The 57671-nt window shown below is 45.8% G+C and carries 54 protein-coding genes (2 of these 54 cut by a window edge); 13 read left to right on the forward strand and 41 right to left on the reverse strand.

Annotated elements, in window-relative coordinates; all coding sequences use genetic code 11:
- The 5 genes from V1L65_RS01220 to V1L65_RS01240 form a co-directional block, all read right to left on the reverse strand.
- Positions 1 to 639, reverse strand: partial view of a B12-binding domain-containing radical SAM protein gene (locus tag V1L65_RS01220; RefSeq protein ID WP_331697222.1) — the 5' portion only. Its footprint begins 1215 nt before the window's first position; the window shows 639 of its 1854 coding nt (coding positions 1–639); its start codon is at positions 637 to 639; its stop codon lies off the left edge, out of view.
- Positions 640 to 765: 126 nt separating this feature from the next.
- Positions 766 to 2331 (reverse strand): trypsin-like peptidase domain-containing protein, encoded by a 1566-nt coding sequence (locus V1L65_RS01225; RefSeq protein ID WP_331697223.1) that lies wholly within the window; start codon positions 2329 to 2331, stop codon positions 766 to 768.
- 257 nt (positions 2332 to 2588) lie between these two features.
- Positions 2589 to 3152, reverse strand: coding sequence for a GNAT family N-acetyltransferase (locus V1L65_RS01230; RefSeq protein WP_331697224.1), 564 nt, complete (start codon positions 3150 to 3152; stop codon positions 2589 to 2591).
- 5 nt (positions 3153 to 3157) lie between these two features.
- Entirely contained in the window at positions 3158 to 3661 is a 504-nt protein-coding gene (locus V1L65_RS01235) for a ferritin (protein WP_331697225.1), read from the reverse strand.
- Positions 3662 to 4149: 488 nt separating this feature from the next.
- The gene (locus V1L65_RS01240; RefSeq protein ID WP_331697226.1) at positions 4150 to 5580 is read right to left on the reverse strand and encodes a S41 family peptidase; all 1431 of its coding nucleotides are present in this window, start codon (positions 5578 to 5580) and stop codon (positions 4150 to 4152) included.
- Positions 5581 to 5667: 87 nt separating this feature from the next.
- Between V1L65_RS01240 and V1L65_RS01245 the strand changes: the two genes are divergently transcribed.
- Positions 5668 to 6465: a Cof-type HAD-IIB family hydrolase gene (locus tag V1L65_RS01245; RefSeq protein ID WP_331697227.1), complete on the forward strand. Its 798-nt coding sequence runs from the start codon at positions 5668 to 5670 to the stop codon at positions 6463 to 6465.
- Positions 6466 to 6589: 124 nt separating this feature from the next.
- Here the strand turns inward: V1L65_RS01245 and fur are convergent, their stop codons facing one another.
- The 7 genes from fur to V1L65_RS01280 all read right to left on the reverse strand — a co-directional run bounded on the left by fur (position 6590) and on the right by V1L65_RS01280 (position 15180).
- Positions 6590 to 7063: a ferric iron uptake transcriptional regulator gene (gene fur / locus V1L65_RS01250; protein WP_331697228.1), complete on the reverse strand. Its 474-nt coding sequence runs from the start codon at positions 7061 to 7063 to the stop codon at positions 6590 to 6592.
- Positions 7064 to 7358: 295 nt separating this feature from the next.
- On the reverse strand, positions 7359 to 7991 hold the full coding sequence (locus tag V1L65_RS01255) for a YigZ family protein (RefSeq protein ID WP_331697229.1): 633 nt from the start codon (positions 7989 to 7991) through the stop codon (positions 7359 to 7361).
- A gap of 46 nt (positions 7992 to 8037) precedes the next feature.
- Positions 8038 to 9387, reverse strand: coding sequence for a glucose-6-phosphate isomerase (locus V1L65_RS01260; RefSeq protein ID WP_331697230.1), 1350 nt, complete (start codon positions 9385 to 9387; stop codon positions 8038 to 8040).
- 179 nt (positions 9388 to 9566) lie between these two features.
- Entirely contained in the window at positions 9567 to 10088 is a 522-nt protein-coding gene (locus V1L65_RS01265; protein WP_331697231.1) for a DUF420 domain-containing protein, read from the reverse strand.
- Positions 10089 to 10990: 902 nt separating this feature from the next.
- Positions 10991 to 13000 carry a transketolase gene (gene tkt / locus V1L65_RS01270; protein ID WP_331697331.1) on the reverse strand — a complete coding sequence of 670 codons (2010 nt, stop codon included), beginning with the start codon at positions 12998 to 13000 and terminating at the stop codon, positions 10991 to 10993.
- A gap of 71 nt (positions 13001 to 13071) precedes the next feature.
- Positions 13072 to 13965, reverse strand: coding sequence for a formyltetrahydrofolate deformylase (gene purU, locus V1L65_RS01275; RefSeq protein ID WP_331697232.1), 894 nt, complete (start codon positions 13963 to 13965; stop codon positions 13072 to 13074).
- Positions 13966 to 14055: 90 nt separating this feature from the next.
- Positions 14056 to 15180, reverse strand: coding sequence for a deoxyribonuclease IV (locus V1L65_RS01280; protein ID WP_331697233.1), 1125 nt, complete (start codon positions 15178 to 15180; stop codon positions 14056 to 14058).
- A gap of 98 nt (positions 15181 to 15278) precedes the next feature.
- On the opposite strand from V1L65_RS01280, the gene V1L65_RS01285 reads away from it, so the two are divergent.
- The 3 genes from V1L65_RS01285 (at position 15279) to V1L65_RS01295 (ending at position 17734) form a co-directional block, all read left to right on the forward strand.
- A complete protein-coding gene (locus V1L65_RS01285) occupies positions 15279 to 15716 on the forward strand; it encodes a DUF2621 domain-containing protein (RefSeq protein ID WP_331697234.1) in 438 nt (145 codons plus the stop codon).
- Between the two features lie 537 nt (positions 15717 to 16253).
- Positions 16254 to 16778 (forward strand): hypothetical protein, encoded by a 525-nt coding sequence (locus V1L65_RS01290; protein WP_331697235.1) that lies wholly within the window; start codon positions 16254 to 16256, stop codon positions 16776 to 16778.
- 47 nt (positions 16779 to 16825) lie between these two features.
- Positions 16826 to 17734, forward strand: coding sequence for a TIGR01777 family oxidoreductase (locus V1L65_RS01295; RefSeq protein ID WP_331697236.1), 909 nt, complete (start codon positions 16826 to 16828; stop codon positions 17732 to 17734).
- On the opposite strand, the gene V1L65_RS01300 is transcribed toward V1L65_RS01295, so the two are convergent.
- The 15 genes from V1L65_RS01300 to V1L65_RS01370 all read right to left on the reverse strand — a co-directional run bounded on the left by V1L65_RS01300 (position 17735) and on the right by V1L65_RS01370 (position 33445).
- Positions 17735 to 19420 carry a DUF6382 domain-containing protein gene (locus V1L65_RS01300; RefSeq protein ID WP_331697237.1) on the reverse strand — a complete coding sequence of 562 codons (1686 nt, stop codon included), beginning with the start codon at positions 19418 to 19420 and terminating at the stop codon, positions 17735 to 17737.
- 36 nt (positions 19421 to 19456) lie between these two features.
- Positions 19457 to 19945: an A24 family peptidase gene (locus V1L65_RS01305; protein ID WP_331697332.1), complete on the reverse strand. Its 489-nt coding sequence runs from the start codon at positions 19943 to 19945 to the stop codon at positions 19457 to 19459.
- Between the two features lie 18 nt (positions 19946 to 19963).
- Positions 19964 to 20956: a TadE/TadG family type IV pilus assembly protein gene (locus V1L65_RS01310; protein WP_331697238.1), complete on the reverse strand. Its 993-nt coding sequence runs from the start codon at positions 20954 to 20956 to the stop codon at positions 19964 to 19966.
- On the reverse strand, positions 20922 to 23189 hold the full coding sequence (locus V1L65_RS01315) for a TadE/TadG family type IV pilus assembly protein (protein ID WP_331697239.1): 2268 nt from the start codon (positions 23187 to 23189) through the stop codon (positions 20922 to 20924). Before V1L65_RS01315 ends, V1L65_RS01310 begins: the two co-directional genes overlap by 35 nt.
- A 3-nt stretch (positions 23190 to 23192) precedes the next feature.
- Positions 23193 to 23891, reverse strand: a complete 699-nt coding sequence (locus V1L65_RS01320) for a hypothetical protein (protein ID WP_331697240.1) — start codon at positions 23889 to 23891, stop codon at positions 23193 to 23195.
- Complete coding sequence (locus V1L65_RS01325; protein ID WP_331697241.1) at positions 23863 to 24015, reverse strand: Flp1 family type IVb pilin; 153 nt, start codon at positions 24013 to 24015, stop codon at positions 23863 to 23865. The genes V1L65_RS01320 and V1L65_RS01325 overlap by 29 nt, the downstream gene beginning before the upstream one ends.
- Before the next feature lie 80 nt (positions 24016 to 24095).
- Positions 24096 to 24995 carry a type II secretion system F family protein gene (locus tag V1L65_RS01330; protein ID WP_331697242.1) on the reverse strand — a complete coding sequence of 300 codons (900 nt, stop codon included), beginning with the start codon at positions 24993 to 24995 and terminating at the stop codon, positions 24096 to 24098.
- Positions 24996 to 25011: 16 nt separating this feature from the next.
- Positions 25012 to 25866, reverse strand: coding sequence for a type II secretion system F family protein (locus tag V1L65_RS01335; RefSeq protein WP_331697243.1), 855 nt, complete (start codon positions 25864 to 25866; stop codon positions 25012 to 25014).
- Positions 25850 to 27091, reverse strand: a complete 1242-nt coding sequence (locus V1L65_RS01340) for a CpaF family protein (RefSeq protein ID WP_331697333.1) — start codon at positions 27089 to 27091, stop codon at positions 25850 to 25852. The genes V1L65_RS01335 and V1L65_RS01340 overlap by 17 nt, the downstream gene beginning before the upstream one ends.
- Before the next feature lie 40 nt (positions 27092 to 27131).
- Positions 27132 to 28298: a hypothetical protein gene (locus V1L65_RS01345; RefSeq protein ID WP_331697244.1), complete on the reverse strand. Its 1167-nt coding sequence runs from the start codon at positions 28296 to 28298 to the stop codon at positions 27132 to 27134.
- 232 nt (positions 28299 to 28530) lie between these two features.
- Positions 28531 to 28929, reverse strand: coding sequence for a nucleoside-diphosphate kinase (gene ndk, locus V1L65_RS01350; RefSeq protein ID WP_331697245.1), 399 nt, complete (start codon positions 28927 to 28929; stop codon positions 28531 to 28533).
- Between the two features lie 32 nt (positions 28930 to 28961).
- Entirely contained in the window at positions 28962 to 29762 is an 801-nt protein-coding gene (locus V1L65_RS01355; protein ID WP_331697246.1) for a pyruvate, water dikinase regulatory protein, read from the reverse strand.
- Positions 29759 to 30418 carry a helix-turn-helix transcriptional regulator gene (locus V1L65_RS01360; RefSeq protein WP_331697247.1) on the reverse strand — a complete coding sequence of 220 codons (660 nt, stop codon included), beginning with the start codon at positions 30416 to 30418 and terminating at the stop codon, positions 29759 to 29761. The genes V1L65_RS01355 and V1L65_RS01360 overlap by 4 nt, the downstream gene beginning before the upstream one ends.
- A gap of 131 nt (positions 30419 to 30549) precedes the next feature.
- The gene (locus V1L65_RS01365) at positions 30550 to 32340 is read right to left on the reverse strand and encodes a M3 family oligoendopeptidase (protein ID WP_331697248.1); all 1791 of its coding nucleotides are present in this window, start codon (positions 32338 to 32340) and stop codon (positions 30550 to 30552) included.
- Positions 32341 to 32764: 424 nt separating this feature from the next.
- Positions 32765 to 33445: an N-acetylmuramoyl-L-alanine amidase family protein gene (locus tag V1L65_RS01370; protein WP_331697249.1), complete on the reverse strand. Its 681-nt coding sequence runs from the start codon at positions 33443 to 33445 to the stop codon at positions 32765 to 32767.
- A 346-nt stretch (positions 33446 to 33791) separates the two neighbouring features.
- Here V1L65_RS01370 and V1L65_RS01375 point away from each other — a divergent pair, with 346 nt between their 5' ends.
- Complete coding sequence (locus V1L65_RS01375; protein WP_331697250.1) at positions 33792 to 33959, forward strand: YycC family protein; 168 nt, start codon at positions 33792 to 33794, stop codon at positions 33957 to 33959.
- On the forward strand, positions 33956 to 34186 hold the full coding sequence (locus tag V1L65_RS01380; RefSeq protein WP_331697251.1) for a hypothetical protein: 231 nt from the start codon (positions 33956 to 33958) through the stop codon (positions 34184 to 34186). Before V1L65_RS01375 ends, V1L65_RS01380 begins: the two co-directional genes overlap by 4 nt.
- Before the next feature lie 75 nt (positions 34187 to 34261).
- Here the strand turns inward: V1L65_RS01380 and V1L65_RS01385 are convergent, their stop codons facing one another.
- Together V1L65_RS01385 and V1L65_RS01390 are read right to left on the reverse strand one after the other, a co-directional pair.
- Complete coding sequence (locus tag V1L65_RS01385; RefSeq protein ID WP_331697252.1) at positions 34262 to 34969, reverse strand: DUF2225 domain-containing protein; 708 nt, start codon at positions 34967 to 34969, stop codon at positions 34262 to 34264.
- Positions 34970 to 34972: 3 nt separating this feature from the next.
- Complete coding sequence (locus V1L65_RS01390; RefSeq protein WP_331697253.1) at positions 34973 to 35365, reverse strand: globin domain-containing protein; 393 nt, start codon at positions 35363 to 35365, stop codon at positions 34973 to 34975.
- A gap of 150 nt (positions 35366 to 35515) precedes the next feature.
- Between V1L65_RS01390 and ylbJ the strand changes: the two genes are divergently transcribed.
- Positions 35516 to 36598: a sporulation integral membrane protein YlbJ gene (gene ylbJ / locus V1L65_RS01395; RefSeq protein ID WP_331697254.1), complete on the forward strand. Its 1083-nt coding sequence runs from the start codon at positions 35516 to 35518 to the stop codon at positions 36596 to 36598.
- Positions 36599 to 36723: 125 nt separating this feature from the next.
- Positions 36724 to 37521, forward strand: a complete 798-nt coding sequence (locus tag V1L65_RS01400) for an NAD kinase (RefSeq protein WP_331697255.1) — start codon at positions 36724 to 36726, stop codon at positions 37519 to 37521.
- A gap of 107 nt (positions 37522 to 37628) precedes the next feature.
- On the opposite strand, the gene V1L65_RS01405 is transcribed toward V1L65_RS01400, so the two are convergent.
- Positions 37629 to 38258, reverse strand: a complete 630-nt coding sequence (locus V1L65_RS01405; protein WP_331697256.1) for a YutD family protein — start codon at positions 38256 to 38258, stop codon at positions 37629 to 37631.
- 44 nt (positions 38259 to 38302) lie between these two features.
- Entirely contained in the window at positions 38303 to 39220 is a 918-nt protein-coding gene (gene lipA / locus V1L65_RS01410) for a lipoyl synthase (RefSeq protein ID WP_331697257.1), read from the reverse strand.
- Between the two features lie 250 nt (positions 39221 to 39470).
- On the opposite strand from lipA, the gene V1L65_RS01415 reads away from it, so the two are divergent.
- Positions 39471 to 40451, forward strand: coding sequence for a M23 family metallopeptidase (locus V1L65_RS01415; RefSeq protein WP_442955659.1), 981 nt, complete (start codon positions 39471 to 39473; stop codon positions 40449 to 40451).
- A gap of 21 nt (positions 40452 to 40472) precedes the next feature.
- Here the strand turns inward: V1L65_RS01415 and yunB are convergent, their stop codons facing one another.
- Positions 40473 to 41519 carry a sporulation protein YunB gene (gene yunB, locus V1L65_RS01420; RefSeq protein ID WP_331697259.1) on the reverse strand — a complete coding sequence of 349 codons (1047 nt, stop codon included), beginning with the start codon at positions 41517 to 41519 and terminating at the stop codon, positions 40473 to 40475.
- Between the two features lie 152 nt (positions 41520 to 41671).
- Between yunB and V1L65_RS01425 the strand changes: the two genes are divergently transcribed.
- Positions 41672 to 41884, forward strand: a complete 213-nt coding sequence (locus V1L65_RS01425) for a hypothetical protein (RefSeq protein WP_331697260.1) — start codon at positions 41672 to 41674, stop codon at positions 41882 to 41884.
- A gap of 96 nt (positions 41885 to 41980) precedes the next feature.
- Here V1L65_RS01425 and V1L65_RS01430 read toward each other — a convergent pair whose 3' ends face one another.
- The 3 genes from V1L65_RS01430 to V1L65_RS01440 form a co-directional block, all read right to left on the reverse strand.
- Positions 41981 to 43624, reverse strand: coding sequence for a hypothetical protein (locus V1L65_RS01430; protein WP_331697261.1), 1644 nt, complete (start codon positions 43622 to 43624; stop codon positions 41981 to 41983).
- 19 nt (positions 43625 to 43643) lie between these two features.
- Entirely contained in the window at positions 43644 to 45011 is a 1368-nt protein-coding gene (locus V1L65_RS01435; protein WP_331697262.1) for an FAD-dependent oxidoreductase, read from the reverse strand.
- 84 nt (positions 45012 to 45095) lie between these two features.
- Positions 45096 to 46109 (reverse strand): LacI family DNA-binding transcriptional regulator, encoded by a 1014-nt coding sequence (locus V1L65_RS01440; RefSeq protein WP_331697263.1) that lies wholly within the window; start codon positions 46107 to 46109, stop codon positions 45096 to 45098.
- A 115-nt stretch (positions 46110 to 46224) separates the two neighbouring features.
- On the opposite strand from V1L65_RS01440, the gene V1L65_RS01445 reads away from it, so the two are divergent.
- Positions 46225 to 47484 carry a GNAT family N-acetyltransferase gene (locus V1L65_RS01445; RefSeq protein ID WP_331697264.1) on the forward strand — a complete coding sequence of 420 codons (1260 nt, stop codon included), beginning with the start codon at positions 46225 to 46227 and terminating at the stop codon, positions 47482 to 47484.
- A 424-nt stretch (positions 47485 to 47908) separates the two neighbouring features.
- On the opposite strand, the gene V1L65_RS01450 is transcribed toward V1L65_RS01445, so the two are convergent.
- Positions 47909 to 48862 carry a 3'-5' exoribonuclease YhaM family protein gene (locus V1L65_RS01450; protein WP_331697265.1) on the reverse strand — a complete coding sequence of 318 codons (954 nt, stop codon included), beginning with the start codon at positions 48860 to 48862 and terminating at the stop codon, positions 47909 to 47911.
- 154 nt (positions 48863 to 49016) lie between these two features.
- Positions 49017 to 49832 carry an AraC family transcriptional regulator gene (locus tag V1L65_RS01455; RefSeq protein ID WP_331697266.1) on the reverse strand — a complete coding sequence of 272 codons (816 nt, stop codon included), beginning with the start codon at positions 49830 to 49832 and terminating at the stop codon, positions 49017 to 49019.
- A gap of 114 nt (positions 49833 to 49946) precedes the next feature.
- Between V1L65_RS01455 and V1L65_RS01460 the strand changes: the two genes are divergently transcribed.
- Positions 49947 to 53054, forward strand: a complete 3108-nt coding sequence (locus tag V1L65_RS01460; protein ID WP_331697334.1) for a glycoside hydrolase family 2 TIM barrel-domain containing protein — start codon at positions 49947 to 49949, stop codon at positions 53052 to 53054.
- Between the two features lie 18 nt (positions 53055 to 53072).
- Positions 53073 to 53261, forward strand: a complete 189-nt coding sequence (locus V1L65_RS01465) for a hypothetical protein (protein WP_331697267.1) — start codon at positions 53073 to 53075, stop codon at positions 53259 to 53261.
- 364 nt (positions 53262 to 53625) lie between these two features.
- On the opposite strand, the gene V1L65_RS01470 is transcribed toward V1L65_RS01465, so the two are convergent.
- The 4 genes from V1L65_RS01470 to V1L65_RS01485 form a co-directional block, all read right to left on the reverse strand.
- On the reverse strand, positions 53626 to 54000 hold the full coding sequence (locus V1L65_RS01470) for a hypothetical protein (RefSeq protein WP_331697268.1): 375 nt from the start codon (positions 53998 to 54000) through the stop codon (positions 53626 to 53628).
- Between the two features lie 265 nt (positions 54001 to 54265).
- Positions 54266 to 54793 (reverse strand): hypothetical protein, encoded by a 528-nt coding sequence (locus V1L65_RS01475; RefSeq protein ID WP_331697269.1) that lies wholly within the window; start codon positions 54791 to 54793, stop codon positions 54266 to 54268.
- Positions 54794 to 54879: 86 nt separating this feature from the next.
- A complete protein-coding gene (locus tag V1L65_RS01480) occupies positions 54880 to 56913 on the reverse strand; it encodes an endonuclease MutS2 (protein ID WP_331697270.1) in 2034 nt (677 codons plus the stop codon).
- Between the two features lie 474 nt (positions 56914 to 57387).
- Positions 57388 to 57671: the 3' end of a cohesin domain-containing protein gene (locus V1L65_RS01485; RefSeq protein ID WP_331697271.1), read on the reverse strand. It continues 2437 nt past the right edge of the window; the window shows 284 of its 2721 coding nt (coding positions 2438–2721); the start codon falls outside the window, past its right edge — the gene reads right to left on this strand; it ends in the stop codon at positions 57388 to 57390.

Here is a 57671-nt window from a genome sequence, read left to right on the forward strand (position 1 = left end):
CGTTCTTTCTATATCAAAATAACGTACGCCAACCTCGATGCTGGAAAGGCAAAATTGACAGCTGAACGGACAGCCGCGGCTCGTTTCAAAATAAACAACTCTGCTTCCCAAATTTTCCAAATCCTCTTTAAAGCGATACGGCGATGGCAAATCATTCAAATTCAGCTTCGGTCTTGGAGGTGTAATATAAATCTCAGCCTGATTCTCCAGCTGCTTGCGATAAGCGATGCCGAATACCATATGATACTTATTGTCGCCTTCAATTTCGGTAAGCAAATGATTTAATGTTTCTTCTCCCTCGCCAATGATAATAAAATCAACCTCTGGCAATCGTTCCATCCAATATTCCGTATCATAGCTTACTTCAGGGCCGCCCAAAATAATTTTTATCTCCGGCTTGATTTTACGCAGCATATTAATGACGGTTATCGTCTCTTCAATATTCCATATATAGCAAGAGAAGCCGATCACATCAGGATTGCGGGAAAATAAATCGGAAACGATATTCATCGCAGGATCCTTTATCGTATACTCGGCTATTTCTATATCGAATTGATGGTCGCTGTAAGCCTTCAAACAGCGAAGCGCCAACGAGGTATGAATAAACTTAGCATTCAATGTTGATAAAACAACCTTCATAGTTATTGCCCTCACTAATCCTTGTATATAATTACTTTCATATCATTACATTGTACCGAATTATAGGACAAAAAAGAAGAGGCGCCTCATTCGCCCTTTCATCGAATTAAGCACCCCTTATGTTTGCTACCTCATCTGAATATACATTTGATCCTTAAGCTGCATGTCTATAACCGAATAACGAACTTTCCACGTTTCATTGCTCTGTGAAGCAACTTCCTGATCAGCAAGGCCGCGCGGTTTGAAACCGTAGCTGCGCTCGAAGTAGATCTTCATCTGAATGGTATCCTTTGGCAGCATGCGATGAAGCTCATGTCCCAGTTGGATCGACCATAGCTTAAGCTCTTCCTTAGCTGCACTTCCATAGTATAAATAAAACAATGGATCAATATCAGCTGTCAATACGATCCAGCCTTCATGATCACGCTGTGCCTGCCAATTGGAAAACTTGGCTGTGCCATGAGAAGTATTGACGGAAGCGTAGTGTTCCTTCAAAATCGCTTCCAGCTCAGATAAAGGCTTGCCTTCCAGCGAAGCTGGCAAGGTATGCTTCAAATACGCCGCTTTTTTCAAATCATTTTCTGTTATGCCCAGATAAAGTACAATAGCATGATAGCCTGACACTGCAAAATTCAAATCAGCTTGTGTATTTGGGTAGCCGGATGATGTTATGCCCACGACCTCGCCATACTCATCAAACAATGCGCCGCCTGAGCTTCCATGATCAATTGGTGCACTCATTTGAATCAAGCGTGCTCCATCCTCGTAAAAAACATTGCTTACAAGCCCTTCAGATATCGTATTCTGTACACCTAGCGGACTGCCAAGCGCAAACACCTTGTCGCCCTTATTCATATTAAAGCCATATGCAAGCTCTGCCGGCATTAAATCCATATCACTATCCTCAGTCAGCAAAATAGCAAGGTCTGCCTTTTTATCAGATGCTACAACGCCTTTAATTTTATACTCATCTCCATAAATGCTGTATGCTGTAGCTGTAGAAACATCCTTCATTACATGATAGTTGGTAACGATCAAATTGCTATCAATAACGACGCCGCTTCCCTGGCTGTTATTCGTCATAATCATCACGACGCTCTCGTCGTAAATATCGGCAATTTCCTTGGCACTCAGCTTGGGACGGCTCTGCTGCACCTCTTCCCAGTCCTGCTGTTCCTGCTCTATAGCATATTCTGCAGTTATAATTGTAATAGCATTTTTAGCGCTGTTCCAGGATACCTCGGCATAATAGATTTCTGCTAATGCTCGAATCGGAGTATACAGTACATTATTTTTCTTAAAAGCAGCTCCATCCAGTTTCACTTTTTTGCCGTTAACGAGCGCTTCCTTCTGGCCAAGCTTGAAGCTCGTAGTTATGTTTCCTTTTTTCGTAATGACTGTTTGGGTCGAATCTACTATGCTATATGTAAGTTTTAATGCGTCGGAAAGCTCTTTGATAGGTGCATAGGTAACACCATTTTCCTTAATGATGGGAGCACTAAGCTTCTGCTGATTGCCATCGACCACTAAATTTAAAGCAAAATGATTAACTGCCGGAGCTGTAGATACGGACGAAGATCGGCTTGTGCTGGCAGCTGCAGCGTCCGCAGCAGCAAGAGAGGAAGTTGGCAATAAGAGCATTCCTAAAATAACCGTTGAGCTTAAAACCCTTACAACAATGTTTCTTTTCATATTTTTCCTGTTCTCCCATCTATTATCTCTCATTCTTTAATACTATCACTAACCAAATCTATCTGTCTATCAAATGTTAATATTGTGCAGACAGAAATAAACCAGCAAGGATAAACGGCTTCGACAACCTTTGAAATGGCGCATTTACCGGAGAATTATTGAACTAGCTTATCATAAATCTTATTTTTATACATTCAAAAATATACATTCAAAAAGGCATAGCCTGTGCATGCAGACTATGCCTTTGCCTTCCGGCTTTATGTTAAAGGCTTTATCATTCGAATATAAGATTTCCCGCTCACTTGCATTGTACCATCTTCTTGATAGCCTTGTTTTTTATAAAGCTCATATGCTCGATCATTTGCCGGCTCAACTATTAACGACAGCCTGTCGAATTGCTGCTGGTAGCCGATCTGTTCGAATGCAGCCATCAGCTCCTTGGCAATGCCGCGACCTTGCATATTACGGTCAACTGCTATTGAGTCCAGATAGAAATCACCTGGCAGCGCCTCCGTCACGAGAGCTTCCTTCTGCTCACTGGCTCCGATCTTATCTAAATAATGAGCGATCGGTTGATCCAGCAAAGCTGCCTGATCCCCCGCATAACAAAGCAGCATGCCTGCAACCCGGCCATCCTCCTTGCTTACAAGCACATGCTTGTAGCTTAACCGGTTATCCTCCAGCAAATAAAATTGCTTAAGCGTGCGATATACTTCCTCGGAATCCTCGGTGCCTGACAGCGTATATGCAATATTGCCTATTGCAGCCAGCAGCAGCGGCATAACCGCATCTGCATCCTGCTTGCTTGCAAATTGTATCATATCGCTTACTCCGCTTCTGGCGAGAAGGAACGGCCAGCAAATTCACTGTCCAGCATATAAAAGGCGTTGCTGTCTTTATCAATCCGCTTCAGCTTGTTAATAATGCTGTCAAACAAAGCTTCTTCTTCAACCTGCTCGTCAATAAACCATTTTAAGAAGTTAATCGTCGCGTGCTCGCGATCATTCATGGCAAGGTCGGACAATTGGTAAAAGCGGGCCGTATTCGTTTGCTCATGAGCATAGCCTTGCTCAAAAGCATCCAGCACGGAGCTGTATTCATTATTCGGCTCTCCCAATGCCTGCAGCGTTGCCCTGCGGCCGCGATCATTCAAAAACTTATATATCTTCATTGCATGAAATCTTTCTTCCTCTGCCTGTACAATAAAGAAGTTGGCAAAGCCGTCAAGGCTATCCGCTGAGCAATACGCAGCCATGGCAAGATACACATGCGCGGAATAAAATTCAAAATTCATCTGATCGTTTAATGCTTTAGCCAATGTATCATTCATGTCTGTGCACCTCTATTTTTTATTTTTGTTATCTAATAATTATTTTAACATAAAAACAAAGGACGGCAAATGCCGTCATAAAATGTTGAATCTGCTCGACACATGCTCGATACATGCTCGACGTATGCTAGATCATATGCTCGACATATAGCCCCATGATTTTAATTAAACCAACCAACCTGAATGGAAACAACACCGAAAAAATTGGTGTACTATCGCATCATTATTAATACATTTAGTATTATTTATTCGGCAAAATAAGTGAATCTAGATGCATAAAATGTACTTAGCTCCCACGAGCACTTACCCATACTTCAACAGCATTATTGGATTAGCATCAAATCAGGGCGGGCTTATTGGCTGCGGGACGCTGCATAACTGAGCATTGATCAAAAAGAGCGCCTGCCCTCTATCAAGGCTGTGAGGCGCTCTCCTTCCATTTTCGGCACGTTAATTAGTGTTAGTTAGTGTTAGTCAGTGCTCGGCTGCTAACCGGCAATCAGCTGCTGCAGCTTCTCTTGTCCGGCTTGCAGCTGGCTGTCTTCATGCTTCAGCTTCTCGCGCAGCAGCTCCAGTATGCGATAACCCGTCTTATCATTGAACGCTCCAGTAATCTCCAACTGCTGATCGCGTTGAAATTTTTTCAAAGCTGCTGCAGTGCTGGAATCAAATACACCGAGCTGCCCGATCGGACCATAACCAAGCTCAAGCAGCATTTGCTGCAAAGTTTTCACGTCATCGCCGTAGCTACCATCCTTCATCTCGGTACCTATTGCAAGCGGCCTTAAATTCGCATATTCAGGAAGCCCCACTTCAATATCGGGATGAACGCCTTCCTTGTTGATCCATGTGCCTGCTGGCGTCTTCCACTGCGCTTCCGTCAAGCTTAACACGGACCCATCAGGGAAAGGCCTGAATTGCTGCACTACACCCTTGCCATACGTTTTTTTACCGATAATTATAGCATCCGCCGATTCCTTTAATGCCGATGAAAGCACCTCGCTGGCACTGGCCGATTGTTCATTCACCAGCACTACAATCGGTATTGTCCATTCCGATTGCTGTCTGGACTTGAAGGTTACTGTGCTTCTTTCGTTTTTGTAGACGACATTCAAAATCGTTTTACCGTTTGGAATAAGCATATCCGCAATCTCAATCGTCGTATGAAGCAAGCCTCCAGGATTGGACCGAAGATCCAGAAGCAGTCCTTTCAGCTCGCCTTCTTTTTTCAGCTTTTCAATTTCAGTTTTAAACTCTTCAGCCGTTTCATTAGCAAAGCGGCTGATCGTAACATGCCCGATATTTCCTTCCAGCATTTCGGAAGTAACGGTATGTACAGGTATCGCAGCACGCTTTAGCGATATTTCAAGCGGCTCGGCTTCTCCAGGACGGCTGAAGCGAAGCGTCAGCTTCGTATTTTCCTCCCCGCGGATCATACTGAGCAGCTCTTGAAAAGATTTGCCTTGAATATCCGTCCCGTCAACAGCCAAAATCATATCGCCAGGCTGCAGGCCGCCACGCTCAGCAGGAGTATCCTTGATAACCGAAGTGATAATGAAATCTCCTTCCTCCTGCCTCATTTCTGCTCCGATGCCATAAAATTTATCTTCAAAGGATTGGGTGTAAGCCTCGCCCGCCTCGCCGACCATATACTGGGAATAAGGATCGTTAAGCGAGGCCAGCATCCCTTCAGCCGCTCCATTAATGAGCTGTCTCGGCTCAGCCCCCTCTAAAAAATCGTCCAAAATTTTGTTATAGGAAACAGAAAGCTGCCGGAATTCCGGCTCCTTAATAATCGGATAGCGGGCGCTTAGCCAAAGCACCCCTATAGTAAAGCCTATAACCAGCATCGCTATCGCCCCTAAAAATAAAGCATAGGGGGAAAGCGGCTTGCGGTTGTTTGAAAATGATTGATTCATGCCTCCATCTCCTTGTATGTATGATTCTAATTGGCTACAATTAGCGATATAGTTATTTGGCTATCAGAAGGGAGCTTTACCACTACCATGTATAAGCTTATTGCAATGGATGTAGATGACACTCTGCTATCCGACCAGTTAACGGTATCCGAGGAAACAAAAGCAGCTTTGAAAGCTGCCATCGATCTTGGCGTAACTGTCACGCTAGCAACAGGACGCATGTATGCGTCCGCCGTACAAATCGCCAAACAAATTAATCTCAATGTTCCTATTATTACGTATCAGGGCTCACTCGTCAAAACACTTCTTGAAGGAAAAGTACTGTACGAAAGATACGTTCCAACTAAAGCAGCCGTACAAATCCAGCAATACTGCCTGCAGCACGGCCTTCATCTGCAATTATACGTTGATGATTTGCTATATGGCATGGAAGATAACGAAATTATTAAAGAATATTCGGATCGCAGCAAAATTCCTTTTATTATCGAGCCTGATTTCAATAAATTGATTGACAAGCCATTAGGCAAAATGCTCATTATCGATGACCCAGTAAAGCTGGACCGGGTAGAGTCAGAGCTTAAGGCACTTGTCGGCGAGGAAGCTCATATTACAAAATCAAAGCCTCATTACCTAGAGATTACTCATAAAGAAGGTACGAAGGGGCATGCACTCCGCTACATGGCTGAGCATCTTGGCTGCTCCATGCAAGAGACGATCGCGATCGGGGATTCCTGGAACGATCATGAAATGATAGAAGCAGCAGGACTAGGCGTCGCTATGGGCAATGCAACCGATAAGCTTAAAGCGATTGCGGACTATGTTACTTTATCGAATAATGAAGACGGCGTACGGCATGTTATTGAAAAGTTTGTGCTAAATCGATAATCCTATTCCTGATTAAAAATAAAAAAACTAATATAACTAAAACTTAAACCGGCTTTTATCAAATAAAGCCTCCGCAAAGATGAAATATTCATCCTGCCGGAGGCTTCTTTTGCTCAAAAATTAATTAAACTGCTTTTATATCGCGCTTGCACTCGCCATTCTCGCATTCTTTAAACGTTCCGATAAAATCGAGGCGATGATCATGCACTTTAAAGCCGAACTCCTCCTCAAGCCGCTGCTCAAGGCTGCCCAGCCAATCTTCCTTGATTTCCTCTAAAGCTCCGCAAAGCTCACAGATTAAATGGTGGTGCATATGCTCATGATCTTCCCCTCGGAGATCGAATCGAGCTACGCCATCGCCGAAGTTCATTTTTGCTACAATATGCAGCTCAGCGAGCAATTCCAATGTGCGGTAAACCGTCGCCAAACCAATCTCCGGAAACTTTTCTTTAACCAGCATATAGACATCTTCCGCGCTTAAATGATCCTTTTCATGCTCCAATAAAACACGTACAATAATTTCTCGCTGCGTCGTTAATTTATAGCCATTCTCCATGAGACTTCGTTTTACTTTATCAATTTCTGTCGTAATACTCATTGAATAGATCCCCCCTTATCCGTCAGATCATTTTATTTTTATAATGATTCTAATCTAATGTTATGTTATTTCATCAAAATGCGCAACCAACAGTTTGTGAAATCATTTGGAATTATCTAAAATATTAAAATGAAAAGCAATTGCCCCGCAGTAGTTTCCACCTATTCTTCTCCTTACGCACCTTCCATCAGCATGACCTTATCGCCAAATACGAGCTTTTTTACAAAACCAAAAAAACAGGGCACCTCGTTAAGGCACCCTGCCTATTCTGAATGTTAATTACTATATGAAAAAGTTACTCGCCTTCTATAAAATAAAGCTGTTCGCCGGTCGTAATATCTGCCTGGCCTTGCGTTAAATCCGTCATCCAAGCGACAAAGCGTTCGGCCTCATCTATTTCGGGCAAGCAGCGTACTCGCACACGATCTGTGAACTGCGCCTCGCCGACTCTCGTCCCCCGGTTGTGCAGTTCATTTTCTAATCGGCCATACCATGTATAGTCAACATCCACAAATACTTCCTGATGCAGCACGTATACAATTTCTTCTGCCGCCTCAATACCGGCAACAGCCCCATCCGTATATGCCCGCACAAGACCTCCAGCCCCTAGCATAATGCCGCCAAAATAGCGGGTAACGACTACAGCGACATTTTTGAGCCCTTTATTCTTAATCACTTCAAGAATCGGCTTGCCTGCTGTCCCGCTGGGCTCTCCATCATCTGAGGCTTTCTGGAATTGATCGCGTTCACCTACTACGTAAGCTGAGCAATTATGAGTTGCCGTTCGATGTTGCCGCTTAATCTCCTCGATAAAAGCGACAGCCTCCTCTTCTGTTGAAACAGGCTTGGCATAACCTATAAAACGAGAACGCTTAATAACAATTTCTTGACTAGCTTCACTTCTTACCGTCGCGTAACGTTTCAGCATAAGCCAGCTTCCCCTGCCTTAATAATCGTTTTATAAGCAATAAATATTATAGGCGAGCTTCAAGTTCAGCTTTTTCCTTCTCAAAACCAGGCTTGCCAAGCAGCGCAAACATATTTTTCTTGTATGCCTCAACACCAGGCTGATCGAACGGATTAACGCCAAGCAGATAGCCGCTAAGCGCACATGCCTTTTCGAAGAAGTATACGAGATAACCAAATGTGTAAGGCGTCATATTGTCAATATTTACGATCAAGTTCGGAACCTGTCCGTCCTGATGCGCAAGCAATGTGCCTTCAAACGCTTTTTTATTAACAAAGTCCATCGTTTTACCGGTCAAGAAATTAAGACCGTCTAGATCATCCGCATCGTGCTCAATCGTAATATGTTCAGCAACCTCACCCACTTGAATAACCGTTTCAAATATGTTGCGGCTTCCCTCTTGAACGAATTGGCCCATAGAATGCAGGTCAGTTGAGAAATCGACGGATGCTGGATAGATGCCTTTGAAATCTTTGCCTTCGCTCTCGCCGAACAATTGCTTCCACCATTCGGATACAAAATGCAGGTTAGGCTCATAGTTGACAAGAATTTCGATCGCTTTGCCTTTGCGATACAGCGAGTTGCGAACAGCTGCGTATTGATACGCTTCATTCTCAGCAAGATTAGGATTCGCATATTCCTTGGAAGCTTCAGCAGCACCTTGCATCATCGCATCGATATCGATGCCGGCAACAGCAATTGGCAGCAAGCCTACAGCAGTTAGCACCGAATAACGGCCGCCAACATCATCTGGAATGATGAAGGACTCGTAACCTTCCTCTGTGGAAAGCTTTTTCAATGCGCCTTTAGCAGCATCGGTTGTAGCATAAATACGCTTGCGAGCTTCTTCTTTGCCATATTTCTTCTCAAGCTCTGCACGGAAAATACGGAATGCGATAGCTGGTTCTGTTGTCGTTCCGGACTTGGAAATGACATTGATCGACCAGTCGCGTCCTTCAAGCAGCTGGAGCAAATGAGTCACATAAGTTGAGCTGATATTGTTGCCCGCAAATAGAACCTGAGGTGTTTTGCGTTGTTCCTTCGTTTGAATATTATAGAAAGAATGGGACAGCATCTCGATCGCAGCGCGAGCGCCCAAGTAAGAGCCGCCAATTCCGATTACGATAAGAACCTCGGAATCCGATTTAATTTTATCTGCTGCCTTCTTAATACGTGCAAATTCTTCCTTATCATAATTAGTTGGAAGATCAATCCAACCAAGATAATCTGAGCCTGCTCCTGTGCCGTTATGTAGCTGGTCATGCGCAAGACGAACGGAGTCTTTCAAATAATCTACTTCATGCTGTCCTACGAAGGACAATGCTTTACTGTAATCAAAATGAACTGCTTTAGTCATTGTAGTAAATACCCCCTTAGTAACTTTTAATAAGAATATCGAATTTAATCAGTAAAAACAAGCATGAAAAACGGTAAAAGTATTTAAAAATTGTTCTTTTCTGTGACAACGACTGCATAATTATGCATTTTTCACTATTTTCATGCTTGATTTATGAGCTTGTTAATGGCTTTCCGAATTTAATAGTACGGCGAAATCATCAAATAAACCAAAACGCCAGTAATGCTGACATACAGCCAGATAGGCATCGTCCAGCGCGCAATTTTGCGATGCTTGTCAACTTGGTTGGCAAGACCGCGGAATAACGATAGCAGAGCTAGAGGAACAACTACAATTGCGAGCAAAATGTGGGTGAGCAAAATAAAAAAATAAATGCCGCGCAAAATCCCCTCTCCGCCATAAGGCGTCGACTCGGACAAGAAATGGTAGGTTACATATGAAGCTAGAAACAGTGTGGTCGTTACGAACGCAGCTAATATAAACGTACGGTGCATTCGTATATTTTTTTTCATAATTGCCACTAACGCTGTCAGCAAGAACAAAAACGTAAAGCTATTGAATATAGCATTTAGCAGCGGCAAAACTTGAATATCGAATCCAACCTCGCCTTTGTAGGCTGGCAGGAAAAACAATACCGCAACAATACTGACGAGCACAACTGACAAAATCGCGACAATTGGCGTATAGTTTCTTTCCTTCATTAATGAATTTCCTCCAATCAAATGCTAAAACTTTTCTCCCTCCTAACTTTAGCGCAAGGAAATGGCAAGTACAATTGCTTTTCCGCCAATATTGTCACAATACAATGTCAAATTACATCGTGCTCTATTTTTAATGATTTCATGCATAGAAATAGAGCCTGTCGAGAAACAGCTATTGTTTATGTATGCATACCTTTGCAATTTAAACTTGTAACGGATCACAGAGTCCTTATTAGCTATAAAAGCTGCCCAAATGAGCATTTGTTCACAGATAGCGCCTCTGTGTTTCGATTAATTGTGAATAGGGCAACAAGCAATAGAAAGGAGTGCCACTGCGATCAAGATTGGGATTCCGACCGCTGTTGTAGTCCAATTTTTTTGGATAAATAACCCTTGAAAAGGATAAAATTGACCTACAAAGGCGGACGCTGCCGCTTCTCCATTCCCATTCTTGCTCTCCGTTCCCCTTTCTCATTGCTTATCAATCGTTGCCCGCCATTAATCGACACCTACTACCCATTACTTTGATAAGAAACTATCAATTACTCCGATCCCTTGCAAAAGCAAGTACAACAGCAACCTCTGTTTTGTTGAACGGTTATTTTCGTGCCAATGCCTAAGTGCATTTCCTGTGTTTAGTTTTATGAAATCTGGCTTTTTTGTGATTCTAAGGGGAAAAACTGCCTTTAGTTTGGCAGAATTCGCAGGATATAGGGTGATTCAATAAAACTAGATACATGAAATACATCTAGAACCGTTTATTCGGCAAAAAATGAGAATCTAGATGCACAAAATGTAGTTACCACGAGATACTACCCAATATGCAAAAAGGCCAATCAGCCTTCAAGCTGATTGGCCATTATTTTGCGGAAATACTGCATTTCTACGGGCAGAATACTTTATTACAGCATTGCTTTTACTTTGCTCACAACATTTTCAACTGTAAATCCATATTCCTTAATTACGCGATCGCCAGGCGCTGAAGCTCCAAAGCGGTCAATCGCCAGTATATCGCCTTGCTCGCCTGTGTAACGCTCCCAGCCGAATGGATGAGCCATTTCAATTGCAAGACGGGCTTTAACATCAGGAAGAATAACAGATTGCTTGTATTCTTTCGACTGTTTTTCGAACAAATCCCAGCTCGGCATGCTGACTACGCGTACCTGAATGCCTTCTTCAGCCAGAGCTTTCTGAGCAGCTACAGCCAACTGCACCTCAGAGCCGGAAGCAAGCAGCTGTGCCTGTGGCTTTCCATTAGCCGCATCAGAAATGACATATGCGCCGCGCTTTACGTTTTCACGAACGCCTTGCACAGTGCCTTCAAGAACAGGCAGGTTTTGACGTGTCAAAACAAGCGCCACCGGATTTGCTTTATTTTCAACCGCGTAAGCCCAGGCTGCAGAAGTTTCGTTTGCATCAGCTGGACGAATAACGGTCAGATCCGGAATAATGCGGATCGATGCAAGCTGCTCAATCGGCTCATGAGTAGGCCCATCCTCGCCTACAGCGATACTGTCATGCGTCAGAACATAAACAACCGGCAGCTTCATAAGCGCTGCAAGACGAATAGCAGGACGCAAGTAATCAGTAAATACGAAGAAGGTGCCGCCAAATACTTTAAGGCCGGTATGCAGGCTCATGCCGTTCATAGCCGCTGCCATTCCGAACTCGCGAACGCCAAAGTATACGTTTCTGCCTGCATAGCTGCCAGGCTTGAATTGCTCCATGCCTTTAAGATTTGTCATCGTGGAGCTTTCAAGGTCAGCGGAGCCGCCAATAATGGCAGGTACATTTTTGGCAAGGGCGTTAAGCGCATGGCCAGAGGCAACGCGTGTAGACATTGCATTGCTGCCCGCTTCATACGCCGGCAGATCAGCGTCCCAGCCCTCAGGCAAATCGCCTGAAGTTGCTAGCTCAAATTGCGCAGCTAGAGCAGGATAAGCTTCCTTGTAGGAAGCAAACATCGCGTTCCAGTCCGCATTCGCTTTTTCGCCAGCTGCCTTTACCTCGGCAAAATGAGTGCGAACTTCATCCGGAACATGGAAATGATGCTCTTCATTCCAGCCATAGAATTGCTTAGTAAGCTTAGTCTCCTCTGTTCCAAGCGGAGAACCGTGCGTTCCAGCGCTTCCGCCTTTGCCGCCTTTGTTCGGACTTCCGTAGCCAATCATCGTTTTCACTTCAATAAGCGTAGGCTTTCTTGTTTCTGCCTGAGCTTCTGTTACAGCTTGTGCAATAGCTTGAAGATCATTGCCGTCTTCTACGCGAAGCACTTGCCAGCCATAACCCTCGAAGCGCCTTTGAACCGTTTCCGAATAAGACAAATTCAGCGCGCCGTCAAGCGAAATATCATTGGAATCATAAAGTACGATTAATTTGCCAAGCTCCAAATGTCCTGCAAGAGAAGCCGCTTCATGAGAAATGCCTTCCATCAAGTCGCCGTCGCCGCAGATCGAATAAGTAAAATGATTAATAACATTATAGTTCTCTTTGTTATATACCGTGCTCATATGCGCTTCCGCCATTGCCATACCGACAGCCATAGCAATTCCTTGTCCTAATGGGCCAGTTGTTGCATCGACCCCAGCGGTATGTCCGAATTCCGGATGGCCTGGTGTTAATGAACCCCACTGGCGGAAGTTTTGCAGCTCCTCAATCGGCAGGTCATAGCCGGAAAGATGCAGCAAGCTGTACAACAACATAGAGCCATGTCCAGCAGACAAGACGAAGCGATCGCGGTTAACCCATGCCGGATTGGACGGATTGTGCACCATCGTTTTGGCGAACAGCTGGTAGCCCATAGGCGCTGCTCCCATAGGCATACCTGGATGGCCCGATTTTGCCTTCTCTATAGAATCAATCGCTAAAGTCCGAATCGTAGCAATGGAAAGTTGATCAATTGTCAATGAAATTCCTCCTCAATCATATTAAGAAATGTAAACTGGCATATTTCAAAAAGTATTTCCTTTTGGAGTCTTCTCTATTAATTAAAAACAACCGTCTTGTTCTGATGCACGAGCACTCTGTCCTCGATATGCCATTTTACTGCCCGGGCAAGCACAACCTTTTCAATCGTTCTGCCGATGCGCTTTAGCTCATTGACATTGTGCCTGTGCGTCACACGCTGTACGTCCTGCTCAATAATCGGTCCCCCGTCAAGCTCTTCAGTTACGTAATGAGCCGTTGCGCCGATAATCTTAACGCCGCGCTGATAAGCTTGGGCATACGGCTTACCGCCTACAAAAGCAGGAAGGAAGGAATGATGAATATTTATAATCCGATTTGGAAACTGCTCGATAAACTTAGGAGAAACGATCTGCATATAGCGGGCAAGTACGATCATATCCGCTTTATCGCCGACAGCCTCCAGTTGCTTTCGCTCTGCCTCCGCCTTTGTTTCTGGTGTAACTGGAATATGATGATAAGGAATGCCAAACGATTCAACCTGTTCCTTCATATCCAGATGATTGCTTATTACCATAGCAATTTCTGCATTCAGCTCGCCTGATTTCCATTGCCATAGCAGCTCAAGCAAGCAATGATCCTCCTTGGATACAAAAATCGCAATACGCTTTTTACGGCTGGCGCGAAAAGTATGCCATTTCATTTCAAACCGGTCGGCTACGCGCGGAAAATCCTCTACAATGATCGGCAGCTCGCGGTCCATATCGTTCAGCTCAAACTCGAAGCGGATAAAAAACATGCCGCCTTCCGGGTCCATCGTATATTGGTCGGACTGAACAATATTAGCTCCATGCTCATGTAAAAATTGGGATACCGCCGCGACGATTCCCGGTCGATCCGGGCATGAAATCAGCATGCGAGCACGATTTGCACGCTGATCCTCTGCCAAAACTGATTTAGATTGCAATGACATTTAGCTTCTACTTCCTTTTCATAAATAATAGTCTTTCTTGCTCAAAGGTATATGCAGGAATGGCTTAACCCGACCTATTCACGCATACAACTAAGCCAGCAGCTGTTTGCCGGCAAACCAAGCAGTGATACGCTGATTCACCTGCTCCTCCGTGAGCTCTGCAGACAAAGCTCTCCCTTCCAATACGAGATCGTACAGTCTTTCCATCGGCTCTCTCGGATCTGCCTTTTTAGCCTTTGCATCATTCTTCAATACATCCCATACGGAAAGCACGTATAAGCGAGGATCTACTTCCGATTTTTCAAAGAAGTAATGAAGTCTCTCCACATCCTCTAGGAAGTGGCCGCCCAGCCGATCCTCTACATTGTTGCGCAGCAGAGCAATTTCAGCTTCATACATAGGCCGCTGCTTTTTGGCATCCTTGCCAATCCAAGGCGTTTCAAGAATAAACGGACGTCCTTGAAGACGCTCATGGTGAACAATATTTTTGATAGCCTCTTGCCCGATCCATCCTGAACCAAGCGGCGCATGGCGGTCCTTGCCGGCTCCGCGGCTATTTTTGCTATCGTTAATATGAACAACAGCTACGCGATCCAAGCCGACTATACGGTCAAATTGATCCAGTACGCCATCCAAGTCGCCGATGAGATCATAGCCGGCATCGTGCATATGACAGGTGTCCATACATACCGTAAGACGGTCATTGTATTGCACTTTATCTATTATCGCAGCAATCTCTTCAAAGCTGCGTCCTATTTCCGTGCCTTTTCCAGCCATCGTCTCCAAAGCAATATTAACATTTGTTTCCTTAGTGCCGGCTAAAACCTCGTTAAGCCCTTCCGCTATACGCGAAATCCCGTATTCAGCATCCTTATCCGTATACGCGCCTGGATGCAGCACAATATTGCGAACGCCGATATGATGCGTACGACGGATTTCCTCCTGCAAAAAGTTAACTGCCAGCTCGAAGGTGTCTTCCTTATAGGAGCCAAGATTAATAATGTAAGGAGCATGCACAACGATTTCGTTAATGCCTGCTTGTTCCATTAAAGCCTTGCCTTCCTCAATATATAACGAATCAATTGGCTTGCGCCTAGTATTTTGCGGCGCTCCTGTATAGATCATAAATGTACTTGAGCCGTATGACATTGCCTCTTGAGTCGCAGTGAGCAAACCCTTGTCCGAAAACGATACATGGGAACCTAGCTTTATCATAAAAAACGCCCCTTTCATTAATCACACCTTATTTTACAGGGAATGTCGAAATAAATCTAGGAATACGTTATAATTCATTTGAGAGGTGAACATAACGTATGAGCGGAGCTCCAAATTGGTTTATGTATTTTATCGTTTTCTGGGCTGTAGTCATGGTTGTAGCGATGTCCATAGGCGGCTTTTTTATGTTCAGAAAATTTTTAAAGGTACTGCCGATGCGCGACGGCAAATCGAAACTGGATTGGCAAAATTATTGGGTGGAACGAAGCCGCAGCATGTGGAATGACGATTCCAAGCAAATGCTGGACAAGCTTGTTTCTCCAGTTCCAACGCCTTTCAGAGATATTGCCAAACATTCTATAGCAGCAAAAATCGGTCAGGTTGCTATCGATCATGGCGCTACCACCGTGACGCGCGAGCATTGTATTGAAGGCTATATTCGAGCAACTCCAAAAAGAGACTATCGCAGTTTAATTACGTTTTTGGAGAAAGAAGGCATCGACTACAAAAACTATGAGCATCTATTTAATAAATAGACTGTCTGCAAGCAGGGTTGCAGCATTCTAACGGTTGCCACAAACGCTATTCATGTAAAAAGGCTGTACTTTTTTTTGTAACGGTTGCTATCATGCTTAATTAAGTCTTAATCGTTGATTTCCTTCGCAAAATGGTGAAATAACGATTATGACAACCGTTACACTTTTAAATCGGCTAAAACAGTCGAATTAGCAACGCTGACAACTGTTACATTTCTAATCGGCAAAACAATCTAAATAGCAACGCTGACAACTGTTACATTTTCCAATCGGCAAAACAATCGAAATAGCAACGCTGACAACCGTTACATTTTTAAATCAGCTAAAACAATCTAAATAGCAACGCTGACAACCGTTACATTTTCCAATCGGCAAAACAGGCGAAGAGTACCGCTGACAACTGTTTTGCGGTCTTAACAGGGAGATGTTGTCCAGCCTTGCGAGAGGGTTCCAAAATCCACTTTTGGGTCGCCCTCTTATTTTTTTGCAACCAATTAGTGGTTTAAAACGTCTTATATATGTAGGAGGTGTTCATCTATGAACTCATCAAGATTGAAAAAACGCTCGCAGGCAGCAGCAGCAGGTGCACTTGTGCTTGCTATGATGATTACCGCTTCGGCATGCGGCGACAGCAAACAGGTACCGAACAATGCTTCCAACCTTTCTTCACCACAAGTTGAGCAATCGCCGCAAGGCAGCGGCATTATAGACTCTGGCACAGCTGAGAAGGAAAATAATGATAATCAAGCTGCTAATGGCGGACAAACAGGCAGTCAATCATCAGGAGAGGCTGGCTCTGGCAGCAATTCGAGTGCAAATGAGACAGATCAAGAGCAGGTCCATACCGCTAGCGGGCAATATGTCGGCTTGCAGGATTCCAATCAAATAGAAATTATTACTGACAATGGCGCAGAAGCATTCCGGTTAACGGATGAAGTGCGTCCGGTGATTGAGACGCTGGAGCCAGATGCCAAGGTAGAAATAACATACACGATTGAAATTATTGAAAAAGATACGGGCTTAAAGCATTTATGGCTTCAATCTGTTAAAGTTATAGAGTAACTACAATTACTTGAACAATATTGCTTTATATAGAAGGAGCGAGATCGATGCGCGTTGCTATAGCAGGCGGAAGCGGATTTATTGGTCAAGCGCTCGCCAAAGCGCTGCTGGAGAGAAATAATGAAGTTATTATAATATCCCGGCATAAGGCCAGCCGTGACACTCATGAGAAGCTGCAGTCCGTTACATGGATGGAGCTTGCCGCCAACCACGACAAGCTCGAAGGTATGGATGCGGTTGTCAATCTGGCAGGCGAATCCATCAATCAGCGCTGGACCGCTAATGCAAAGCAGCGCATCGTTCAATCAAGATTATGGTCGGCAGCCCAGCTTGCCGGCCTTTTTGACATGCTCCATACGCCGCCGCCGCTCATCATTAACGCGTCTGGCATTTCGGCATATGGTGATGCTGCTCTAATGACATGCGATGAAAACAGTCCGACTGCTGACAGCGATTTTCTGTCTAAAGTAGTGAAGAGCTGGGAGCAGGCTGCCGATTCGATTCCAGCTCAGCGACTGATCAAGCTGCGGATCGGCGTCGTGCTGTCGCTTGAAGGCGGTGCGTTTCCATTGATGGCGCTGCCGTACCGCTTGTTTGGCGGGGGTCGCATTGGGAAGGGTACACAAGGCATTTCGTGGATTCACCTGGATGACCTTGTACGACTTATTATTTTTTGTTTGGAGCAGCCTGACCTAAGCGGAGTTGTCAACGCTTCCGCTCCTGAGCCTGTTGCCAATGATCAATTTGGCAGAGCGATTGGGCGCGCAATGAAGAGACCGCACTGGCTGCCAGTTCCGGCTCCTGCCTTTAGGCTGCTGCTTGGCGAAATGGCTGATTTGCTGCTGACTGGTCAAAGAGCAGTGCCTCGAAAAGCACTGAAGCATGGCTTTCAATTTCTTTATCCAACCGTTGATTCGGCCATGCAGCAGCTATTCAAAAATAATAATGCAAAATAATTAACCAGTTTTCAGCTCGTATACAGGGCCGTTTTTACCGGCCAGCTGAATTTGATCGCCATACTCAAGCTTATATTGTTTGTAAGGAATCATCTGCTCGCCATTTAGCATGCTGCCGTTGCGCGAGCCAAGATCCTTTGCACAATATCCGTCGGTATGGCGTTCTATTTCGATATGCAGTCGAGAAATGCCTTCAGCAGCTTCAACATAGGAAGCCGGTCCGCCGTTTCGGCCAATTCTGAAGCTCGGCTGAATGAGCTCGACCCGCTCCTCCTTCCCTTCCCATACCCGCTTCAGCCAAGACATCGTCGCAGCACCAGCATGCGGCCTGTCTTCCCGCGCCAGTAGAACGGTAGGTTCAGATATACTGGACTTGCCGGACAGTACTTCCATTGCAGGCTGCTGCAGCTTGCCGGCCGCCTCTGTTTCTATGAACACCTGCTGCAACGGCTCTACCACTTGCTGCCGGCTATTTTCTTTTTTGGCTTCACTGAAGCCGCTTTTATCAAAATGCCAGCGATTATTTCTCAATTCTCCAGAATGCAGCTCAAATTCTGTTGACAGCTTGACGCCTGCTGCATGCCGATCCGTATTCATTGTTCCGTAATGGTGTTCGAATTCGTCTCCGGTCGGCTCAATAAACATTCTGCTGTTTCGTTTGCTTATAAAAATAGCAAGCCCGAAAAATAGCAGCGTAGCAGCTCCGCTTATCAAAAGCTTTTGCTGGTTCGGATCGTTCAAATAGACGAAGCGCCAAACAAGCGCACTGCAAAGCAGCGCTGCCAGCAATGCCATCCTCATCCCCGTTTTGCCAAGCTTTTTAACAGCTTCCTGCTTCTCCTGCTCGCTCTCTGACTCCCCAATTTCATGTGCTTTTCCTTGTTCTTTTTCGAGATCAGGAGCCATCTGCTCATTATCTGTTTCATAATAAAATAGTGAAGCCTGCGGCTCTGGCTGCTTATTATTTTGGGCATAGGTATAAAACTGTTTTTCTACATCAGGCTTAGCATATGCAGTCCTAATTTCTCCTGCAATACCTGTCGAACTCATGGCCTCTTCCCCTATAGCTGCTAAACCATTTCCGTCCACCGCACTATGTTGTAATTTCTCACTTTCTGCTTTTGCACCGATTAAATCGAGCAAAGCAGCGCGCAGCTCTTCAATCGGCCAATGGCTTACATTCATAAGATGCAAAAGCCTTTTTAAGCCGCTGCCGTCTATTTTATCCACATAGGATGTCCAGCGTACAATAGTCGCCAGCAAATCCGTATGCCTGGAAACAGCTTCTTCCCCGGAGAGAGGCAAATAGGCAAGCTTAATATCCTGCCAACTGCCGCCTACAAATATAAATTGATCCTGCAGCAAGCACCCTTCAAAGCGGAGCATGTATTCCTCGCATTGAATCAGCGCGTCAACCAGGCCCAGCACTAGCACGTAATAATTGTGCATAGTGAGCGGCTCCCGCTGCAGTCTGTGAGAAAGCATCGTTACCTCTGTCAACGAAAAGCGAAACGTGCAATTGCCGTCAATCTCAAGCCAATCCACAGGCAAAAGATGAGGCACAGTGCTTGACCGAAGCATCTGCAGCTCCAATTCATCCAGCTCTGTCCGCTTTATTCCCCCTTCACGATCTATAATCATTTCATGCCCGCGATTCATACAAAAATCAACTTTAAGAGATCTCATTGCTAACCTCCCATGCTCATTCACCTGTGCTTATGATCAAAACCAAACTGTAGCGAAGGCTGGCGCAACTGCCAGCATAAAAGGAAATTTCCGGCCCGATTGCGCCCAGTAAAGCCAATGTTTTTTTTCAGTCTGCATACTTGCTGCAGCAATTGCTGCCGAATAAGTTTTTCGAATAAATCCGCTCTGAAAAATGAGCAATACGATGCCGATAAGTCCGGCATATATGATGGAATACATAGTAAGCTGCAATACCGGCAAGACGCCGCTCCATAAACCGATTACCGCGAATAGCTTTACATCGCCAGCCCCTATCCCTTTTAAAACATAAATAAGAAATAAAGGAATAAAGCCGCAAAGCATGCCTGTTAATGCTGGCCATAAAGCAGACACACCATGCCATACAACCTGATAAATGACACCGCCTATTAAAAAGCAAACTATTAATCGATTAGGTATAAGCTGTCTGCGGATATCGGTATATAGCGCTATACCAATAAGCAGCCCTATCGCTGCTGTCTCGATGTAAACTCACCTCCTAGTTTAAGAAGCTTTTGCTATTTTTTCTACGGAGAAAAATTTATGATCCCTTGCTCCTTCCCGGCTAAGTGACGCAGCCGATACTTCCCACAAGCCCGGCGTCGTATTGCCGGATACATGCCACGTCCAGCTTACCATTCCAGATGCGTCGGCCTGAGCCTCCCCTAGGTGCTTCGCCTTGCTTAACCCGCTCTTATAAAGCACTTCCAATGAAACAGCTTCTCCCGGATTCGCCAGAACGGTCACAGTAGCCTTGCGGCCGGGCCGAACCGGTGACGGCTCGATGGAAATAATCGACAGCTGCTGTCCTGTTACTGCCGTGCCAGTGTTGGCAGCTGCTGTGTCAGGAATCCATACTCTTTCTGCCGCGCCGGCATGAAGGATAATAGGAAGCTGCAGCAAAGGGACTTTGATCGGATATTGGTACGATACTGTCAAACTCAACTCTGCATGCTGCTTATTTTTATAATCAGGTATGCTGAGCTGAGCCAGCACAATTCTTTCCGCCGTAAGAAATCTGGCATCAGCATGCTGCCGTACAAGCGGTTCAACGGCAAATCTCCCGAGCTCTGTCGCAGCCATATTAATTGCAGGCTGCCAATCTCCTTTTAACGCAGAGGACAGCACCGTTCCAGAAGGGTCCGGCAGCCATTTTGCTGCTGCTGAAGCCAATTCTCTCAAGTGCTGCTCCCCGTCCATGCCCTGCACTGTGTCCGAAGACTTTGCTGATTGTTCAGACTGCTGGGCTAACTGCTGCAGCGCTTGATCAACCGGATACCAGTGCGCCGCGACGGCTCGTACTGTTTGTGCTGCAGAGGCATGCAGCGCCAGCTGGACAGCATTTAAATGAATAAAGATAATAAGAGCAAGCATGAATAACATCAGCACCGGCATAACTATTGCCGCCTCTAAAACAATTGAAGCTCTTTCCTCGCGAAAGTCAGCAAAACGCAATCGTTTTTTAATAAGACCATCCAATCGTTTTGCTCGTCTCATATCGTTTACCAGCAACCCTTCCATGCTTCGAGCCTACATGAAGTATTGTTTTCATTAATGATGGAATAAACCAAAGCTCCATTGACAACACCGCTTCAGCAGTAATTCCGCTAGGCACCTTCGCGAGTGTCAAGCCTGTGCTTTGCTCGATCACAGCAATCATTCTGCCGAGACGTTCCTGCTCCTTGCCGCCATGAAGCAGCATAAACAGTCTGATATAATCAACATAGCTAAGCTCCACAGGCGCATACTTGGACAGGGGTGCCTTTCCTTTATTTATTAAGGAGGATATATCCTCAACAGTCCTATCAATGGCATATATTAGTGCTGCTGACAAAATAAGCAGCGGATGCCCGAGCGACCGTTTTTCAAGCAGCCCTTCCATTAAGCGAACAGCTAGCCTGACCGCTACGATCTCTCCATAAGCGGCTGCAATATTAGACAACGGCTTATGCATGCCATAAAGCACATACTCAAGCTCCTGTTGTTGAAAATCAGCTGCTTCTGACAATGCGCTGGTATCCTTGCTATTCAAATAGGCAGCCAGCTGCTGCGGTTGAAACGCGTTGTAATAATGAACCGCATACTCGCCGTAATAAAAATGATCCCTTGCATTCAGCAGCATATCGCCGAGACCGCTGAACATGCCTCCGGAAACTTCTGTTGAATGATCAGCTGCATCGTAGGCATCTCCATAATCTTTACTGAAATTTTCACTTGCCTGATCCGTAAGCTCATTAAAACGCATATTATTTCGGTAGCTTTCCTCCGCCGCCTTAAACTGCTCCTTTTGTTCATCCGAAGGCTGGAATGCTTTTAAACCGTCCAATAAATGCTTCAGCTGCTTCCACTTGCTATTTGCTTCTTCTTCATTTTTTCGCAGCTGTCGTTTTACATTTTGTTCTGCCTCATCCTTTTTCCTTTCCTCAATTACTTGACCAGGGGCATCATACAGACGGCTGTATATATTCATTTTCTTTTGCAGCGCTGCTGATGTTTGAGAAAGCTGCGACAGGCTGGACAGCTGGACAGGTCTTGCAAGAGCAGCTTCAGCTTGAGCTGCAAAGGTTAATCCGGCAGCGGACGCCTGCCGCAATGCGTCGTGCTGCTCCAGCAGCTCTGCTTTATACTCCTCAAACCACTGATCCGTCTTTATTAGCTGCTCGCCGCTTTCACGAAGCTCCATTAGCAGACTGGACTCATAATCAAGCTCAGCGCCTTGCCCGTCAGCAACTTCATGCTGCGCGACTACTTCATACCCTGCTGACAAAACCGAATCCGCCTCATCCCGTACGGCTTTCATCTGCTCATTAATCTGCCATGCTGTCTCAAGCTCATGAGCTGCATCCTGAATAAGCGATTCATGCTTGCCGGCAATAAAGCCGGCAGAACTATTCAAGGCTGCCGACACATTATGTACGAGCCTTTCATAGCGTGCTGTTTCTTCCAAATATGGAATGACGATCTGCTGCTCAGAATCTGGATCGCCGGCAGCCTGTTTTTGTGCCTCCAACACGGCCTGCGCTTGTGCTTGCAGCTGCTCAAAGTACGGAGTATAACCATCGATTATCGCTGAGATGGTATCATCGGAATTTTGTCTTTGAGCATGCCTGCCAGAGGCCAGCGAAGCAAGATCGCTTGACGCAGCTGCATTCGCAGCCTGCTCCTGCAGGTCTAGCACGCGCTGCAAGCTGTTTTCACGTTTTTCATACAACCGCCGCAAAGAATTAAGTGAATTCACGGCAGCTGCTGATTGTTTCATCGAATTGGCTAACGGTACAAATTTTGAAATAACCTCTATTGTAAAATCAATTGGCGCCTTATATTTCATTTCCTCCAGCACCTGCCTGCCGAACACCGCATGCTGCCCAAGCTGTTGATTAGCAGATATATTGAACTGCTCCAGCTTTACGTTAATCAGCTTGAACGATTGCCTGCCAATCGACTGCGCTTCGTTATTTTTGAGAAACACCTGTTCAAATATTTGCTCAGGCGGTGTTCCTCCTCTTCCAAATAAGCCATAGCGTTCAAACAATTGTTTGTCATAAGCTGACAATACAGAACGCACGCCGCTCCGCAGCGAGTCTTCCGCTTGTTTTTGAAATACAGCAATTCTTGCATAATCAATTAGAAATGAAAAAAACAATAGCAAGGAGGCCATTACGATGGCCGCAAAAACAGTAATGGCTCCATCGCTTCGGAATAATAGCTTGACTAGCCGGCACTGGCTCATCTTCTACCTCCAATTTTTTCCCGCTAAGCGGTTAATGATGCCCTGTACATTTTTGTCGGACCAATCCTGCTCCTTCTCCTTGCGGGACTGCTTCAGTTTATTTGTATAGTAAGCAAAAAGATGAACATTGCGAATAAATTCAGTAGGATCTACAATAACTGCTCTTTGCGCATAGCTTTCAATAGAGCCACGCGCTTTTTTATTCACCGTCACCTTAATTGCTGGTGATAATATTTGCTGGTCATGCTCAATTTCTCCCGACAAGCCAAGCCCCTTTTCGCTTAGCCAGCTCGCAGCCCGCTGCAGCTTTTTGTCTGCCAGGCTATTATGCTCCGCTGTTTCATAGGCAGGAATGGCAACTTGCTGCTTGGGTCCTATCCCGCTCCATTGAAACAATGCGCCGAGCACACCGTTGGCAGCAAGCTTGCTGTATAGCGGATCGTATTGGGGCTCCAGTAAAATTCCGCTGTAATAATCGCGATTGCTATTGTCCCAGCCAAAAGCTGCCCTCTCAGCTGCAGTAGCGACTGAATAGTAGGCAGCTACTGTTTGATACATATAGGAGCCTGCCGCAATAAATAATAAAATAATGCCGAGTAAAAGAGGTACGACGAGCGCTGCTTCGATCGAATAGCTTCCTCTTTCCTCTCCCCACCATTTGCCGAAAGACGACTTAGTTAAAAATACTGTCTGCCTTATCATCCGCTTTGCTCATCAGCCTCTCCAGCAGCTCAATAATCCAATCCTTAAACAGCAGCGCAATCAGTATAATGACAGCAATAATTAAAATAACCTCAATTGTACCCATCGCTTCTTCCTCTTTCATAAAGCGTGCAGCTAAGTTCCCAGCCTTCATCTCTAATCAGTCCTTTGCCTATAATTTAATTTCAAAAACATATAACGAAGTCACATTATCATTATGGCAGGCGCAGCAATTAATACGATCAAAATAAGCAGGATGCCCACCAGAGGAAAAACGAGCTTGGAGGATGCCTCCTCCCCTCTCATTCTGGCAATGCTTTTTCTTCTTTCCCATAAGCTGTACGATAGCTCGCGCAGAGCAAGAACAAGCTGATCGCCGCCGCGCTTATAATTAAGCAGCAGCACGGTCGTAAATATAGATACCTCCTGAACAGCGCAATTTCGATTGAATCGCTCAAGAGCATTGCTGAAGGATTGCCCGTTTTGCAGGGCTTGCGCTGCAAGCCGCCATTCTTTCACAAGCGCTTCGCTAGTGCAGGCTTGGGCTGAATGAGCAGAACGCTGCGAGCTGAAGGCGATTTTTATAAATGCCCGCTGCAGATTTTCTCCTGCTCCTACTAGCAGCTGCAATCTGCTTAGCATATCGGGCAACGCTAAAATAATTTGATTTTTGCGTTTAACGACTTTACTTTTGGCATCTATATATGGCTTTATTGCAAGCACAACAGCTAACACAAGCCCTATGACAAGCAATAGCGCCTCTGCAGTGATTACACTAAACCAGACACTGCACATGCAGGCAAGATAACCTGCACCGGCATATTTTGCCGTCAAAGCCTTTGTCTCGTCATAACTCCAGTCTGCTCCTTCTAAAATCATTTGCTGCGTGTGTAATATGCCAAGCGGAAGAGAGAACTGCTCAAATATCCGCCATCGCTCCATCAGCCGTTTAAACGGCTCGACTATTAAGCTATTTTTTAGTGCGTCTTGATCAAGCTTTTTAGCATATGTTCCAAAAATAGCCGGCAAGCTTCTGCCGAGGAGGATGAGCCAGCCAATCAAGAGTGAGCATGCTGCAACTAGGCATATTAGAACCAACTTCATTCTCTCCCGTTCATTTTTATACTGATATTTGCATCAATTTATTCATAAGCCAAAAGCAGCCTATCAGCAGCAGCAATGCAGCTGTTAATAACAAATAACCCATACCGCTATATAGGGGAGCCATGTAATCAGGCGCAGCTAACTGAAGAAAAGCTAAAAATACAAACGGGACAGCCATCATCATTCGTCCTTCAAGCTTTTTTTGTGCGATCAAAACTGCTATTTCCTGCTCAGTAGAAAGCTTTTCATTAATAATCAGGGCTGTTCGCTTCATAACCTCTACCATATTCCCGCCGGAGCGCTTGCACGTCGCCAACGCCTCGGATAGCTGCTCAATTTCATCAATATGAGAACGGGCTGCAATATCGCCAAAAGCTGCCTCAATAGTTTCTGCATGATCGAGCTTATGAACTAATCCCGTAAACTCTCGAATAATCGGCGAAGCGGGGTCAGGATAAAGCAGCACCAGATCGTCGAGTGCAAAGCGGATCGCATTTTCCAACGATTTGCCGGCAGCCAATGAGGACGTGAGCGCCTGCAGCGCTTCCTTAAATTGCAGCCGCAGCTGCTCCTTTCGCCGCCTCATCAGCAGCTGCCTGCTCCATCTTGGGGTTAATACAGCTGTAAGGGATAAAAACAACGACAGCAATACAGAATGATAAAACAAATAAGTGGCTGCAAAAAGCAAGCTAAAGCCAGCTGCAAGTGAAATAACCCACTGCTTAACCGATAAGTGATATTCGTTATAATTAATAAATAATCGCTTGCTGCTTTTGTTTTGATTCCGATAGGCGATATCTAAGCCAAGCCATTGCAGCTGTTCTTGCCACTTCCTGCTTATCTTCTGTTGGCTATTATGTGCTTTTGGCAAATTGACTGCACTCCCTTCCAGCCAAATACAGCTTTTCAGTATGGATCAGGCCATAAGGCGTAGCTAACAGACGACCCTGAAAACTCCCGTCTTGCTCCGCCTCCTCCACAAATTGATATAACGGCTGCAGTTTAATTTCTCCCTGCTCCATTCCGATCACTTCACAAATTTCTGATACCTTTCTTGAGCCATCCCGATATCGCGTTAAATGAATGACGATGTCGATGGCGGATGCTATTTGCTTGCGAATAACGGGCAGCGGCAATTGTGCGGCGCTCAGCACCATCGTCTCCAGCCGCGACATCATATCCTGCGCACTATTGCCATGGCCTGTCGATAAAGAACCTGCATGACCAGTATTTAAGGCCTGCAGCATATCGAGTGCCTCCTCCCCTCGAACCTCTCCCACGATAATACGGTTCGGCCTCATCCGCAGTGCTGCTCGTATTAAATCTTTAATGGCAATTTCACCCTTGCCCTCAGTATTGGCATTGCGCGTTTCCAAAGTGACTACATTGTGAAGTGACTTTAGCTGTAACTCAGCTGAATCCTCAATCGTGATGACTCGCTCACTGTTAGGAATATACTGCGACAGCACATTTAGAAAAGTCGTTTTGCCAGTGCCCGTTCCGCCGCTAATAAATATGTTGTACTGCGCTTCAATTAATACACGCAACAGCTCGGCCGCCTCGTTCGATATGGAACCAAAAGCGATGAGATGCTCCATCGTAAGCGGCTTGTCCGGAAATTTGCGGATCGTCATGCAAGGCCCCTTCAAAGCGACTGGGGGCAGAACGACATGAACGCGCGACCCATCCTTAAGCCTGGCATCAACAATCGGCGATGATTCGTTGACTACACGATTGACGCTCGAGACGATAGCTTGAATTAAATCCTCAAGCCTCTCCTTGCTTTCGAAGCGCTGCTGCAGCTTTATTAAGACGCCATTGCGTTCTACGAAAATTTCTTCATGATGATTAATCATAATTTCAGTAATAGATTCGTCTTCCATTAACGGCTGCAGCAAATCCAAGCCCCGGAAGGAATGAAATAGCAGATGAATAGCTTCAATTTTTTGCCGGGCGCTAAGTTTATGCTCTCTATTGCTGTATTGCAATACAACAGCTTCTATTAAGGACATAAGCTCCTTATCATCCATCGAGTCCGCTTGATGAATCTGCTCTCGTATAATGCAACGCAGCTGTTTTAGTTCCGGCTCATCCATTGCTTGTCGATGAGATAGCTGAGCTCCCTCTTCCAGTATTCTATCGTGCAGCATATTCGCTGCTCCTTTGGATGATCTGCTGCAGCAGGCGGTCAGCGGCGGCGCGAAAGTCAGCTGAACTGAGCAGCCTGGCTTCTCCTTGAACCCTCCAAGCCTCTACATCTGGAAATATAATATTATGAGGTGCCAAAAAGCTAGCTGCAAGCTGTGCTGAATGCTTAGCCCAATGCGATTGGCGGGGTGATGTGCCATTAAAAACAACTTCTAGCTTGGAAGGCAGTGGTCCGAACTGTTCTGGCCAGTTTCTCATCATATATTGCATTGCAAGCAGCTGCTTGCTCAGCACAGTCTGGTCGCCATTTACTACCCAGACTATGACATCTGCCCTATCCAACATTGCCATTTGCAGCTGCCCTAAACCGCTGTCCAAATCTATTACAATAACATCATAATGTCCGCAGCCAGCAGCCAGCTCTACAATTGCAGCAGCCTCTTCCCCGCTGAAAGCATCCCAGTCCTCATCCAGCTCAAACGGCAGGACATAATCGGCCTGCAGCAGCTTATGGCGCTTACGCTGCTCCAGCCACTGGCTGCTTTGCAGCCCTCCTCTTTTAACGCTGTACAACAGCTCAGACATGCCGCTCTGCTTTTGCTCATCCTGCCGAGGGGTTTCACCGCCAAGCCATAATTCAAAGCAATTCCAACGCTCCATATTCAAATAAAATACTCGGCTATGCCGAACACCCGCAGCATGGGCAAGATGAAGGGCTATGGCTGTTTTTCCAATATTTCCGGAAACGGAATACACGACAATGACCTGCGCGCCCGCTTTGCCTTGCACCGAGGATAATTTAACGTGTTCGCTGGCACCAGTAAGCTCACTGTATATCTCCAATGCTTTTTGCAGCAATTGCGGCAGTGGCTGATACTTCAATAAGCATGGCCATGTCTTCAACTTGCCTCGCTCTTGCTCGGCTAGCACAGCTGCTGGCAAATGCGGATACGCATCAGCTATTTGCTTCAAAATACTCGCTCCTGCAATAAGGTAATCTATTCTTCCTCCTTTCTTGATATAGCTCATACATGCCTCAGCGCTAGTAAAAACGATTATTGTCCAATTGGAATGAATAGGATGGCGCCGAAAATAAGCGGAAAATTTTAATAAATAGGCTTCATCATCCAAAGCAAGCGCAAGCTGCTTCAGCATATTTCTCCCTCCCTTTAATTTGCACCAAGGATAAACGGCTCCGCCGTCCTTTGGAAAGGCGCGTTTACCGATGAATGACAAGAACAAGTTTAAGAAAAATTTGTTCTTAACAATGCAAAAAAGCACCGCAATGGGCGCAGCAAGCTGCTGCCCATACGGTGCTTCCGTCTAAATTTTATATAAGACTAACTTTAGTTCAAATTACCACATATGACCATTTCAAGTCAACTATTTAGCCAAAAAACAGTTTTATTTCACGTTCAGCATTTTCATCCGAGTCAGAGCCATGAACGATATTGCTGGCTACATCCGTTGCATAATCGCCGCGAATTGTGCCTGCTGCAGCTTCTACTGGATTCGTTGCGCCAATAATCGATCTTGCATTTTTAATAGCTTCGTTGCAGCTTAGCTCCATTGCAAATACGGGGCCTGAAGTAATGAAGTCTACTAATTCGCCAAAAAATGGCTTTTGATTCAAATGAGCATAATGCTTCTCGGCAAGCTCCTTGCTGACATGCATTAATTGCGCTCTTTCGAGCACAAAGCCTTTTTCCTCAAATCTTGCAACGATACGACCTACTAGACCTCTTGCAACTCCATCCGGTTTAACCATGACAAATGTCTTACTCATTTTCATCCCTCCGTATTTATCGTTATTGCCAACTATTTATTAATCCATTCCATAATAATGCCCGCTGTTTCCTCGATTGCCCGATTTGTAACATCTATAACCGGGCACTGCAGCTGTTCCATAATAGAAGCTGCATATTCCAGTTCCTCCCTGATGCGATCCGATGATGCATATTGCGAAGTGCCGGGCAGGCCCAGCGTCTTTAAACGCTCAGAACGAATTTCCACCAAATGCTCCGCCTGCATCGTAAGACCGACGATCAGTCTATCAGGCCCTTGTCTTAGCTCCTCAGGCGGATTAACCTCCGGCATAAGAGGCAAATTGGCCGTTTTTATTCCTTTATGAGACAAAAATATACTTAAAGGGGTTTTCGATGTGCGCGAAACGCCAATCAGCACAACCTGTGCTTGAAGCAAGCCGCGAACATCCTTGCCGTCATCATAACGAACAGCAAAATCGATGGCATCCATACGGCGGTAATAGGCATCGTCGATTGAATGGAGCAGCCCCGGCATACGCTTAGGGAAGCTGCCAAATGTATCGATATACGCTTGCATCATAGGTCCCATTACATCGACAGCCCTTACATTGTGACGCAGCGCCTCCTCCTTCATCAGCTCTCTAAGCTCTGGTTGAACGAGTGTATAGCTAATGAATCCGCCTGATTTGGCGGCTTCATGCACGATACGCGTAATTTCCTCCTCGGAACGCAAATTGCCGTATCTTTTAACTTTTACCTGCTCAGAAGTAAATTGCCGGAGCGTAGCTTTAGCAACTGCTTCAGCCGTTTCACCGACTGCATCGGAGCATACATAAATCGTTCGCTGTGTCATAAACCAGGCTCCCCCAATTCTTCTGCTGTTGCAATATCCGCAATTAGACGAATAATATTTGACTTAGAAACCCAGCCAGTTACCTCAGGATCATGCCCATCCTCGCTGCGCATATGAACAACCGGCAGGCAATCGAGCTGATGCTGCGCCATTTTGCGTATTGCAACCATAACCGAATCATCAGGTGAAAGCGTAACAATATTCGGGTAACGAGTCATAACCATGCTTACAGGAATCGCCGCGGCTCCTGGATTGCCCAGTGTAATTTTCAATAAATCCTTAGGCGTCACTATACCGGCAAAGCGTTTATTTTCCGTAATAACAAGCAACGTATCTGCATTTTCTGTAAAAAGAGTAACAACGGCATCATGAACAGATAGGCTGTCCGGCACATTGACCGGTACACCTTGCACATCCCTTACTTTTACGCTGTTAAACTTGTCCATCGGGTGATTGTTGGATCGATATGCGCTTCCTAGAAAATATCCGACCTTTGGCTTGGCATCCAGCATCCCTAACATAACTAGCAAGGACAAATCAGAACGGAGCGTCGGACGGCTGACACCCAAATATTCTGCCAATTGCTCGCCTGTTACCGGCGAATGCTTTTTGACCAGCTCAATAAGCTCTAATTGCCGAGTTGATAGTTGAATCATATGACCTCCTCACCGTTATATGACTCACATATATGTAATAATCACATAATTTACCCATATAACATATCACATTAAAATTTATTACACAATATATAGAATTTTTATGGACAATACATTTCCTTTACTATAGCTCATCGCTGATCCGTTAAAGCCAAAAACGCATCGACATCCTGCCTTACCAGATCGACTGCAGCTTGCCAAAACTGCTTCTGCTCCAAATCAACCTCCAAATGCTTTTTAGCCAGTTCCTCAACCTTCATACTGCCTGTATCTCTAAGCAATGCGACATAACGGCTCGAAAAAGCCTCTCCTTCCTGCTTGGCAATTGCATAAATTCCTGCACTAAACAGGAAGCCAAACGTGTACGGGAAATTATAGAAAGGTACATCGGTTAAATAAAAATGCAGCTTGGAAGCCCAGAAGTGAGGATGAAGCTCTCCCAGCATATCACTGTATGCCTCTCGCTGTGCTTCTTCCATTAAAGCATTCAACTCATCGCTGGATACAATTCCTTGCTTCCGGCGCTCATAAAATCTCGTTTCAAATAAAAAGCGTGCATGTATGTTCATATAAAATGCAACCGCTCGTTGTATCTTATCCTCTAGCAGACCGAGCTGCTCTTCTTTGTCCGTCGCAGCCTGATACGCTCCTTCGGATACGATCAGCTCCGCAAAGGTTGAAGCCGTCTCTGCTACATTCATCGCATATTCCTGAGCCAGCGGCTGCAAATCGTTCATAACATGCTGATGATAGGCATGACCCAGCTCATGGGCAAGTGTAGAAATATTAGAAGCAGAGCCTGAATAAGTCATAAAAATACGGGTTTCACCGCTTTTCGGAAGCGACGTGCAGAAGCCTCCCGGACGCTTGCCTGCCCGATCCTCTGCCTCGATCCATCGCTTACGGATTGCCATATCGGCGAATTCTGCCAGCTCAGAGCTGAAGCCTCTGAATTGCTGTACGATAAATGCTGCCGCTTCCTCATAAGGGACTGTCCGCGCAGCCTTGCCGAGCGGCGCCTCCACATCGTGCCAATCCAGCTTATCTACGCCAAGCAACGAGGCTTTGCGCTGCAAATAAGGAATAAGCAGCTTTTTGCCTTCAACTACAGCATCCCACATCGCATTCAACGTTTTTTCGCTCATTCTGCACATTTGCAGCGGCTCCTTAAGTGCCGACTGCCACCCACGCTTATTGTACAGCTTCAAGCGAAAGCCGGATATGCGATTTATCACTTCCGCGCAAAGCTCAGCCTGCTCTCCCCACACCTTTTCCCATTCCGCAAAAGCTGCTGCTCGAAGGTCGCGATCCGGTTCAGATAGTCGATTTTGCATCTGGCCTGCGGATAGCAGCTCCGCAGTTCCATCTGCTGCAACAGCCTGGAATTTGGCACGGCCGACAATCGTATGATAGAAGTCGCCCCAGCCATGATAGCCGTCAACAGCCAAATCTTCCACTAGCGCCTCCATTGCAGGTGCCAGCTTTTCCTTCATTAGCTGCCTTCTCTCATCCAGTTGAAAGCTTACTTCATTCATAGCTTCAATTTGAAGCAGCTGCTCCCATTCCGATTCTTGAAGGGAAGCGAGCAGCTCATCATAGCTGGTCAGCAGGCCGTTAAACTGTGCAGATATTGTTTTAACACGGTCATTCAGCGCGATCGCCTTCGCGTCGCCTACATTTTGCGCCATTAAGCAGCCGACAAAAGAGTCAGATTGACGAAGCGCGAGCAAAATTTGCTGTACAAGCTCAGTAATGGATACAATTGCTGCTTGTTTGTTGTCTGCGCTGCCTGCGGACTGAATAAGCCGGCTCATCTCCGCAAGATTGCGCTCCATGCCGGCAAGCTCCTCTTGAAATTGTGCCGAAGACGAACCGCCGGCATAAATACTTTCCAAATCCCATGTCAGTGATAACTTTTCCATTCCTATCGCTCCTTTTATTTTAAGTAGTCACTCCGCTTTCTAGAGCGCTTCTCACGAGAGTGTCGATTCATTGTGGATAGGGCAACAAGCAAACGAAAGGGAGGTTACTACGAACAAGTTTGGGATTCCGACCGCTGTTGTAGTCCAATTTTTTTGATAAAATAACCCCTGTAAAGGATAAAATTGGCCTACAAAGGCGGACGCTGCCGCTTCTCCATTCCCAATCTTGCTCTTCGTTCCCCTTTCTTTTTGCTTATCAATTTGAACTGCGCACAATACTATTTTCTTGTTTCTTGCTAAAAAGTGCAAAAAGGATCGCTGCCCCGATGCTTTTAAAAGCAAATACTGCAGAACGATCCCGATACTACATTATACAAAGTTTACTATAACCTACCACGTTTTATCAGCTTATCGCATGAATCGACTATGAGTTTGATCGGGCTGCCTGCATATACTCCTTCAGGCCGGTCACAATCGCTTTGGCTATTTCATTCTGGACCTCTTCCTTCAGCAGCTGAGCCTCATTTTGCGGATTGGTCAAATAGCCGAGCTCAAGCAGCACCGAAGGCATCGGAGCATCTTTAATAATAAAGAAGTCCTCTACCTTTACACCACGATCACGAAATCCTGTAGCCTTCACTGCATGCTTATGTATAACCTCTGCTAACGTGCGGGACTGCTCTGTGAAATAATAGGTTTCAGTTCCTGATACTTTAGCGTCCGTATACGTATTGCCATGGATAGAAAGAAGCAGATCAGCGCCCTTGTCGCTGGCAATTTTAACCCTCTCCCGATCGACTGACGAAATAAAGCTGTCATCGCTTCTTGTCATATAAGCTTCTATAAGCTCTTCCTTTTCAAGCAGCTTCATAAGCTTTTTGGATAGCTGCAGCGTAAAATCTTTTTCATAGGCGCCGCTGGCGCCGGTAGCCCCTTTATCCCTGCCTCCATGGCCAGGGTCAATCACTACCGTATACATCTTGGGCCCTTTATGCCCCTCCTCACGCGCTGCCCCTTTCTTCTGGTCAGCTGCCTTGGGACTGCCGCATGAATAAAGAATTGCTGCTACTGCAAAAATAATCATCAACAGAATGGTTTTTCTCACCAGTCTCTCTCTCCTCTCCGCTACCCATCGGTCATTACAAGGACAGTACAGCTGCTTCTATTTTTCAATTTCACCGAGAAAATGCACGCCCTGCGCCAAGGACGCCGAAAGCGTTTCTTCTTGGTCTATCTAGCTGAAGCCCTGTCCGTGTTACAGCCAAGAATACTAGAGAGAGTTAAAGATAAACTAAAGATTGCCTCAAATTTATTTAAAAAATGCATAAAACAAGCAATTATTTATTATCTTATGATGACTTGACTGTTGTTTTAAGGAGAGTTATGCTCAAAACATTCATTCTATTGATGTTCATATGTTTATCGTGTATTAAAAATGGAGGTATGTTGATATGTCTAAACCATTGCAAATATCCGCAGAAACTGCGCAAATGCTCGCCAAACAGCTAGGTATGCCAATCGAGCATATCATGCATATGCCTAAGCATATTCTCGTTCAGAAGCTTACTGAGCTTGCTAGCCAGCAGGCAAAAAGCTCCGACGAGGAGAGCAAATCATGATTCCTTTCGAAAAAGCTTGGCCCTATGAAACGATTATGGGCGATATTTACGCAGCCGCCTGCCCGTTTTGCCAAAGCGAAAATGTGCTGCTGCCGCTTAAGCCGGCAGCCCTCCGCGACATTCAGGAAGGTAAAAAAAAGCTGCTGGTCTTTCCATGCTGCCACAGCAAAGTGACGGTTCTTGACGCTGACAGAGATTATTTGCTTACGGATACGAAGCTGCGATAGCAGCTTCGTTATCCTATTGAAGCTATGTATTCAGCTATTTTTATTTCATATGTTCAAGCCTTTTTCTATTATTGACTAATCTGCTTCCTCTAAACCTCTATCAGCCATTCCTTGCAAACGTCTTTCCTCATAATCAAGCCTAAGCTGCTGCCACTGGGCGCGCGCGGCTTGAATCATTGCTGCATCCATAATTTTTTTGTCATTAACAATACGTGAAAACCATCTTACAGCTTCGTTGTCATTTCCGATTCTGCGGTTCAAATCTCCAATAATAAACATCAGCTTTGCATTGCTTAGCGAGGCTGCCTCCAGCTCGAACACTTTAATATAAGATTGCAAGGCAAAGCCCAAGAAGCGCTTTTCCTGCTCGGTATCCTGCTGGTACCGATAAAGCCAGGCAATATGATGTAAAATGGCAGCGATGTTGCGGTCGGGCGCCTTGGTCGCCTGCGCTGAAATCAACGCCAGCTTGTAGCAGACAAGCGCATCCTGCAGCGTACGTTTGCCGCCGTAGCTCTGCATCTTCCAGCTGCTGCCCACCTGCTCAAAATATTGCCGTTTCTGCTGATCGCTCAATTGCTCAAAGCCATTCTCGGTGGAAGCGAACCCGCATTGCGGGCATACCCGAACAACATAGTAATCCGGATTAATTTCGTCGCGATAATGACCGCAAAAATCGGAGTCCATGCTTATTGCTTTTTTAAAGCTTGGCCTAACTCTAGAAGTGGTAAAATCCATTTCGCAGCAAATGCACGTAATTGTGGACTCGTACAGCGGCTCCATTTTTTATGTCTCCTCCTCAGTTGTATTTACAAAATGAAAAGCTGGCCCCGCCAAGCGGTTTAATATAATTTCGCTCAGCTCAGGACTAATTCCTGTTTCACGCAGCGCTTCACTCATGCAAAATAACCAAGCCTCCGCCCGCTGAGGCGTTACAGGGAACGGCAAATGCCTCGCTCTCATCATGGGATGCCCAACAGCATCAGAATATAGAGATGGCCCGCCAAAAAACTGCGTCAAAAACATATGCTGCTTTTCCATAACAGGCAAAATATTTTCTGGAAACAATGGGCCGAGCAGCGGATGGGCTTGTACCTTCGGATAAAAGGCTTCTACGATTTCGCGTAACTTATCCGCACCGCCAAGAGCTTCATAAATGGTCTCTTTTTTATTTATCATCCTATTCAACTCCATTAAAATATTACAAATATTATAGCATAGAACGTCTAATTGTTCTGTGACCTTCATGTGACTGTAGTATGGATTGGCTTTTTTAAACATATAGGTAGAAGTATAGGTTGTACAACTATATGTTTAGGAGGGCTCAAATTGCTCCGAACCCTTGTTCATCCCCTGTCCCTTACAGCTGCCGGCGCATTATTTTTAACCTTGCTTATGACTGTATTCCCTAATGAGGCTCTGCAGTCCTCACTGCGCGGCTTATCCATTTGGTGGCATGTATTATTTCCTTCCTTATTCCCTTTCTTTGTCATTTCTGAAGTGATGCTCGGAATAGGCATCGTTCATTTTTTTGGCAAGCTGCTTGATCCTTTTATGAAACCATTATTTCGCGTGCCTGGCATAGGAGGCTTCGTCTTTGCGATGGGCAATATTTCCGGATATCCCGTCGGCGCCAAGCTCACATCGCAGCTGCGCGAGCAAAATTTAATAAGCCGTGTGGAAGGAGAGCGGCTTGTCGCCTTCACTACTTCTTCCGATCCGATCTTTCTCATTGGAGCAGTTTCAGTCGGTTTTTTTCAAAATGTTGCGGTTGCGCCGGTGCTTGCAGCTGCCCATTACGGCGGCGGCTTACTGATTGGCCTGATTATGCGATTCTACGGCAGAAAAGAAGATCAGGTGCAGGATATCTTTATAAGCGGTCATCAAAAGACAGCTGTTAGCCGCAGCGTAAAACGCAGCAGGCTTAATCAGGCTCTAAGAGCGATGCATGAGGCGAGACTGCTCGATGGACGCACCCTTAGCCGGCTTATTCAGGATGCGATTCAAACCGCGTTAAAGCTTATGATCGTCGTTGGCGGCCTAGTCGTGTTCTTTTCAGTCATACTAGAGATGCTTATTCATACAGGTTTTTTAGAAGGAATTTCAGCCTGCCTTCGGTTTATTTTTGAGCTGTGCGGCATGCCTGCGCCGCTTGCAGATGCAATTATATTCGGATTATTCGAGGTTACATTAGGCGCGCGCAGTGCAGGAACGGCAAGCAGCGTACTGATGCATCAGGTCGCGATTGCAGCCTGGGTGCTATCCTGGGGCGGATTATCTGTCCATGCGCAAATTGCAAGCTTGCTTAGCAAGACAGATTTGCGTTACAGACCTTTATTGCTTGCAAGACTGCTTCATTCCTTTATCGCTTTTATACTTGTTTACATGCTTTGGGGCTGGCTTGGCGTATAAGCATTGTATTTAAAGTGCAATTCCATTATCATTTACATAGCACGATGAATCTGCTTGCCGCTTTATATCGCTGCATAGATATTCGTTACAGTTATAAGAAAGATACGTTTGGAAGGGGATTATCATTGAAATACGCAGTTATTGATCGAGGCGATCCGTTGTCAAAATCACTCGTCCAACAATTTCATCAGCTTGCTGAGCAGCACAAGTTCGTCAGGAATGATGAAGAGCCTGATATCGTATTGTCCATCGGCGGGGACGGGACTTTATTGCAAGCCTTTCATACCTATGTCGATCGCATTGAACAGGTTGCTTTTATCGGGGTGCATACGGGTCATCTTGGCTTCTATGCAGATTGGAATTCAGAGGAGCTTGAGGAGCTTGTGCGCTTTATGGCAAGCAATACGCCTAGTATTGTACGCTATCCGCTGCTGCAAATCGAGGTTCAGCTGCATGAGCAGACGCTCACCTATTTGGCGTTGAATGAATTTACGCTAAAAGGTGTCGATCAGACATTAGTTGCACAAATCAACATTAATGATGAGCTGTTTGAAATGTTCAGAGGTGACGGCATTGTCATTTCCACTCCGTCAGGCAGTACCGCATATAATAAAAGTGTAGGCGGAGCTATCGTGCATCCGTCCTTTGAAGCTTTGCAAATTGCTGAGATCGCATCTATTAATAACCGTGTATTCCGTACACTAGGATCATCCGTTCTGCTTCCGCGCCATCATCATTGTGATATTATTTCAAGGAAGTCTCAAAGGCTTCAGCTGAGCATCGATCATCTTAGCATAACACATGAGGACGTTCAATCTATCCGCTGCAGCGTTGCAGGCCGCAAGGTTTGCTTTGCAAGATACAGGCCGTTTCCATTCTGGAATCGCGTACGCGAGGCCTTTCTTGGATATGATGTCAGATAGCCGCTACCAAGGACAAGGATAAAGAACTCGCAGTCCTTCGCTTAAACGATATTTTAAAAATAGAAGGACCGGTTCGATTGCGCGAGGCAATGGAGCCGGTCCTTTCATTATGGCTGTTCGACTGCAGCGGCAGCTTCGCTGGCTGCTGCAGATTTTGATCCTTTTTTGAAGCGCTGCCCTTTGCGGTAATAAAATTCCCGCTTTTGCTTGGACGGCTCTCCCTTGGCATGCTGATTGCGCGAACGGGAAACGTTCGAAGAGCTGTCGCCGTCATTTTTTTTGCGCTTGTCTTCTTGAGCCGGCGCAGATTGCGGTTTGTCCGCCTGCTCCGCCCTTGCATGATTGCCGCTGGCGGCTCTTTCGTGCTCGTCCGATAAATCGACAGCCGCATATTCCTCATCCAACTCTTCTTGCACGTCTGCATCCTGTTTGCTGCTATGCTTTTTCTCTAAAATAAAATAAGCACAGCCAAAGTTGCAGTATTCATTAATATAATCCGAAATGCTCGAATAGACATTATCCTTTGTAGCTTTTTGGGTACTGTCTCGAAAAAAGCCCTTTAACCGAAGCTGGTTATAGCCCCAATCTCCGATAATGTAATCGTAACGGTCAAGCACCTCGCTGTAACGATCGCGAAATGCCTCCAAATTCCAGCCGTTTCTATTCTCATGTAAAAGCTCAAAGGATTTATTACCGATATGAATCAACGCCATCTCTTCACCTCGCATCAGCTTCATCGAATGAAGCTATCCACTTTAAGGATAGCTATAATGGAGAAACCTTATTGCTTTGCTGCCATTAATGCTTCGTTCTCCTCAGCTGCAATAGCTGCATGTGCAGAATCAGTCTGCTCATGAGCATGATAGGAGCTGCGCACAAGCGGACCTGACTCAACGTGACGGAAGCCGCGCTTCAGCCCTTCTTCCTTCAGCTTTGCAAATTCATCCGGATGTACATAGCGCTCTACGGCCAAATGCTTCGGAGTAGGCTGCAAATATTGTCCCAACGTTAAAATGTTGCAATCAACCGCACGCAAATCATCCATCGCTTGCAAAATCTCATCCCATTCCTCGCCCACACCTAGCATAATGCTTGATTTGGTTGGAATTCTTGGCTTCATTTCTTTGGCGCGCTTCAACAGCTCAAGCGAACGCTCATACTTAGCTTTCGCACGAACACGGTCAGATAATCTCTCTACCGTCTCGATATTATGATTCAAAATATCCGGGTTGGCATCCATTACGATTTGAAGAGCATCCCAATTGCCTTGAAAATCAGGAATCAGCACTTCTACACGGCAAAACGGCATACGCTTGCGAATCGCTCTTATCGTCGCAGCAAAAATAGAAGCTCCTCCATCTGCCAAGTCATCCCGCGCAACGGAAGTAACTACGCAGTGCTGCAAGCCCATCTGCTCGGCAGCTTCTGCAACGCGCTCCGGCTCCTGCAAATCGAGCTCAGTCGGCATTCCAGTATTAACAGCGCAGAAACGGCATGCTCTTGTACAAATATCGCCAAGAATCATAAAGGTTGCTGTACGATTCGCCCAGCATTCATATATATTCGGACAACGCGCTTCCTCACAAACCGTATGTAAGGTTTTGGAACGCATCATATCTTTTATTTCAGCATAGTGACCATCGGTAGTCAGCTTTATACGAAGCCAATCAGGCTTTTGCAATTTTTCTCGTTTTTTCATTGGACATGACCTGCTTTCACATTCAAATGAGAATCCATCTGCATCCTTCTCGTCAGATTAAAAAATAATAACCTCGTATATTATAACATGTTTCAGAAATAAATAGCACAAACGATATTTTATAATTTATTGTGCCGATTTAAGAGTAGAAAAATGTTCATGTGGAAACCTATACACACAAGGATAAGGAAAGGATGAGTGAGGATTGTTCACATTCGCATATAAAACTTTTATTATTGCAATTGCTTTAATGATAACTGCTGCAGCTGATCATGCAGCTGCAATGCCGATCGAATCGACCGCTGCCAGCTCCGAAGCTGTGCCGCAACACGAGCTGTACAACCAGCGAATGCTGCTCTATGAACAGCTGAGTGCTGTTACACTTATTCCATGGTATTGGCTTGCAGCTATCGATCAATATGAAAGAACCTTAACCAAAGCTTTGCCGAAGGCAAGACCTGCCTTAGGCTCATTGACCGGTATTTATATTGACGAGCAAAAATGGAGCGGCTGGCTGAATCCTGATCCGAGCGACCAGGTGCCCTTATCTATCAAATGGTTTAGAGGGGTAGGACAGGATGGGGACGGCAATGGCCTTGCAGAAAGAAACAGCGATACGGATCTGCTCTATTCCCTGTCACAGGCTGTATCTGTATACGGAAGTAATGAAGAGGATCTTTCCAATGGCATATGGAATTACTATCGCAACAGCCGCTCCGTACAGCGTATTCAGCAGTTTGCTGCTATTTACAAACATTATGGCAAGCTTGACCTGCATAAGCATGCTTTTCCGCTGCCTGTAAAAGCGGTTTATTCCTATAGAGACACCTGGGGTTTCAAGCGCAGCTGGGGCGGACGCCGCATACATGAGGGCACAGACATTTTCGCTCCGCATGGCACGCCCGTCAGAAGCACCAACTACGGCATTATTGAAATAAAGGGCTGGAACAAATTCGGCGGCTGGAGAATCGGCATTCGCGATTTGAACAACCATTATCACTATTTCGCCCACTTGAGCGGCTTTGACAAAAAGCTGCGTGAAGGTGATATTGTCGAGCCGGGCCAGGTTATTGGCTGGGTAGGCAGCTCCGGCTACGGCAAAAAGGGAACTCAAGGCAAGTTCCCGCCGCATCTTCATTATGGCATTTACAGCGACCGCGGCTCGGTCGAATGGTCGTTCGATCCCTATCCGCTGCTGCGTCGCTGGGAGCAGGCTGATTTTAAGAAATAACAGAGCAGCCTGCTCTATCCGCTACTTGACTGAGCCTTGCGGGGCAGTATTGCCTTCGATTGGCTCAGTCAAAACTGGCGCCGCTGCTTCCTCCTCCTCTGTTTGCGCCGATATGCCTGCTCCGGGAGCTAATGGAACAGATATGCTCGGCGCTTGCGGGGCAGACTCTCCAATCGGCTTGCCCGTATTATCGTAGTAATACATCGGCACGTCTCCTACAACGAGCAAATAAGAGATCGGAATATCTGTCTCGACAAGCTCGGGCTCCGTATCAAACGGAATAATAATCGTAACCTCAGCAATTACTTTAATATAGACTTCTACAAGAATCATATTAATGCCGGCATTTTTTTGGCGTGTGTTAAGCTCTACCTTGACTGCTCCTACAGGCTCAAAGCGTACGGGCACCCTCGGCCCGAACGATGATATGATGGCACTGTTAAGGGCATGGCCGATCGGAATATGCTCGGGAATATTTTGAATATCCTTTAAGGTCGTTTGCACAGTATCAATGGTAGCTGAAGTGATCCGCATATGTTCACCATAATTGAGCATAAAACCCGATATTTTTCCCTTGTCATTCATTTTCCAATCAATCAGCTTCTCCGAGTTCGAGCTTCGGGCAACCTGATCGGTAATCGCTTTGTTTATCGCTTGAGTCGCGATTTGCTTCACTCTCACTTTTGCAATAACCATAAGCGGCGGCCGTAAATTTCGTTCTATAAAAATAAATGACGGGATTGAGAATAACAACATAAATGCAAGAAGAAACAGCAGTACACGGCGTTTTTTCAACCTGCCCTTGGGACGCTGTTGTCCGGTCGCTTGCTTGCTCCAGCTTACTGCTGCTTTTTTTCTGCCCCTTCTAATCATGGCAAATGAAAAGATTGGCGCCCTGCTTCCCCATTTTGGCTTAGCAGCGTGCCGGCGTGGTCCGCTATTAGAAGAAGCTGCCGGAGAGCCCCATTTCATCGTCTTTATTTTTTTAAATGACTGGCTTTTCCAGACTGATCGCTGCCTGCCCCATTGAAGAGGGAAGCGCCATCCTCTTCTCCCCCATTTGGCCATTCCTTTCACCTCGCTCCTATCCTGTCCTCTTCTATATACATGCTATGCCGCCGCCGCAAAAAAAAGAAGAAAACGAGCCGCATGGGCCAAGTTTTCTTCTGCCAGATAAGCTATAATAAACAAAGCAACTAATAAGCAAGGAGAGCTGAATAATGTCTATTAACCGCCGAATTGTAACGGATCGCGATTTTGAGGAAGCTGTGCAAAGGCAGCAAAGCATACGTGTTTTTCAAAATGATCATATCATAGATAATAAAACGCTTATCATCCGCTTTGACGAGCAGCTGGTCGTCACACAATCGGATTACAGCGATGTAACTTATCACAATCGCAATGAATGTGAATTTTTTGTATTAAGGCGCTAGCTGGATAATGGAATTCCGATAAGAACAAGTTTATTGTGAAAACTTATAAACTCTTATAATTACAAAAAAGCCGTCCATGAGAACGGCTCTTTAGCGTTACAAACTAATCCATTGCTCTTTAATTCTACGGGCATAACTGATTACATAATTAGCCAATCGTGCAACAGCATGCTCCTGGACTAGCGTTGAATCTTGAACAGCTGCCTCTAATTTCTCCTCTATTTGCTGCAGCATAGCTATTACTGCCTCTTTATGCTGTTTGCCGTTCCTAATCTGCAACGGATCTGTCGCTCTTGCAGGAAATAAAACGACATTCCAGCTGGTTACAGCTGCCAGCTCTTCTTCAATGGCCTCCATCAGGCGTCTTGCTGATGCACGCTCGTGCTTCGGATAATAGCTATAGTAGTTATCCATTATTTGCTCATAATCACGAATCCAAAACGCTTGAGCAAATACATAGCTGTTCAGCCCGCTTGCTCTTTTCCATGAATAATCATCTTCTCCTCGATAAGGCACTACCAGATTCGTCATGCCGTGCAGCTCATACTGCGAATAGTAAGTGACATCCTCTATAATACGGCGGGACAAATTCGGAAAAAGATTCGTAAGCATATAATGATCGCTGTAATATTCAAAAATCGTAAGCTTACGCTCCTTGTTGCTTACAGCAGCTGCCCACTGCTTAAGTGCCGCTTCTGCCCGTTTATCCTCTACCTTCGGGCTATCCACATAACCGAAGCGGTAATCCCTGCCCCAATAGGCATACAAAGTATCAATCGAAGCGGAGTTATCCCCTGAAAGCTCCAGCATATGCCAGGCAAGCCCTGCATTATAGGCGATATGCTCTACTGAAAGGCTTAAGCCTGCTCTTGCCAGCTCATCTTTCAAAAGCTCCGTGAACTCGATATATGGCCTGACGAAATCGCTAGATTGTTTGGCTGCAATATCCTCAGGCCAAAGTGAAATTGTTGTCAGATTAGGAACAGTCCGGCAGTATGAGATAATTTTATGAATGAGTGGAAGCTGCCAGTCTTTGTTCTCAAAATCAAACTGCTCCTTTGCTGTATATGGATGATTCGCTGTCTCCTGCGGATGATCGGCTTCTTCCGTATTCAGCTTTTGCAAAAACTTCATGCTGTGTCCGCCGAGCGTAACTTGAATGCCGCGCTTTCTAATTTCAGGCGCTATATGCTCCTTAACCTGGTCCCACAGTGAAAATGTGAAAAACATTTCATTAATTTTATTTTGGCCGAACCATTGTATCATTGCTTTCAAATACGGCGGATCATTGATCGTCTCAAATACAAAGCCTCTGCGTTCCATTGCCGGAGAAAAAATATGGATCTCATTCACTGTGTAGGCTCTAGTGCTAGCGTCCTCTGGATTGCTAAATTCGTTCAAAGATTCGTCCCCAAGCAAAGGATAAACAGCATGCAGCCCCCATACATCCTGGGCGTATTGATAGACGCCGAACAGGACTGCCCGATCACCGTTCCCAGCAATAATAATCTGTTCTTCCTTCTCTATGATAAAAAATGAATCGCTATAAATAGCTTTGAATTGCTTGTTTGCCTGATCCAGCAAATCGGCTTCGGCATGGCGAAGCTGCTCCCAGGTACATAACCAAACAGCCTTGCCAACTGCTCTGCTGTTGAGCTTTCGCAACCGCTCCCACTCTTGCTGGGCAAATGCAAGCACCGTCTCATTGTTTACATTGCTATTACTGTAATCTGCAGCCATTTTTACTCCCTCCGCATATTTACTTTAGAACGGCATTGCCTTCCAGCAGCTTTTGCTGCAGCTCAGCTACAGGCACGTCGATTGCCCGGCATTGATGCTTTACAGCAAGCGCCGCAGCAGCTCCTGCTGCCTGCCCAATTGCCATGCAGCTTGGCGTCAGTCGAGTTGTTGCCTGCGCTTCATGCGTTGTCGATATACATCTGCCTGCCAGCAGCAAATTATCAATTTCAAGCGGTACGATGCTTCGATATGGAATATCGTATGCGCCGCCTTCTCGAATGAAGTTTGCGGTTACGCCCTTGCCTTCCGGATTATGGATATCGATAGGATAGCCGCTGCGTGCAATCACATCGTCAAATCTGCGAGCATCCAGCACATCCAGCCCATTAAGCACATAGTGGCCGATAATGCGTCTTGTTTCTCTTACGCCGATTTGTGAGCCTACCGCTGTTACGACTGCCTTTTCAAAGCCAGGGATATGCTCCTGGAAGAAGCTTTCAAGCTGCAGCACCTGCTTTCTTCCTTCAATCTCCGCCTTCGTCAAGTCTTCGCTGCTTGTTGGGTCAAGCCCCGAAATACGTGAGACGTTAACAAGCACTTCATCCTCATTAGGGCCGCTAAAGAACAAAACGCCGTCACGCTGGATAGGCAAATCTGCTGCCTGCCATTTGTCATAAAAGCCCATAACGCCTGTTAACGGCAAATGATCAAGCTCTGCAATTAACGACTTGTTGTAAAATTGCGAAGGATTATCCTGCATGTACTGCTTGACCTTCTGCAAATCTACACCCTTCATGCGGAATTTCATCGTCATAGGCTGCACCTTATGCGCATCATTGCCCTGCTCCCAAGGAGCGCCTGCCATATAAGCAGCGTCGCCATCGCCGGTTGCATCCACATAAGCCTTTGCCCGCAATTGTGAAATGCCGCTTTTATTATAAACCTGTACGTAGTCTATTCTATTATTTTCCGACTTAACGTCAATGATTGACGTATGCAGCAGCAGCTCTACTCCCGCTTCTTGCAGCATGTCGAATACTAAAACCTTATACACTTCTGGATGGTACGGCGTGAGCGTATGCGTAAAACCTACCGTATCGCGCAAATGGCCCGGTGAAGCGCCAAGCGCCATCAGGCGGTCTACAATTTCCTGCGCTATCCCTTTAATGACATGTTCGCCAGCCGCAGAATGAAAGGTCATCCACGGGTAAACCATCGCTGCTGTAGACATCCCGCCGAGAAATCCGTAACGCTCAACCAGTATCGTTTTGGCTCCGCTCCGCGCAGAGCTGATCGCAGCCGCTATTCCAGCCGGCCCGCCGCCCAATACAGCGACATCATATATTTTTTCGGTAAAGAACTGTGTGCTCACATTTTTTTCAGTCATGTCAACATCATCCCTTCTTTTTTGGAGCGCTCCCAAAATGCTGGTAAAATGGCAGATAGCCCGTTAAGCTATCTGCTTGCACAATTATGTCGTTTCACGGACAATCAGATCGCAATCGATCATTACCGTCCGCGCTTCATCCGCAGCCATATTTCCTTTTAGCATATCGAGCAGCATGCGCATTGCCTCTTCGCCGAGCTTGCGTTTATCCTGTCTGACCGTTGTTAGTGCAGGAGAATAGTAAGCTGCGGCTTGCACATCATCAAAACCAACTACAGCTACCTGCTGCGGAATGTTTATTCCCCGCTGCTGCAATACCTCCATAGCGCCAAACGCCATCAGGTCATTGGCCGCAAATACACCGTCGAATGGAAGGCCTTCTTCGATCAGCTTATGCATCTGCAAAGCCGCATCCTTCTGCCTGGCATGGCCTTCAATAACCAGCTCGGGACGGACCTCAAGCCCCGCCTCGGCGAGCGCTTGGCGATATCCCATATAGCGTGCATTTTCATGATACATATTCGCCAAACCATGAATATATACGAGATTGCGCTTGCCCTTCTCGATCAGATGCTTCGTAGCCGAGTATGCCCCGCTATAATAATTGGAGGTTACACAAGCAAGAGGGAGCTTGACAAAATCACGCTTGCCGATAAGCACAAACGGAATTTGCTGCTGCCTGTAGAAAAGCAAATGCTCCTCTAGAATATGCTCTCCCATAATAACGAGCCCGTCCACCTTGCGTCGGGTAGCTACACGCTTCCAATATTGCTCGTCAGATGAGCTGCGATTGGCGAATAACAACAAGTCATAATCGTTCGCTGCCGAATCCGCTTGAATCGCTTGAAGCACTTCATAAAAAATATGGTGGGTCAAATAGTCCGGATTGTCACTGAATGCAATGACGCCGATATTGCCCGTTGTTCCGCCTGCCAGGCTGCGCGCCTGCGGATGCGGAACATACCCGTTTTCATCAATAATTTGCTGTACCCTCTGGCGGACCTGCGGCTTTACCCCTGGCGACTGATTGACCACTCGGGATACTGTTCCGCGCGACACGCCGGCAAGCTTTGCAATGGTTTCTAGTGTATGCTTCATCTTTTTACCGCCTATTGTGAGAGCGCTCAAATTCGTGCTATAGTTTATTATGAGATAAGATAGATAGACTGTCAATTAACTAGATACAGCAACATTTTAGGAGGATTGGAAACCAATGAAGGCTGATCAAATAGAAGTGCGCTCTATACATAATGAAGACGAATATGAGCAGGTCATGCAAATACTCGATAAAGCGTTTGCTGTCGGCAGACAATTTTTCCACACGCGCATGTCCAATGATTCTGCTTATGATGCTTCTACGACCTGGATTGTTAAAAAAGGCGACAGCGTCACTTCTACGATTCAAGTGTTCCCTGTTCATTGCCGGATCGGGGATCAAGCTGTAAAAGTAGGCGGCCTCGGCAGCGTTGCTACCGATGAAGCTTTCCGAGGACAAGGCCATAGTCAAAGCATATTGCGCGGCCTGACGGACTGGATGGAAGAAGAGCAATATGATCTTTCACTGCTGTACACAGGCATTACGCCATTTTATGAAAAATTCGGTTGGAATGTTGTTCCGCAGCCGCAGTACCAGCTGAATGCTGAACAGTTGTCAGCCTTGGCATCATCCAATCCTTCAGGCTCTTATACCATTATTCCTTTTGACAGCTCCTATACAAATGATATTGCGTCGATCTACGAGCGATATAACCATAATCGTACGAATACGGCAATCCGATCTGAAGCTTACTGGAACGATTTGCAGAAATGGCCTAGATGGCAAGCAAACGACAAGCTCATTGCTTTACATGATGGCAAGCCAGTCGCTTACGGCGTCATCTCGGCACTCGTTAATGACAGCTATTGCTTCCTTGATGAGCTTTGCTATTTGGATGGCCATGAGGCAGCCGTGCTTCCGCTGCTGCAGCAGCTGCTTCAAACACGCAACGGCTTAAAAGAGCTTTTTGCCTACCTGCCCGATGATCATGTGTTTGCAGACTTCATTTTGAAATCAGGCGGACAGTGTACGATGTACGGCAGTGTAATGTGGAAGGTCATTCGCTTTTTGCCTATGCTGGCCAAGCTGCAGGATCGATTGCAGCAAAGGCTTGTCAGCAGCAGCTATGCAGATAAAGAGCTTTCCATTAAGTTAGTCTGTGCGCAGCATAAGGCTTATTTCCATTACGCTGATCATAAGCTGGCGATCGAGGCCGAAGAGGATATAGAACGGACTTATTTGACAATCGAGCTTAGCCAATCGCTATTTGTTGGCGCCTTGCTATTGGGCATCGACTTCATGATTGAAGAGCAAAGCAGCGGTAAAGATCCGCTCAGCAAGCAAATGGCCGATGCATTGTCCGCTGAAGCTCGGGAAATATTGCAAATACTGTTCCCTCATCAAGCGTCCACTTACTATAATTTAGACCGCTTCTAGGGGAAAAAACACTAATTACAAATTGAAGAAATACACTTTCTGTAGTTGCTCAAAAAGAATCGGCTTGGTCACACGTTCCGTTATTTGCTTTAAAACCGCCTTTTTTTAATTTCCCGGACACACATTCCGCTATTCGGCTCTAGATTGGGCTTTTCCGTGATTTATTGGTCAATAACGGAACGTCTGTCACTTTACCACCTCGAAAATGCGATTTTGGGCGCAATAACGGAACGACTGACCAGATCGGAAAGCTGATGCCACTATTCGCGCTAGATAGGGACTTTTTCCGCGATTTATTGGTCAATATCAGCTGCCTTATGGCAATCTTCAGTGCTGCCTTAAAATAATAAAAAAGCCTGCAATGGCTGGCCGATTGAAATTTTTCAATGCCGGAGCTGCAGGCTTTTTATTATGATCGATAAAATTATAGCGGTAAACGTAAAATCGCTTTATTTTCAAGGCCGCGAATAAAAGGGGTCCATTCTTCCGTCTCTGGCGTTATTTGCAGCGTATCCTCCACCATCTGCAGCTTAGCATCAATAGCATCGATAAAGTGCAGCGCAACCGCCTCCGGCAATTGGGGCTGTACCGGACTGCCCCACTCTCCTAAATTATGATGGGATAGTACTAAGTGCTGAAGAGCCATCACAACATTCGACTCAAGGTCCAAATCCAGCTTAATTGCGGCTTCTGTAATCCAGTTCGAAGCCATGCTAATATGCCCCAGCAGCTTGCCTGAATTGCTGTAATCGGTAACGATGCCGTACTCCGATACCATCTCCGCAGGCTTTGCAATATCGTGGAGAATGATGCCTGCCCGCACAAGATCGCTGTTGAGAAAAGGCCGCTGCTTGCAGATAAACTCCCCCAGTTCAAGCATACGGACGATATGGTAGGCTAGACCGCCATAATAGGCATGATGATGCGTCTTGGCAGCTGGCGAAGCCAGCATCTGACCCTTAACTTTATTAAAGCAATAGGCAGTAATTGCCTTCATTTCAGGATGGGCAATGCTGTCAATCGTATTCATAATAATCGGCAATAATTGCTCCGAGCTAACAGGCGCTGAACGGATGAAGTCCGTAATCGTTACGCCATCCTCAGCATTCGCCTTGCGCATCCTGACAATTTTAGCCTGCAGCTTATCGCGATATGTATGAACCGCTCCCTGTACCTTTACGACAGTCATAGGCAAAAAGGTTTCAATATCCGTTTTGCTCGCATCCCATAGCTTTGCGGAAATTTGCGAGCTGCTGTCTGCCAGCACGATGTCCAAATAATCCTTCGGAACAGCGCCGTTCGTCTGCTTCACGTCCACCTCTTTTAAAATATAAAAACCGATAAAATCTTCACCATCAATAAATTGCTTGATTTGCATAGCTGACCCTCATTTCTATTAACACGAACGCTTTATGTCCATTATATTAAACTTGCTTTATATCGATTACTATACACGATAACTATATTGGTGTCGAAGCAGAAAAGTATTATTTTCACATACCGCCTGCGAATTATTTACTTATTCACCCCGTTTACAAACCGTGCAGCTTTTTGAATTGCTCCGGGCTCATGCCTGTGTAGCGCTTAAAGACAACGCTAAAATAACTCGCATTATCAAAACCGGCCTCCTGAGCGATTTCGTACAGCTTCTTGCTGCGTTTGCTGAACATCAGCTTTTTGCTCATATTAATGCGCTCCTGATTAATATATTCCATCGGCCTTATCGATAACGTCTTTTGAAACTGGCGGCATATGTATTGCGGCGATAAAGCTGCAGCTTCTGCAATTTCTTGCAGCGACAGCGCCTTGTGCAAATGATTTTGAATGTAAAGCAAAGCGGGCCGAATCTTATCCTCATCCCGCGCTTCCCCGGCCGGCATAATTAATTGCCGCTTCAAATCGAGCAGCAAATTGTACATTAGCTTGGAGCGTTCAAACTCCGTGCTGCTGTCCTCATCATCAAGCGCAAGCATCGCTTCTATCGAGGCTAGTAAATTGACATCCTTCAGTTGGCTGACGCCGGAGCCTGTAATTCTCGCAAATGCTAAAAGCTGACTGGCTTCCCGTCCATTAAACGAAACCCATGCAACCTCCCATTGATTGCTGACCGGCACATAACGATGCGGAACATCGGGAAATAAAAAGAAAACATCTCCTGGCCCTACTACTGTTTCATAATTGTTATACATCAGTTCTCCCTTGCCGCTAAGCACCTGATGAATTTGAAAATCAGGAAACCCGGCTTCACGGCTTGTTTCCTCCTGATGCTCCCAGTATCCCACGGTCGTTACATACAGTGGTAGAAGCAGCGCGTCCGTGAGCCTCGCGAATATCAGTTTACTCCCCATCACCAGCCACCTTGTTTCAAATTTTGATAGAAATAAGCAATATCCTTTATTTCCTTAAGGTTTAAATCAACCTATACTGACAATATAAGAATAACATATAAAGGAGCTGCAATGATGCGAAAAAAATTTACATATCAGCCTCCAGCCAACGGATATCCGGAATGGAACAATAATCCTGACATTTTTCAGCTTAACCGCTTGCCGGCACATGCGCATATGATGCATTTTGCAACTGAAGCCGAAGCTTTAATAAATGACCACACTTCCTCATCCTTTTATAAAAGCTTGAACGGCAGCTGGAAGTTCTCCTTTGCCGAAACACCTGAACAGCGTATTAAACATTTCTACACAGCCGATTATGATGCCAGCAGCTGGGACAATATCGAGGTTCCTTCGCACTGGCAGCTGCGAGGATATGATTATCCGCAGTATACGAATGTCAAATATCCCTGGTCTGTGCTAGAGCCTGAACTAAGAGCGCCCTTCGCGCCTGCCAAGTACAACCCGGTCGGCTCTTATATTACGAGCTTCACTGTTCCACAGGAGTGGAGCGGCATGCCTGTCTTTATTAGCCTGCAAGGCGTTGAATCAGCCTTCTATATTTGGGTGAACGGCGATTTGGTCGGCTATAGCGAGGATACGTTCACGCCCGCTGATTTTGATTTGACGCCGTATTTGATACCGGGTGAAAACAAGCTGGCGGTAGAAGTATACCGCTGGTGCGATGCCAGTTGGCTTGAGGATCAGGACTTCTGGAGAATGAGCGGGATATTCCGCGACGTTTATTTGTACGCCGCTCCGCCTGTTCATATTGCTGACTTTTCTGTGCAAGGCTTGCTTGATGACGACTATAGGCACGGTGAGCTAAAGATTCAGGCTGTCCTTGAAAATTATAATGAAGCTGCAGTCCATCCAATGCAGTTGACTGCGAGCCTGTATCAAAATGGCAGGCTGCTGCAAGAAAAGTCAATTTCCATTACAGAGCTGGTGCAAAGCAGAACAGCCTGCAGCTTTGAAATGCACGTTGACAATCCGCTGCACTGGAGCGCTGAGTCTCCTAACCTGTATACTGTCGTCTTGTCGCTGCGCAGCGGCGAAGGCAATTGCCTGGACGCCGTTTGCTGCCGTACCGGCTTTCGACGCTTCGAAATTAAAGACGGGCTGATGAAAATTAACGGCAAGCGCATTGTATTCAAGGGCGTTAACCGCCACGAATTTTCCAGCAGCAAAGGCAGAGCGATCGGCAAAGCAGAAATGATCCGCGATATCGAGCTGATGAAAGCTTATAATATCAACGCAGTGCGAACATCGCATTATCCGAATCAATCCGCCTGGTATGAGCTATGTGATGAATACGGGTTGTATGTCATCGATGAAGCTAATTTGGAGACTCATGATACATGGCAATACGGGCAAGGAACAGTAAACGAGACAAACGTGCCGGGCAACAATCCTGCCTGGACAGAAAATGTGCTCGATCGCTGCAACTCCATGCTTCAGCGTGACAAAAACCATCCGTCCATCATTATATGGTCGCTTGGCAATGAATCGTTTGGCGGTACGAACTTTATCGCCATGTATGATTTTCTTAAAAATGCAGATTCTACTCGCCTTGTGCACTATGAAGGCGTCTTCCACGCAAGAGAATCTGAGGCTGCAAGTGATATTGAATCGACGATGTACATTAAACCTTGGGCGGTAGAGGCCTACGCGAAAAACAATCCAAAAAAACCATATATTATTTGCGAATACAGCCATGCGATGGGCAACTCCTGCGGCGGGCTCCATCTATACTGGGAGCTGTTTGAGCGTTACGACATTTTACAGGGCGCATTTATTTGGGACTGGATTGATCAAGCCATTTTAACGAAAACAGACGACGGTGTTGACTACTTAGCTTATGGCGGTGATTTTGGCGAAACGCCGCATGACGGCAACTTTTGCGGGAACGGGCTGATTTTTGCAGACCGCACAGTTACGCCTAAGCTTGAGGAAGTAAAGCGCTGCTACCAAAATGTAAAATTTGAAGCTGTTGATTTGGAAAAGGGTACGATTCGGCTTACTAACCGATTCCTGTTCACGAACCTGAACCATTACTCGCTTCGGTGGACCGTTACTCTTAACGGGGCAGCAAGCGAAAGCGGCATTATGCCGATAGCTCTTGAGGCAGGCGAAAGCATGGAATTAACGATTCCTTACTCCACGCTGCAAGCACCGCGCTTGCAGGAAGTCATTTTGACTCTATCTTTAATAAGAAATGAAGCAGCAGCATGGGCGCCTGCCGGTCATGAGGAAGCATGGGAGCAGTTTATTATTACTCCTTACTTTGCATCAAAGCTGCATGCTCTAGCAACGCAAAATGATTCATTGGTAGTCAACACCCACAATGACGGGCTGCAAATAGAAGGCAGCAACTTCTCTATTTTATTCAACCGCAGCAGTGGCGATTTAATTTCTTATTTGGCGGATGGGAAGGAATTTCTGCTCGAGCCGGCAAGACCAAACTTCTGGCGGGCGTCGACAGATAATGATCGCGGCAATAAGCTTCCAGAGCGCAGCGAGGTATGGAAGAACGCACATGACAAGCGCAGTTTAATACATTTCGACTGGAAGCAGGTAAGCGGCTTCGTTGTCATTACCGTGAAATATGCAATCGCGACAACTCCGGTCTCAAGCCTGCTGCTGGAATATCGCATTCAAGCGGATGGAACGATCCATGTTCATGAGCAATTCAATCCTGGCGAAGGCTTGCCCGAGATTCCTGAAATCGGCCTGCTGTTCGTGCTGGATCAGCGTCTCGATACGATTGCGTGGTACGGGCGAGGTCCTCATGAAAACTACTGGGATCGTAAAACAAGTGCAAAGGTCGGCCAATATAGCGGAACCGTCAAGGAGCAGTTCACCCCTTATTTGCGACCGCAGGAATGCGGCAATAAAACCGATGTGCGCTTTGGCAGCTTAACCGAAGGTTTGGATGGCGCGGGACTTCGCTTCGCAGGCGATAACCTGATCGAAGTATGCGTGCTGCCTTGGACACCTGAGGAGCTTGAAGCAAGCGATCATACGTATAAGCTGCCGCAAAGCGATAAGAGTGTTCTGCGCATTAACTATAAGCAAATGGGCGTAGGCGGAGATGACAGCTGGGGCGCCCGGACGCATGAAGCTTTTATTTTGCCTTCGAACCGTACGTATAGCTTCGGATTTACGATTGGCAAGAAGTAAGCGTTTGGAGTGTTTGTAATGTTTGGAGTGTTTGTAATGTTTGGAGTGTTTGGAGTGCTTGGAGTGCTTGGAGTGCTTGGAGTGCTTGGAGTGCTTGGAGTGCTTGGAGTGCTTGGAGTGCTTGGAGTGCTTGGAGTGCTTGGAGTGCTTGGAGTGCTTGGAGAGATTGCAGAGATGGATACTCCTGCAAAAGCGCAGCATTTTTAGGTGCGAACTCACTTTTCAGGCCGAAATGCTTCATACTTTACGATGGCAAGCTCTATCTTGTGGAATGAGTACTCACGCGCTAAAGCTAAATGCATTTCCTGTGCTTAGTTTTAAGATATTTGGCTTTTTTAAAATTCTAAAGGGAAAAACTACCGTTAGTTTGGCGCATTTCGCTAAAGAAAGGGTATTTCAACAAAACTAGATGCATGAAATACAGTTAGAATTCTTTTTTGGGTAGAAAAGGAGAATCTAGATACACAAAATGCACTTAGCTCACAAAAGTTACCCTTTTCCCTTGTAATCATTTTCGATTACATTGCAAAAAAATCTCCACTTATCCTTTTTGGGATAGTGGAGATTTTGCTTAGTGAAGCAAATTGCGAATTTGCTTCACGTTTTCCTTTACTTTTTTCAAGCTTAAATAATCAATCTTTTCATGATAAGCCTGATCTTGCTCACGCTGCTCCGAGAGTGATAATGCTTCGTAGCTCGCCGGGCTGCCAGCTGTTTCATCGCGATAGTCCTCTTGCGCGCTGCTTTCCAGCTCTGCTGTCATTTGTTCTGCTTGGGCAAGTCGGCTTTCGGAGACGGCCTCGCCTCTCGCTGCCTTACCTGCTTCACCGTCTAGCAGCTGTTTAATTCGTTCCAGTTGATCAGCAACGCTTCCGCTTTCTTGCATATGATCTACAATCTGAATGGATGCATCCAGCAGCTGATGAATACGCTCATGATCGTGCACGATAATCTCACCTTGCCTTTCATCTTTGTGAAACTGTTCTCCATTTCTTCATCAATTAATTGACAGTTTCATCTAAGGTTTCAATTATTGTGCTTCACATTTCCAAATGTATGCAAACGATACATATGCTTAAAACTGCTCTTGTTTCTCTTTCCAATTTATACCTCTAATTAACACTTCTAATTTACACTTCCAATTTACAAATCTAATTTACACTTCCAATTTACAAATCTAATTTACACTTCTATTTCTCACTTCCTGCTTCCTATCGCCAACTCAGCAGCAAGAGCAGCTTGGCAATAACAAAAAATAACCAATTGCCGGCAGCGTCCCACATGCTTGTACTGGAATCTGATGCTGCTGAAGAATGTTCCGTTACTTCTTCTTTTACTATCGGTATTTCTTTATCCGCTAGAAATTTCAGTTCGCTTCCAGCAGCTGACGCTTTTAACGACGGCGAGCATAATGGATTTGTCCACTGCCCGTCACTTTCAGTAAGAAAGAAAAGATACTCCTCACCAACCACGCTGGGTCCCCAAATTGCTCCCCACGTACTATCCTCATCAATGACTAAATACGCCTCTTCTACACCTTTATAGCTTTTCGATACTTTTAGCTTTAGCTCATTGTTTTGAGTACCCGGTGTCAGTTCCTCCACCTTGCCAATAACAATCCCATCATACCACTCATAAGACTCCTCGATTGTTAGCTTCTTAACACAGCTTAACGCCTGTACGTGCTGTGGAATAAGAAACATAACAAGAAGCGCGGCTGCCAGCAATAGCTTCTTCACACGATCACCATCCTCTGCCAACATAGACGGTAATCGCTGGATAAAAGTTACAATACATGTTCAGGACTCACTTCCGTTTTTGCGCCTCATTCATCAGGCTCAGTAATAATCATTAAGCCTTCTACATGCTTGCGGTTCATCAGCTTGCGCTTTTTGCGGTTTTCCTTTGTTTCGAACACAATATCCATATCATAGTTGTCCGGATAGAGCTCCTCATGAGAAATATGCAGACTAAGCCGCTTATGATTAATAAACATCTTTTGCTCTTGCACAAGCACCCCGACATTGCCGCGATTGTCTGGAAGCTGAAATACAGTTCCCGTTCTTTTTAAAAAGGAAACGAGCACGCGATCACCTATCGCAAGCGGCTTAGCAACAGGCGCTGCAGCAGCATGATCTGGATCTGCCTGCGGCTCAACTCTTTCACTCATGACAACGTCCGCTTCTCTTCCTTCCCCCTCCACTCTCTCTGGCGCTGTTCTCTTAATCTCCGCCTCTGCCTCTATTTTTCCCTCCGCTTCTGCGTCATCCTCTACGCTTAGCGATACTAACGCTTCATCTAGTGCATATTGAAATGTTTTGCCTTCAGTATTTTCACGGCGGTTTGTAATTTCCTGCGAACGCTCAATGATAGCCTGCGAAATACCTAGTTTTTTGGCTATAAGAAAAGCGTAGCTTTGCCCTGCTTCCCCTATTTTCAATCGATACAGCGGCTGCAGCGTGTCGGTATTGAATTCCATTCGTGCATTTTCGAATCCAGGCGCAACAGCTGCAAAATGCTTGATTTCGTTAAAATGGGTCGTTGCTACAACCGTCGTTTTGCGCCGCTGCAGCTCCTCTAATATAGCAATCGATAATCCGATTCCTTCACCCGGATCAGTGCCGGATGCCATTTCATCAATGAGCACCAAGGTTGCTTCATCCGCAAAGGATAGCAGATCGATTAAAAACTGAATATGGGCCGAGAACGTGCTAAGCGATTGCTCCAAGCTTTGCCCGTCACCAATATCTACTGCGACATGACGAAATACAGAAAATACACTGCCTTCCTTAACAGGCACGAGCAAGCCGGATTGAACCATTAATGTCAGCAAGCCGATCGTTTTAAGCGCCACTGTTTTTCCACCGGTATTCGGTCCGGTAATGATAAGCGATTGATAGCCTGAACCGATAGCAAAATGCAGCGGAACCATTTCTTTTCCCAGTAAAGGATGTGTAGCGGCAGAAATATTCATCACGCCTCGATCGTTCAGTTCAACGTTGCAACCACCGATCATTTTGGCATATTTCGCTTTGGCGAACAAAAAGTCATAGATGCCAATCGTCTCTATATTAAGCTTAATTTCATGCTGTGCTTCCTCCACCAAGCCAGTCAACTCGCTAAGTACCTTCGCTTCCTCTCTCGCTTCTTCCATACGAAGGAGATTCCATTCTGTTTGCAAATGAGCGATTTCAGCCGGCTCAATATAGACGGTTTGACCGCTGGACGATTCGTCCAAAATACTGCCATTAATGCGCTTGCGATGCTCTTTTTTAACAGGAATGACATAACGGCTGCCGCGCATGCTTACTAAATTTTCTTGCAAATAATCAGCATTGCGATTCAATATAGCATGGATTCTCGATTTGATGCGCTCCTCTACAGTGATCAGCTTTTTGCGTATTTTTGCGAGTTCCTTGCTTGCTTGGTCAGTTATCCGGTTGTTGCGCAAGCATCGCTCTATTTCAGACTTCAGATGATCCAGCTCGTGGAGAGAAAGAGCAAATTGGCTAATTTTCGGCGCGATATCGCTTTTTGCCGCCATATACCTTTTCAACTGCGCGCTGCTGTGCAGAAATAAATGGATGTTTGAAAAATCCTGCTCGCTGAACAGATAGCCCGTTCCGAGCAAATTAACAACGAAATCAATGCCGCTAAGGGAAGGTATAGGAGCATGGCCTCCGTTTTGCAAAATTTTAAGCGCCTCTGCCGTATCATTCAAGGCGATGCGCAGCATTTTTATTTGCGCTATCGGCTCCATTTGCTCTGCATGCTGTTTGCCCAAATAAGACATCGCTTGATTTCGGACAAGCTCCTTTACTTTATTAAATTCCAATTGCTCTAATGTTTTGCTATTCATTCGTAACAGCTCCTTTTTCTTTGAAAAATAAAAAGGCAAAGAAAGACGAATGATCGTCCTTCTTTGCCTTGAAGAAGACAGCTTGCTCGCGCCCGTATACCTATAAAAGAGCACAAAAAAACGTGCTGATACACAGCACGGATTTCGTCATAAGCAAGCTGCCCCTATTAAACTTGCGACCAGGGCAAAAATGATTTGAATATCCGTATTCTTAACTAATTGCGATTAGCAGCCTATACATGCCTGTTCAGGCATAACTAAACAAACGTCCGCTGGACGTTAAATTCCGTTCAATCTGCTGTTCGCTATTCAATTGATTAGTTAAGAATAACCGCCGACATCAAAATCTCTCCCTAAATGGTATTGCTTATATCTTATGTGAAAGATGCTACGAAGTCAAACTCAATTTTGAACATACTGAAAACAGCCGCTCCTTCGCAGGGAGCGGCTGTAGACATAGAACTATCAATTGTCTTACTTCAGCGCTTCAAGACCCAGCAAGCCAAGATCCGAAATATCGATCTGACCGTCTCCGTTGAAATCCATATAACGGTTGCTGTCATCGACTTTAGCGCCAATATAGCCTGCAAGCATCGCCAGATCTTCGATATCTATCTTGCCATCCCAATTAATATCTTTATCGTTAGGCGTTCCAACGCGAACGATCAAGCTGCTATCCGTACCTTGACGGTGAGTTACGCCTGTCATATCCCCGTCAATTCGAATGGTTTCGGAGGTGCTCAGCACGGTCAGTCTTG

This window comes from Paenibacillus sp. IITD108, assembly GCF_036541265.1.
In the GTDB taxonomy this organism is placed as follows: domain Bacteria; phylum Bacillota; class Bacilli; order Paenibacillales; family Paenibacillaceae; genus Pristimantibacillus.

What these genes read in the sequence shown, in the direction of transcription:
- V1L65_RS01225 (WP_331697223.1), bottom strand. Translation starts at nt 2,331, where the DNA reads ATGAAAAGAAACATTGTTGTAAGGGTTTTAAGCTCAACGGTTATTTTA.
- V1L65_RS01230 (WP_331697224.1), bottom strand. Translation starts at nt 3,152, where the DNA reads ATGATACAATTTGCAAGCAAGCAGGATGCAGATGCGGTTATGCCGCTG.
- V1L65_RS01235 (WP_331697225.1), bottom strand. Translation starts at nt 3,661, where the DNA reads ATGAATGATACATTGGCTAAAGCATTAAACGATCAGATGAATTTTGAA.
- V1L65_RS01240 (WP_331697226.1), bottom strand. Translation starts at nt 5,580, where the DNA reads ATGAATCAATCATTTTCAAACAACCGCAAGCCGCTTTCCCCCTATGCT.
- V1L65_RS01245 (WP_331697227.1), top strand. Translation starts at nt 5,668, where the DNA reads ATGTATAAGCTTATTGCAATGGATGTAGATGACACTCTGCTATCCGAC.
- fur (WP_331697228.1), bottom strand. Translation starts at nt 7,063, where the DNA reads ATGAGTATTACGACAGAAATTGATAAAGTAAAACGAAGTCTCATGGAG.
- V1L65_RS01255 (WP_331697229.1), bottom strand. Translation starts at nt 7,991, where the DNA reads ATGCTGAAACGTTACGCGACGGTAAGAAGTGAAGCTAGTCAAGAAATT.
- V1L65_RS01260 (WP_331697230.1), bottom strand. Translation starts at nt 9,387, where the DNA reads ATGACTAAAGCAGTTCATTTTGATTACAGTAAAGCATTGTCCTTCGTA.
- V1L65_RS01265 (WP_331697231.1), bottom strand. Translation starts at nt 10,088, where the DNA reads ATGAAGGAAAGAAACTATACGCCAATTGTCGCGATTTTGTCAGTTGTG.
- purU (WP_331697232.1), bottom strand. Translation starts at nt 13,965, where the DNA reads ATGTCATTGCAATCTAAATCAGTTTTGGCAGAGGATCAGCGTGCAAAT.
- V1L65_RS01280 (WP_331697233.1), bottom strand. Translation starts at nt 15,180, where the DNA reads ATGATAAAGCTAGGTTCCCATGTATCGTTTTCGGACAAGGGTTTGCTC.
- V1L65_RS01285 (WP_331697234.1), top strand. Translation starts at nt 15,279, where the DNA reads ATGAGCGGAGCTCCAAATTGGTTTATGTATTTTATCGTTTTCTGGGCT.
- V1L65_RS01290 (WP_331697235.1), top strand. Translation starts at nt 16,254, where the DNA reads ATGAACTCATCAAGATTGAAAAAACGCTCGCAGGCAGCAGCAGCAGGT.
- V1L65_RS01295 (WP_331697236.1), top strand. Translation starts at nt 16,826, where the DNA reads ATGCGCGTTGCTATAGCAGGCGGAAGCGGATTTATTGGTCAAGCGCTC.
- V1L65_RS01300 (WP_331697237.1), bottom strand. Translation starts at nt 19,420, where the DNA reads ATGAGATCTCTTAAAGTTGATTTTTGTATGAATCGCGGGCATGAAATG.
- V1L65_RS01310 (WP_331697238.1), bottom strand. Translation starts at nt 20,956, where the DNA reads ATGAGACGAGCAAAACGATTGGATGGTCTTATTAAAAAACGATTGCGT.
- V1L65_RS01315 (WP_331697239.1), bottom strand. Translation starts at nt 23,189, where the DNA reads ATGAGCCAGTGCCGGCTAGTCAAGCTATTATTCCGAAGCGATGGAGCC.
- V1L65_RS01320 (WP_331697240.1), bottom strand. Translation starts at nt 23,891, where the DNA reads ATGATAAGGCAGACAGTATTTTTAACTAAGTCGTCTTTCGGCAAATGG.
- V1L65_RS01325 (WP_331697241.1), bottom strand. Translation starts at nt 24,015, where the DNA reads ATGAAAGAGGAAGAAGCGATGGGTACAATTGAGGTTATTTTAATTATT.
- V1L65_RS01330 (WP_331697242.1), bottom strand. Translation starts at nt 24,995, where the DNA reads ATGAAGTTGGTTCTAATATGCCTAGTTGCAGCATGCTCACTCTTGATT.
- V1L65_RS01340 (WP_331697333.1), bottom strand. Translation starts at nt 27,091, where the DNA reads ATGGATGAGCCGGAACTAAAACAGCTGCGTTGCATTATACGAGAGCAG.
- V1L65_RS01345 (WP_331697244.1), bottom strand. Translation starts at nt 28,298, where the DNA reads ATGCTGAAGCAGCTTGCGCTTGCTTTGGATGATGAAGCCTATTTATTA.
- ndk (WP_331697245.1), bottom strand. Translation starts at nt 28,929, where the DNA reads ATGAGTAAGACATTTGTCATGGTTAAACCGGATGGAGTTGCAAGAGGT.
- V1L65_RS01355 (WP_331697246.1), bottom strand. Translation starts at nt 29,762, where the DNA reads ATGACACAGCGAACGATTTATGTATGCTCCGATGCAGTCGGTGAAACG.
- V1L65_RS01360 (WP_331697247.1), bottom strand. Translation starts at nt 30,418, where the DNA reads ATGATTCAACTATCAACTCGGCAATTAGAGCTTATTGAGCTGGTCAAA.
- V1L65_RS01365 (WP_331697248.1), bottom strand. Translation starts at nt 32,340, where the DNA reads ATGGAAAAGTTATCACTGACATGGGATTTGGAAAGTATTTATGCCGGC.
- V1L65_RS01375 (WP_331697250.1), top strand. Translation starts at nt 33,792, where the DNA reads ATGTCTAAACCATTGCAAATATCCGCAGAAACTGCGCAAATGCTCGCC.
- V1L65_RS01380 (WP_331697251.1), top strand. Translation starts at nt 33,956, where the DNA reads ATGATTCCTTTCGAAAAAGCTTGGCCCTATGAAACGATTATGGGCGAT.
- V1L65_RS01385 (WP_331697252.1), bottom strand. Translation starts at nt 34,969, where the DNA reads ATGGAGCCGCTGTACGAGTCCACAATTACGTGCATTTGCTGCGAAATG.
- V1L65_RS01390 (WP_331697253.1), bottom strand. Translation starts at nt 35,365, where the DNA reads ATGATAAATAAAAAAGAGACCATTTATGAAGCTCTTGGCGGTGCGGAT.
- V1L65_RS01405 (WP_331697256.1), bottom strand. Translation starts at nt 38,258, where the DNA reads ATGAAGCTGATGCGAGGTGAAGAGATGGCGTTGATTCATATCGGTAAT.
- lipA (WP_331697257.1), bottom strand. Translation starts at nt 39,220, where the DNA reads ATGAAAAAACGAGAAAAATTGCAAAAGCCTGATTGGCTTCGTATAAAG.
- V1L65_RS01415 (WP_442955659.1), top strand. Translation starts at nt 39,471, where the DNA reads ATGATAACTGCTGCAGCTGATCATGCAGCTGCAATGCCGATCGAATCG.
- yunB (WP_331697259.1), bottom strand. Translation starts at nt 41,519, where the DNA reads ATGGCCAAATGGGGGAGAAGAGGATGGCGCTTCCCTCTTCAATGGGGC.
- V1L65_RS01425 (WP_331697260.1), top strand. Translation starts at nt 41,672, where the DNA reads ATGTCTATTAACCGCCGAATTGTAACGGATCGCGATTTTGAGGAAGCT.
- V1L65_RS01430 (WP_331697261.1), bottom strand. Translation starts at nt 43,624, where the DNA reads ATGGCTGCAGATTACAGTAATAGCAATGTAAACAATGAGACGGTGCTT.
- V1L65_RS01435 (WP_331697262.1), bottom strand. Translation starts at nt 45,011, where the DNA reads ATGACTGAAAAAAATGTGAGCACACAGTTCTTTACCGAAAAAATATAT.
- V1L65_RS01440 (WP_331697263.1), bottom strand. Translation starts at nt 46,109, where the DNA reads ATGAAGCATACACTAGAAACCATTGCAAAGCTTGCCGGCGTGTCGCGC.
- V1L65_RS01445 (WP_331697264.1), top strand. Translation starts at nt 46,225, where the DNA reads ATGAAGGCTGATCAAATAGAAGTGCGCTCTATACATAATGAAGACGAA.
- V1L65_RS01450 (WP_331697265.1), bottom strand. Translation starts at nt 48,862, where the DNA reads ATGCAAATCAAGCAATTTATTGATGGTGAAGATTTTATCGGTTTTTAT.
- V1L65_RS01455 (WP_331697266.1), bottom strand. Translation starts at nt 49,832, where the DNA reads ATGGGGAGTAAACTGATATTCGCGAGGCTCACGGACGCGCTGCTTCTA.
- V1L65_RS01460 (WP_331697334.1), top strand. Translation starts at nt 49,947, where the DNA reads ATGCGAAAAAAATTTACATATCAGCCTCCAGCCAACGGATATCCGGAA.
- V1L65_RS01465 (WP_331697267.1), top strand. Translation starts at nt 53,073, where the DNA reads ATGTTTGGAGTGTTTGTAATGTTTGGAGTGTTTGGAGTGCTTGGAGTG.
- V1L65_RS01480 (WP_331697270.1), bottom strand. Translation starts at nt 56,913, where the DNA reads ATGAATAGCAAAACATTAGAGCAATTGGAATTTAATAAAGTAAAGGAG.